Genomic DNA, 55,744 nt, shown 5'->3' with positions numbered 1-55,744 from the left:
CAGGGCGGGTTCGGCGAGCACTGACGTTCGGGCGCGCGGGGGCGAGCGGATGCCGCGGCCGGGCGCACGATCGAGGGAACGGCGGGTGCGCGGCATCCGCCGTTCCGTGTCGTGCTTGCAGCGGCGGGCGTGCCCTGGACCGGGGTCAGTTGCCTCCGGTGATGCGGATGTCGGCGCCCGACGTGTACGACGCATCGTCGGACAGCAGGTAGGCGACCGCGCCGGCGATCTCGTGCACCTCGCCGGGTCGACGCATGGGGATGCCGGGAGCGCGTTCGTCGGGGGCATCGGGTCGACCGGCGGCCGCATGGATCTCGGTGCGGGTGGTGCCGGGGGAGACCGTGTTGACGCGCACGCCGACCGGGCCGAACTCCTTCGACGCCCCGATCGTCAGCGCGTTCAGCGCCGCCTTGCTCATCGCGTAGGTCACGTAGGTGTTCGGCGACCCGCTCGTGGCCGCACCAGAGGAGATGTTGACGACGGCGCCGCCGACGCCGCCGCGATCGGTGGCCATGTGCGCGATGGCCGCCTGCGTGAGGAGGGTCGGCGCGAGCACGTTGATGCGGAACACCAGCTCGGTCTCCTCGATGGGTGCGTCGAGGAAGGGGCCGATGCGGGCCGTGATGCCGGCGTTGTTCACGAGCCCGGTGACCGTGCCGAACTGCGCGATCGCGGCGGGGACGACCTGCGCCGCGGCATCCAGGTCGCCCATGTCGACCTGGATCAGCAGCACCCGTGCGCCGGCGGCCTCGCACCGGGCCTGCACGCCCTGGGCGTCGGCCAGGCGGTCGCGGTACGTGAGCACGAGGTCGTGCCCTTCGGCGGCCAGCCGAACGGCGATCGCGGCGCCGATGCCGCGGCTCCCGCCCGTGATGATCGTGACCGGTCGGTTCGGGGACTCGCGCATCGTCATGATTCCAGCGTAGAACGGATGTCCCGTGGTGCTGGCGGCGGCGATCGGGCGGGCGTAGCATCCGCGCATGGTGCGCACGCTGACGAGTCCGCCCGAGGGCAGGACCGGAAATTCGTTCACTCGGTTCTTCGATCGCATGGATCGAGCGCTCACGCCCGCGTTCGGCGGGTCGCCGGTGGTCGACGAGAGACCGGATGACCCGACGCCGATCGCGGCCCGTCCGTGCCCGCTCTGCGGCCATGCGATGGGCGAGCATCGGATCGACCACTCGACGCCGAACTCGATGCTCGAGTGCCCGACGGCCGATCGCCTGCCGGAGCGCGCGATCGACACCCCGCTCAACGAGTTGGGGATGCCGACCGATCGGTGACCCGAGTCGGCGCATGCGTCGCCGTGCCGGCCGAACGCGTGCTTCGCGCACCGATTGATGCGCTGAGTGAATGCTTCGACGGCGCGCCCATTCGTTCAGAGCATGGATCCGACCGTTGAAGGCTGGCTGTTCGGGCCGGGCGCCACCTGATCCATGCGACGATCGGCGCCAACCGCCTACCGGGATCGCGGCAGTGCATGGTTCCTCTGGTGCGGCGCTGGCACTACTGTCATCGATGAGCGGCCCTTCCTCTGGAACGGGTCGCGTCAGTCGGGGATGGGGTGCTTGATGGGGGCGAACGAGCAGGTCGACGCACTGGCGGCAGGAGGCGGGGCGGTCAAGGCGAAAGCCCCATGGCTTCCGCTGATCGTCGTGGTGCTGACGCAGATCCAGGCGTCGTTCGCGGTGAACGCGTTGACGGTGTCGATGGCGGGCATCACCACCGATCTCGACACGGCGGCGTCGTCGGTGGGCACGGCCATCACGGCCGGCACCTTCGCGATGGCGGCGTTCATCCTGCTCGGTGCGAAGATCGGTGCGCGATTCGGCACGCGTGGCGTGTTCCAGATCGCCGTCGGCATCCACGCCCTCGCGATGGCCGGCGTCGCGCTCTCGCAGAGCCCCGCGATGCTCTTCATCGCGCAGGCGTCCTCGGGCGCGGTCATCGCGCTCATCGCTCCCGCGCTCACGGTCTTCATCGCCACGAACTACCACGGCGACCAGCAGGCGAAGGCGATCGGGCTGCTCGCCGCCGCGATCCCTGCCGCAGGCGTACTCGCGCTGCTCATCGCCGGTTCATTCGCCACGACGATCGGCTGGCGCTGGTCGTTCGCGCTCATGGTCGCGCTCGGCGCCGTGAACCTGCTGCTCAGCTTCGGGCTGAAGAAAGTGCCGAACCAACCCGGCCTCACCATCGACTGGGTCGGCGCGACGTTGGCAGCCGTGGCGATCGTGCTGCTGAGTTTCGGCTTCTCCGGCCTGAACACGTGGGGCATCTGGGATGCGACGGCGCAGGCGCCGTTCGACGTGCTCGGCGTCTCGCCGGCTCCGCTGCTCATCGTGTTCGGCCTCGTCGTCGGGCAGGTGTTCTTCGTGTGGCTCCGACGCCGGGGGAGCGCAGGCCGACCCCGCATCTTCGACCTGCGGGTGCTGGCCACCGGCGCCGAGCGCGCGGTCACCGCGTGCATGGCCATCATGCTGTTCGTCGGAACGGCCGCGAACTTCCTCATCCCGCTCTACATGCAGGTCGTGCAGGGACTCAGCGGCATCGAGACCTCGTTCTCGATCATCCCGTACACCCTCTCGATCTTCCTGGCCTCGACGTTCGTCGCCTACCTGTACGGCCGGTTCGCGCCGCGCGTGCTCGCGACCGCCGGCTTCGTCGTCGTCGCCCTCGCCCTCACGCTCCTGGCGTTCACGGTGCGCGGCGAATGGGGTCAGGCGTTCGTCGTGATCGGCCTGATCCTGCTCGGCCTCGGGCAGGGGGCGATCGTCGCCCTGGTGTTCAACACGCTGCTCTCCGCAGCGCCGAAGCAGCTCGCCGGCGACGTCGGAGCGTGGCGCGGGCTCGTGCACAACCTCTCGGGGTCGGTCGGCATCGCCGTCGCCACGGCATTCGCCGTCGGCATCCTCGCGTCGACGCTCGCGACGTCGGCCGCTGCGCACCCCGAGATCAGTCAGGAGCTCATCAGCGAGGTGAACATCAACGAGGCCGACTTCCGCACCAACGAACAGCTGGAGAACGACCTCGCGGGCACCTCTGCGAGCGAGGCCGAGATCGCCGCCGCGGTCGAGATCAACGAGGAGGCACGACTGCACGCGCTGCAGCTCTCCCTGCTCGGCCTCGCGCTGCTCGCGCTCCTCGCGATCGTGCCGGCGACGCGCATGCCCGGCGTGCGCAAGGGCGACCTGCCCGAGAAGCTCGAGCCCGACGACGACGACCCGATCGACGAGGTCGTCGATCCCGAGACGATCCACACCGAGGCGCCCGCAGGTGCGGGCCCGGCGACGACGGAGGCAGCACGATGACCCGCAGCCCGAACAAGCTCATCCCGGCAGGGTTCTCGGCCATCCCGTCGCTCGCGGCATCGGATGCCGTCGAGGTGGTGGCGGTCGACGAACTCGGCGCCGGTGCGCTCGAGGCCATCGGCGTGCTCGTGAGCACCGATGGCGAGCTGCCGGAGGGCGTCCCCGTCGACCGCGACGCGCTGGCCCGTGCCGGCTTCGAGTCGAAGCCCGGCACCTCGCTGGTGCTCGTCGGCGCGGAGGCGACGCTCCTCGTCGTCATCGGGACGGGCGCGGAATCCGGGATCTCCGAGGGTGGGCTGCGTGACGCGGCCGCCGCGTTCGTGCGAGCCGTGCCGAAGGCGACGCGCATCGGATTGCGGGTTCCGTCGATCGGCGGCGTCGACGCGACATCCGCCGGCCGTGCGCTCACCGAGGGCGCGCTGCTCGCTCGCTACCGCTACGACGCCCTGAAGGCCACCGCGCGGGAGCCGAAGCTCGCCTCGCTCGAACTGCGACTCGACGGGGCCGATACCGCCGCGGCATCCGCCGGCATCGCCCAGGGCGTCGTGACCGCGCGAGCGACCGCGATCGCCCGTGACCTCGCGAACACGCCGCCCAGTCACCTCACGGCGACCGACATGGCGGAGGTCGCGGCGACGCTCGGCGAGCGGTTCGGATTCGACGTCGAGGCGTTCGACAAGCAGGAGCTCATCGAGATGGGCTGCGGCGGCCTGCTCGGCGTGAACGCCGGCAGCGCCGAGGAGCCGCGGCTCATCGTGCTCCGCTTCGCACCGGCGGGCCAACCGACCGGTCATCTCGGACTCATCGGCAAAGGCATCATGTACGATTCCGGCGGCATCAGCCTGAAGCCTTCCGACCCCATGCACCTGCTCATGAAGATGGACATGGGCGGCGCGGCCTCGGTGCTCGCGGCCTTCACCGCGCTGCGCGACCTCGGCGCGACGGCGGCGGTGTCGGGGTGGCTCATGTGCACCGACAACATGCCGTCGGGATCGGCGTACAAGCTCGGTGACGTGCTCACCGCGCGTGGGGGCAAGACCGTCGAGGTGAAGAACACCGATGCCGAGGGCCGCCTCGTCATGATGGACGGCCTCGTGCTCGCCACCGAGGCCGGCGTCGACGCGATCATCGACATCGCCACGCTCACCGGTGCGGCCCTCATGGCGCTCGGGCCGTCGACGGCGGCGCTCTTCGGCACCAGCCAGCCGCTCGTCGACCGTGTGAAGGCCGCCGCCGATGCCACCGATGAGCCCGCGTGGCAGCTGCCGCTCGAACGCAAGTACCGCAAGCAGCTCGATTCGGATGTCGCGGACATCTCGAACCTCGGCGGTGCATCGGCCGGGGCGGCGACGGCTGGGCTGTTCCTCGCGGAGTTCGTCGGGGACACTCCGTGGGCGCACCTGGACATCGCGGGAACCATGCAGTCCGACGGCGACGACTCCTGGCGTTCGAAGGGCGCGACGGGCTACGGCACCCGCATCCTCATCGACGTCGCGCTGGGATTCACGCCCCCCGAATGAGCTCGGCTCGGGCGCTGCCCGGCATCGGCCTCAGGCCGCGAGGAGTACCCGGGCGACCCGGTCGAGGCTCTCCGGGACGAGCGAGAAGTACGCCCACGTGCCCCGCTTGCTCCGAGTGAGGAACCCGGCCTCGGTCAGGATCTTGAGGTGATGGGAGACGGTCGGCTGGCTGAGGCCGACCGGCGCGGTCAGGTCGCAGACGCACGCCTCACGGCCTTCGGATGCCGCGACGATCGACAGCAGCCGCAGGCGCGTCGGGTCGGCGAGCGCCTTGATGCTTCGCGCGAGCTGCTCGGCCTCGTCGGCCCCGAGAGGCTCGCGGACCAGGGGGGCGCAGCAGGCGCCGGATGCGTCGCGGGCGTTCGCACTGACATCGGTGATGTCGATCATCGTGACCATGCATCGACGGTACTCGATATTGACAAACTTCGATACATCGTTCGAAGATGACATCGAAGTTCATCGATATCAGGAGGCCCCCGTGACGTTGCTCGACCTGACCCCGCGCCCCATGGTGACCGACCGGCTCGCCGCGCTCCCGGTCGTCATCATCGGCGCCGGCCCCATTGGCCTCGCCGCCGCGGCGAACCTCGTCGAGCGGGGCATCGACTTCACGGTGCTCGAGGCGGGGGAGCAGATCGCCGACAGCATCCGCGACTGGGGTCACACCCAACTGTTCTCGCCATGGAGGCATCTCGTCGATCCGGCCTCCGGCCGTCTGCTCGAGCGTGTCGGATGGGTTCACCCCGATCCCGAGCGCACCCCGTCGGGGACGGAGCTCGTGGATTCCTATCTCGCGCCGCTCTCCAGGATCGATGCCATCGCCGGGCGGGTGCGCACGGGGACCGAAGTGCTCGCCGTGAGTCGCGAGGGCATGGATCGCACGCGCAGCGCGAATCGAGCGACCACCCCCTTCGTCGTGCGGGTCCGGACCGCCGACGGCATCGAGGAGGTGGCCGCACGAGCGGTCATCGACGCCTCGGGCACCTATCGCACGCCGAACCCGCTCGGCTCGGACGGACTCGGCCTGCTCGGACTCGACGAGGTCGCCGACCTCGTGCAGCCGGCGTTGCCCGACGTGCTCGGCCGTGACCGCGCGGTGTTCGAGGGTCGCCGCACCACCGTGGTCGGCGCCGGGCATTCCGCCGCGAACACGCTGCTGGGGCTGGTGCAGCTCGCACGCGAGGTGCCCGGCACCGGAGTGAGCTGGATCATCCGGACCGGGGCGGCCGTGCGCGTCTCGGCATCGGCGGATGACGAGCTCGCGGATCGGGCGCGTCTCGGGGGGCGCCTCGACGTGGCGGTCCGAAGGGGCGAGGTCGAACTCGTCGACGGATTCGAGATCATTCGGGCCCGCCGAACGGGCGACCACCTCGAGCTCGTCGGCCGGCGAGGCGGCGACGTCGTCGTGCACGCGACCGACCTGGTCGTCAACGCGACCGGGTTCCGACCGGACCTCGACGTCCTGCGCGAGATCCGCCTCGACCTCGACGACGTCGTCGAGGCGCCCACGCGTCTGGCGCCGCTCATCGATCCGAACCTGCACTCGTGCGGGACCGTCGAGCCTCACGGATTCGGCGAGCTGCGGCATCCGGAGCACGGGTTCTTCATCGTCGGCATGAAGTCGTACGGCCGCGCACCGACGTTCCTCCTCGCAACCGGCTACGAACAGGTGCGGTCCGTCACGGCCTGGCTCGCCGGCGACCTCGACGCGGCCGCGAAGGTCGAGCTCGTGCTGCCATCGACCGGGGTGTGCTCGACGGTCGTCGACGGGCCGTCGGCCTGCTGCGGGGCATCCGCGTGAGCATCGCTCCGCCTGAGGAGCGTCGGCGAGCGCTGCACCGCCGGATCCGCGTGATCGTCGGGATCACGATCGCCTACAACGTCATCGAGGCCGCGGTCGCCATCACGGCGGGGGCCGCCGCGTCCTCGGCGGCGTTGATGGGATTCGGGCTGGACTCGCTCGTCGAGGTGCTCTCTGCGGCGGCCGTCGCGTGGCAGTTCAGCCGCAGCGACCCCGAACGGTACGAGAAGCCGACGTTGCGGGTCATCGCCGTTTCGTTCCTCGCCCTCGGGGCGTACGTGAGCGTCACCGCCGTGCTCACCATCATCGGCGTCCTGCCGGAGGCGGAGCACTCGACGCTCGGCCTGGTGATCACCGCGCTGAGCGTGATCGTGATGCCGTTCCTCTCCTGGGCGGAGCGGCGTGCGGGCCGCGAACTCGGTTCGGCCACCGCCGTCGCCGACAGCAAGCAGACGCTGATCTGCACCTACCTGTCCGCGGCCGTCCTCATCGGACTCGTGCTCAACTCGCTCCTCGGGTGGGCGTGGGCCGATTCGATCGCCGCGCTCGTGATCGCCGTCTTCGCCATCCGCGAGGGCATCGAGGCGTGGCGGGGCGACACCTGCGCCACCCCGGTCGGCATGCTCCTCGACGAGGAACGGAAGGCCGATCACGGACGGCGCTGACGGAGCGGTTCGCCGTCAGTCGTCTGACGAGGGCGGCAGCAGTCCCGCGAGGAGTGCCTCGACGCGCGTGCGGATCTCGTCGCGGATGGGACGGACCGCCTCGATGCCCTGCCCGGCGGGGTCGTCGAGCTTCCAGTCCTCGTAGCGCTTGCCGGGGAAGATCGGGCAGGCGTCGCCGCATCCCATCGTGATCACGACATCGGAGGTTCGAACCGCTTCCGTTGTCAGCACCTTCGGCACGTTCCGCGCGATATCGACGCCGAGCTCTGCCATGGCCTGCACGGCGACGGGATTGATGGAGTCCTTCGGCTCGGATCCCGCGGAGAGCACCTCGACGCGCGCCCCGCCGAGCTCGCGGAGGAACCCGGCCGCCATCTGGGAGCGGCCGGCGTTGTGGACGCAGACGAACAGGACCGTGGGCTTCTCGGACATCGAAGGGTTCTCACTTCACTCGAACGGCGGCAGCCCGGAGGGGGCGCGTTAAGCATAGATCACAATCTATGCTTTCGTCCGGGTGCCGGAGTCAGACGGTCAGCTCGTGCGGGGGAGGAGGCTCACGAGCAGGCCGCGGACCCGCTCGTCGAGGGCATCGCGGATCGCCCGCACCTCATCGCTCGTTCGCCCGACGGGGTCGGGGAGATCCCAATCGAGGTAGCGCGTGCCGGCATAGACCGGGCAGGCGTCGCCGCAGCCCAGTGTGACGACGACATCCGCGGCGCGCACCACGTCGTCGGTGAGCGGCTTCGGGAACTCGTCGCCGATGGGCACGCCGAGCTCCTCGAGGGCGTCGACGATCGCGGGGGAGACCCGCGCGGCCGGCTGCGACCCGGCGGTGCGGACGTGGATGCGGTCGCCGGCGAGCCGGCGCAGGAGGGCGGCGGCCATCTGCGAGCGACCGGCGTTCTGCACGCAGACGAACAGCACCTCGGGCATGCCTTCGGCCGGCGACCGCTCGGATGCCATGGCCGAGAGGCGCTCGGTGGCGAAGCTCGCGGTGCGCGAGGCCAGCCGTGTCGTCGTCGCGGTGCTCGTGAGGAGCCGCCGGCACTCGGTTACGCATCGCTCGACGGTCTCGCGGCCGAAGGTTCCAGTGAACCGCAGCGAGAGATCGTCGACGATACGGTCGAACACCGAATCCTCAGGGAGCGCCGGGATGTCGGTGGTCAGGAGGTCGCTGACGAGGTCGAGCCGGTCGGCGGCGATCGAGTACCAGACCTGGCGCCCCTCGGGTGCGCGGGCGAGGATGCCGGCCTCTGCGAGGGCCTTGGCATGGTGGGTGACGGTCGGTTGCCGCAGGCCGAGCTCATCGGCCAGCCGAGTGACGGTCGAGCGGCCGTCGGGCCGGGCGAGGAGGAGCCGCAGCAGTCGGCCCCGCGTCGGGTCCGAGATCAGCGCGGCGCTGCCGGCGATGCTCCTGGTGTCGATCGCGACGGGATCCATAGATCACAGCCTATGCGTCAGACCGGAGCCGGCGCTTGAGCCGAGGCCGGAGATCGACTGATCGCCTGTCGCGCTCGAGCGGTAGAGTTCTCGACGAACGTGACACGATTCGAGGAGGTGAGCCCGATGCACGCAACGTCCATTCCGGGCGCTCCTTCGAGTTCACGATCCCGCGACTGACGAACCCGTCGCGGGGGAGCGCTGCAGACACGCACAGAAAGCTCCGACGATGAATCACTCTCCTTCGCACGACCCTCGCACCCCTCGTCCCGGCGCCACCGAACCACGCCGTCGCACGGCACTCGTGCTCGGCGGTGGCGGCTCCACCGGCAACGCCTGGCTCATCGGCGTCGTCGCCGGCCTCCTCGATGGCGGCCTCGACGTCACCGGAGCCGACCTCGTCATCGGCACGTCGGCCGGATCGACGGCCGCCGCCCAGATCACCGGCGCGAATCCGGCGCGCCTGCTGGACGACATCCTCACCGCCCCTTCGACCATGCACCCTGGCAACGGATCGATCGCAGGGGGCGGCGCACGCGCCTCCGCCCGCCCCGTCATCGACCAGATGGAGCGGACCCGACGGATCATCGAGGCCGCCGGCAGCCCGGCGGACATGCGTCGCCGCATGGGCGCCGCAGCGATCGAGCTCGCCGCGGCATCCGACGACGCCGTGCAAGCTCGGTGGCGTGCCACCGTCGCCTCCCGGCTGCCGAGCCAGGACTGGCCGCAGCAGCGGGTGCTCATCACCGCGGTCGACGCAGCGACGGGCGAACCCGTCGTGTTCGAGCGAGACAGCGGCGTCGATCTCGCGGATGCGGTGGCCGCCAGCTGTTCGAGCGCATTCGCCTACCGCATCGGCGGCACGCAGTACATCGACGGCGGCTACCGAACCAACGCCGAGAACGCCGACCTCGCCGCCGGCAGCGCGCGGGTGCTCGTGCTGTCGCCCTTCGGCGGCCGAACGCGAACGCCGATGGACTGGGGCATGCATCTCGCCACCCAGGTCGACGAACTCCGGGCCCACGGCAGCAGGGTCGAGACGCTCTTCCCCGACGAGGACTCCGAGCACCTGTTCGGACCCGACGCGATGAACCCGTCGTTGCGCCCGCCCGCCGCACAGGCCGGATTCGACCGAGGCCGGGCCGCCGCCGCACGGCTCGCCGCGTTCTGGCGCTGACGCCGGGGGGCGGGGCGAACCGGGGGAGCCGTGACGCCTGCTCTGGGTAGCATGCGACGCATGACCATCAAACTGGAGAACGTCGGCATCGCCGTCCGCGAGCTCGAAGCCGCGATCGCCTTCTTCACGGACCTCGGCCTCACGGTCGTCGGCCGCGACACGGTCAGCGGCGAATGGACCGACACCGCGGTCGGACTCGACGGCAATCACGCCAAGATCGCGATGCTGCAGACTCCAGACGGCCACGGCCGCCTCGAGCTCTTCGAGTACCTCCACCCCGACGCGATCGAGACCGAGCCGACGCTTCCCAACGAGATCGGCATGCACCGGGTCGCCTTCTCGGTCGACGACCTCGACGAGGCCCTCGCGATCGCCGCGCGGCACGGCTGCCACCCGCTGCGCGGCGTCGCGATCTATCAGGATGTCTACAAGCTCACGTACCTGCGCGGGCCGAGCGGCATCCTCGTCATGCTCGCCGAGGAGCTGAAGAAGGCGGATCGCTAGGCGCGGATTCCCTCATTCCGACATAATGTGCATTATCGGCGTTATTGCGTCAAACGGTGATCGGCCTGGCCAGGCGGTATTTCTCGCCCCATCACACCGCTCAGGATCGACCGGAGTTCCATCAGCTCGGTCGAACCGACTGAGCGGAATACATCGTCGGCGACCCGCCGCGTGTGCTGCTGCGCTTCACGCAACGCATGTTCACCGGCGCTCGTCAATGTCAGGATCGTGACGCGACGGTCGCTCGTCGACGGTGTTCTCGAGACGTATCCGAGCCGATCGAGATCGTCGACCATCCGGACCATTCCCGTCTTGTCGGTGTTCAGGCGCCTGACGAGATCTCGCTGCGTCTCGACGCCGTCTCGGATCAGGAACATCACCGCGGCATGTCGGCTCGTCAGGTTCATCGGCTGGAGAGCCGTGTTCAGGCGTTCGGTCGCCACCGAGTGGACCTGGTTCAGGAGGATGCCGACCTCGATCGAGATCTGTGCCCGGTCTTCGCTCATGATTCGATTCTCCCCTAATTAGATCCAAATGCAATTGATTCATGTGGATCTAATGGGTAGATTCGCCGTATGACCCCCTCTGATGAAGTCGGAAGCGACCCTCGTCGATGGCCCGACGGGTTGCTGCGCATCTGCCTGAGCGCGACCGCCGTGCTCATGTTCACCCAGTCCGTGCTCGCAGGCCTCTTCATGGGCGGGATGCACTGGGCGTTCGCGGCGCACCGTGAGCTGGCCACGGTCGCCGGCATCGCCGTGATGGCGAGCATCGTCGCGGCGATCCTCGCGCGACGACTCGGGCGGGCGCCGAGGTGGCCGATCGCGGCCACGATCGGACTGCTGGCGGTCATGTCGTTACAGGCGTTCGCCGGGTTCCGATCCTTGACCGCGCTCCACGTTCCGCTGGGCGTGATCGTGATCCTGCTGGCCGTCCTGTTCGCCGGGTGGTCGCTGCGCGCTCGCGTGCCACTCCTGCGCCGTTCCTAGCTCGATCAGGCGCACGGCGTCCCTGCGGTACATGGCCGCATGCTCGGGCAGATCGGTTCTCCCGGTCTCGGCAGCACGCGCATCGGTGAACTCGGCGAGCTCGACGAGCCGGTCGGCGGCGTCGCGAAGCACCGTCGACGCGTCGAAGGCGATGCCGTAGGCATCGATGAGCCGGTGAAGGCGGGCGATCCGCTCGTCGGAAGAGATGGCGCTGTCATCGAGCGCATCCTCGGCGAACGGCACGAGCCGGTAGGCGAGGTACGAGAGGTCCCGCACCCGAGGTCCAGGTGACGCGAAGTCGAAGTCGATGACGCCGGTCAGCCGATCGCCCTGCACGAGGAGGTTGTACGGCGCGAAGTCGTTGTGGCACACGACCTCGATCGGCTCGTGGGTCGGCGACCGCCAGGCGTGTTCGGCCCGCGCGAGACCCTCGCTCGCGTCGTGCAGCCGGCGCAGCAGCGAGGCCGACTGCTCGAGCATCGTCTGCGACCATCGCACCGCTCGAGGTGCGTCGGCGAGGATCGTCCCGGGCAGGTAGGTCAGCACCTCGCGACCCGAGTCATCGATGCCGAGCGGATGCGGCGCCTCCCCCACTCCCCCGGCAGCAAGCTGCGCCAGGAAGACGTGCACGGCCGGGGTCCACGGTCCGGCGACGCGCCGGACCGTGTCGCCGACCCTGACGACCGGCTCCATGTTCCCACCGGTCAGCACGTGCTCGGGCGGGCGCTGCGCTTCGGTCATCGGGTTCGATTCTGCGGCACGCGCCGTCGTTCCGGGGTCAGCGGCGCGGCATCTGTCGTTCACCTGAGGCGATGGCGGATGCCGCGCCGCGACCGATCAGCCGACCGAGCGCGTGACCAGCTCGACGATCTTCTTCTCGTCGGCTGCCGTGAGCTTCGTGACCGCGAACGACGTGGCCCACATCGTGCCGTCGTCGAGCGCGGCGGTGTCGTTGAAGCCGAGAGTCGCGTAGCGCGCCTTGAACTTGCCGGCCGGCTGGAAGAAGACGACCGCCTTGCCGTCGGCTCCGGCGTACGCGGGCATGCCGTACCAGGTGCGGGGGCTGAGTCCGGGCGCATGCTCGAGCACGATCGCATGGATCGTCTCGGCGGCTGCCCGGTCGTCGCCGTCCATGGCCTCGATGCTCGCCAGACAGTCGGCAAGGGCCTCGGCGGCCTTCTCCTCGGCGGACGCCTTGCGCGCCGCCTTCTTCGCCTCGGCCGCGGCGGCCTTCATCGCGGCCTTCTCCTCGGCGCTGAACGCCTGGTGGGACGGCTCCTTCTTGGCGGACGTGGTGTCGGTCATCGGTCTCTTCCTTCGTATCGGTCGGGTCGTGCAGGTCGGTCGTGTCGTGCGGGTCGTGCGTCGAGTGCTCGGGCGAGCGGATGCCGCGGCATCCGTCTCATCAGCTGGGCTGCTGGATGCGGACCATGTTCCCGGCGGGGTCCCGGAACGCGCAGTCGCGGACGCCGTAGGGCTGGTCGATGGGTTCCTGGGCGACCTCGGCGCCGCTCGCGACGACCTGCTCGAACGCGCCGTCGACGTCGGTCGTCGAGAGCACGATGCTCGCGTAGGTGCCCTTCGCCATCATCTCGGCGACGGTGCGGCGCTCGTCGTCGGTCGTTCCGGGGTCGGGCGTCGGCGGCGTGAGCACGATCGACGTCTCGGGCTGGCCGGCCGGGCCGACGGTGATCCACCGCATCTGCTCGTAGCCGACGTCGTTGCGCACCTCGAAGCCCAACGTGTCCCGATAGAACGCGAGGGATTCCTCGGGATCGGTGTGCGGGAGGAACGTGTACTGAATCGTGATGTCCATGCCGCCACGCTACTTGCGACGCACGGAGGGCGCTTCTCGATTCCTGACCGGTCTCGCGACGCGCTTCGCCAGCACCGAGGGCACCCCCTCGAAGATGCCGTCCGGCTGCTGCCGGTACACGCTCGGCGGCACCCCGACGAGTTCGGTGAACCGGGTGCTGAAGGTGCCGAGCGACGAGCATCCGACCGCGAAGCAGACCTCGGTGACGCTCAGGTCGCCACGGCGCAGCAGCGCCATCGCCCGTTCGATGCGCCGCGTCATGAGGTAGCTGTAGACCGATTCGCCGTAGGCAAGCTTGAATTGGCGGCTGAAGTGCCCGGCCGACATGTTGATGCCGCGGGCGAGCTCCTCGACGTTGAGCGGCTTGGCGTACTCCCGGTCGATGCGGTCGTGCACCCGTCGCAGCAGCGCGAGATCGCGCAGTCGCTGGTCTCCCCCGGAACCGCTGGTCACGTGCTCGATCCTGCCATACCCGTTCCATTGCGCCGGATGTCGCGGTCAGGCCGTCTGCCGACGTCACCGCACGTCAATCGTCGAGACTCGCCGTCACGTCCCGGTTCGGGCGCGTATCTGGGAATACGCTGAGGCTGCCTCAACTGCCGTCCAGGAAAGGACCCTCTCATGTCGTCGCCACAGCCCGCCGTCTTCGCGGCCTTCTCGCTGAACTCCGAGAACCTGTCGAAGTCGGCCATCAACACCATTCGCACGACCCTCGGCGTCTCCGGCGTCGTCGCCCTCATCATCGGCATCTTCATCACGTTCTGGCCGAAGGACGCGGCCGGCGTGTTGACGGTGCTGCTGGCGATCTACTTCCTCATCGCCGGCCTCGCCTACGTCGGACTCGGCATCTTCTCCAAGGGCATCTCCGGCGGCGCCAGGGCACTCGACATCATCCTCGGCATCGTGTTCGTGATCGCCGCGATCATCGCGTTCGCGAACATCGCCGCGACGGCCCAGGTGCTCGCCGTGCTCCTCGGCGTCGTCGTCGGCGTCGTGTGGATCATCGAGGGCATCGTCGCGCTCGTGCAGTCGGGCGACGCGCCGTCGCGCGGCTGGGCGATCTTCTTCGGCATCCTGAGCCTCGTCGCCGGAATCGTGCTGCTCTTCTCGCCGATCTGGGGTGCCGTCGTGCTCTTCGTGATCACCGGCATCAGCCTGATCATCCTGGGCATCGTGCAGATCGTGCGCGCCTTCACCTTCGGCAAGGGCGTGACCGCCGCAGTCGCGTGACCGCATCCGTCAGCTGAGCGGATGCGCGGTCGAGCGCGTCTCGACCGCGAGACGGCAGTGGGCCGGTCGGAGATCCGACCGGCCCACTGCCGTTGGTTCGTGCCGCGCCCGGATGACCGGGTGCTCCCCCGAGCTCAGGCCTCGGGAGCGAAGCCCGAGGTGTCGCCCACGTAGCGCGTGTTGTCGGCGGGGATCGGGTCGACCGCTGCCGCCGCGACCTCTGCGGCGAACTCCGAGACGTTGTACAGGCGTCCGGCGTCGGACTTGCGGGCGGCGATCGCGCCCGGGTTCGCCCGCTCGAGCAGGGTGGCCGTGATGGTGCCCTCGATCATGTCGCCCGAGACGACGACGAACTCGACGCCGGCGGCATCGAGTTCGGGCAGCTTGGCTCGGAGCGCGTCTTCGCCGGCCCGCTTGGACAGCGCGACCGGAACGTACTCGGGCATCGTCGGCGTGGTGCGGATGAAATGCGCCTGGTGGCTCGTGACGAAGACGATGCGGGCGCCCTCGGCGAGATGCGGCAGGGCATTGTCGACCACGTTGACCTGAGCGTCGCGGTTGAGGCGCATGGCGTAGTCCTCGCCCATGCCGGTCTCCATGCCGCCGGAGGCATTCAGCACGAGCACGTCGACGGGTCCGAACGCGGCGACGGCCTGCTCGAACATGTCGGTGACGGATGCCGCGTCGGTGAGGTCGGCCCCGACGGCGATCGCGCGGCCGCCGGCCGCCGTGATCTCGTCGACGACCTTCTGGGCGCGCGGTGCCTTGCTGCGGTAGTTCACGATGACGGCCGCGCCGGCCTCGGCGAGGTAGCGGACGGTGTCGGCGCCGATGCCGCGCGAGGAGCCCGTCACGAGGGCGACCTTGCCGGTCAGGGATCCGGAGGCGAGTGGGTTGGTCACGTTTCGAGGCTCCTCGGGCAGGTCGGATCGGACCGGTCGGTCCGCGGCGTTGCGCCGCACCGAGGATATCAACTCCCCCGATGCATCCCCGCCCTGCTAGTTTCGAGAGTGGGGCCCGTGCGAAGGAGAACGAAGTGGATGTGCTCACCCAGTACGCGTGGATCGCATGGTTGGTGCTCATCCTCGTCTTCGCCACGATCGAGGTGTTCACCCTCGAGATGACCTTCCTGATGCTCGCGCTCGGCAGCGTCGCCGGGCTGCTCTCCGGGTTGTTCGGCATCCCATGGTGGGCCCAGTTCGTGGTCGCCGCGGTGGTCGCCGTCGGCCTCATCCTGACGCTGCGGCCCTCGTTGCTCCGCGCGTTGCAACGCGGCGCCGACCCGGCCAGGAGCAACATCGACGCCCTCATCGGCGTCGACGGCAATGTCGTGCGCACCGTGAGCCCCGCCGGCGGCCAGGTGCGGCTGCAGAACGGCGAGGTGTGGACGGCGCGCCTCTCCCCCATCACCGAACAGGCCGATGTCGCGGTCGGCGAGCGAGTGCTCGTCACGGGCATCGATGGCGCGACGGCCGTCGTCGTGCCGCTCGAGAGGAGCACCCCCCAGTGAATGTCGCATCGGTGATCACGACGGTCATCGTCGTCGCGATCGTCATCTTCGTGATCGTCGTGCTCGCGCGATCGATCCGGATCATCCCGCAGGCGTATGCGGGCGTGGTCGAGCGGCTCGGCCGCTACCACAAGACGCTCATGCCGGGCTTGAACATCCTCATCCCGTTCATCGATCGGCTGCGGCCCCTCGTCGACATGCGCGAGACGGTCGTCTCCTTCCCGCCCCAGCCGGTGATCACCGAGGACAACCTCGTGGTCTCGATCGACACGGTCGTGTACTTCCAGGTGACGGATGCTCGCGCGGCCACATACGAGATCGCGAACTACCTCGGGGCGGTCGAGCAGCTCACCACGACCACGCTCCGAAACGTCGTCGGCGGACTGAACCTCGAAGAGGCCCTCACCTCGCGCGACAACATCAACGGCCAGCTGCGCATCGTGCTCGACGAGGCCACCGGCAAGTGGGGCATTCGCGTCTCGCGCGTGGAGCTCAAGGCGATCGACCCGCCCCTCTCCATCCAGGACTCGATGGAGAAGCAGATGCGCGCCGAGCGCGACCGTCGCGCGCTGATCCTCACGGCCGAGGGCACGAAGCAGTCCGCCATCCTCACGGCCGAGGGTCAGCGGCAGGCCGCGATCCTCAAGGCCGAGGGTGACGCCAAGGCCGCGGTGCTCCGTGCTCAGGGCGAGGCCGAGGCGATCCTCACGGTCTTCGACGCCATCCACAAGGGCGACCCCGATCCCAAGCTGCTCGGCTACCAGTACCTGCAGATGCTGCCGCAGCTGGCCGAGGGGCAGGCCAACAAGCTCTGGATCATCCCGAGCGAGCTGACCGAGGCGCTCAAGGGCATCGGCAAGGCGTTCACGCCGCCGTCCGCTCCCGGTGCCGGCGGTGAAGCCGGAACGGCGCCGGCGAACCGCATCTGATCCCGGTGGCCTCGCGCTACCTCGATTCGCCGCGACCGCGGGTCCTCGCTCATCGAGGGCTCGCGGTCGCGGCGCCCGAGAACACCCTGCTCGCGTTCGAGCATGCCCTCGCGGCCGGGGCCGGATACCTCGAGACCGATGTGCGTCTCACGCGCGACGGCGTGGTGGTCATCGCCCACGACGACACGATCGATCGCATCGCGGGGCGCTCGGCGGCCGTCGCCGACCTCTCCATGGCTGAGCTCTCGGACATCGAGCTCGGCGCCGGGCAGTCGTTCGCCACGCTCGCCGAGGCGCTCGAGGCGTTTCCCCGAGCGCGATTCAACATCGACGTGAAGGTCGCCGAGGCGGTGCTGCCGGTGGTCGAGGTGATCCGCTGGGCCGCGGCGTCCGAGCGGGTGCTGCTGACGAGCTTCTCGGATGCACGTCGACGCCGCCTCGCCGAGCTGATCCCTGGCGTCGCGACCTCCACCGGGCAGGCCGGTGTCATCGGCGTGCTGCTCTCGACCTGGCTCGGCTCGGCCGGTCTCGTGCGCCGCGCCCTGCGCGGTGCCGTGGCGCTCCAGGTGCCCGAGCGATTCGGTCCCGTGCGCATCGTCTCGCGTCGGTTCGTCGACCTCGTGCACCGCGCCGGCGCCGAGGTGCACGTCTGGACGGTGAACGACCCGGGCGACATGAAACGCCTGATCGCGCTCGGAATCGACGGCCTCGTGAGCGATCGCGCAGACCTCGCCGTCGCGGTCGTCGCCGAGGGCGCCGCCGACCGAAACTGAGAATTCCCCGGGATTCACCCAGCCTCCGGAAGGGGAACGCACAGCTTGATCGTTTATACATATAGACGACCGAGAGGAGTACGCCATGGCGGACCGGAGCCTACGAGGCATGCGCATCGGCGCCCAGAGCCTGCAGAGTGAAGACGGCGTGATCTTCGCCGACCGCGCGGAGTACAGGTATCGCTGCGAGGCATGCAACCACGAGACGGTCATGATCTTCTCGACCGAAGCCGAGACGCCCGAGGAGTGGGAGTGCCGCAACTGCGGTGCGTCCGCCGTGCTCCTCGTCGACTCGAAGCCGGTCGAGATCGACCGTTCGGGCGAGAAGGTCGCTCGAACCCACTGGGACATGCTGCTCGAGCGCCGTACGCGCGCCGAGCTCGAAGAGCTGCTCGAGGAGCGCCTGACGTTCCTTCGCGCACGCCGCGGGCAGAAGCAGAGCGCGTAACAGCGCTGCACCATCCATCGACGCCGCCTCCGATCGGAGGCGGCGTTCTTGGTCTCCACGGGCCTCCACGGCCGCGTCGCCGGAGGTTCGGGTCTCAGCCGTTCGAGCGGTTCCGACGCCTGGCGAGCACGCCCGCGGCGATGAGTCCGAGCGCGGCCCCGCCGACGACGAGCAAGGGCACCGCTCCCCCGAGCACGACGGCCGGCGTGCGGCCGTCGCGAAGCGCGACATCCGTCACCATGGCCCCCTGCTCGTAGGCGGGCAGCGAGTCGATCGTTCGGCCCGCCGGGTCGATCACCTGGCTCGTGCCGACGGTCGAGATGTTCACGACCGACCGGCCCGTCTCGATCGCGCGGAGCCTGGCGATGGCCAGCTGCTGCTCGTTCTCGTCGGTGCCGAGGAAGTCGGCGTTGTTCGTCTGGAACATGAAGACCTGGGCACCGTCGTCGACGCCTTCCCAGATCAGGTCGTCGTAGATGACGTCGAAGCAGATCGCCAGGCCCGTGGTCGCGTCGCCCAGGTCGAAGACGGGTGGATTCGTGCCGGGCGTGTATCCGCGCTGCACGAGTCCGATCAGGTCGGGTGCGAGCGAGTACCAGAAGTCCCGGTCGGGGATGTACTCGCCGAACGGCACCGGATGCCGCTTGTCGTACGTCGCGACCGCGCCCTCGCCCGAACGCCACAGCATCGACGTGTTGAAGTACTGCGCGCTGGCCTCGTCGTCGCCCTCGACCGTGACGGTGTTCAGCAGCACCGGCGCATCGATCTCATCGCTCAGCCGGTCGAAGACGCCCGCGACCCGATCGGAGCGGAGCGGGTCGATGTCGGAGCCGCCCTCGGGCCAGAGCAGCACGTCGATTCCGGGCTCGTCGAGCACCGGCTCCGTGGCCTCGAGCTGGGCGAGGAGCACGTCGCCCTGCTCCCGCTCGTCGAAGTAGCCGGCCGGGCCGTTGCCCTGCACGCTGGCCACGCGGAGCGTGCCGGCATCCGTCGTCTGCCATTGCGGCACGAGCATCGCGATGAGCGCGACCGCGACGACCGGGATCGCCGTGCGGAGGTCGTGCCACCCACGCGCACGCACCCATTCGATGATCGCGGCGACGAGGAACACCATGACGAATCCGAGACCGGTGCTGCCGGCCCACGAGACGACGTCGGCGAAGGGGCTCTCGGACTGGCTCAACGCCGCGCGACCCCATGGGAAGCCGCCGTACGGGAACGAGCCGACGACGGCCTCGCGCAGGCACCAGAGCCCGGCGACGAGCGCCGGCAACACGATCAGGCGCACCCAGCGGGCGTCGCTCGCGCGGGGAACCCAGCGATACGCGAGCGCGATGAGCACGGCGCCACCCGCGACGAAGGCGGACTCGAGCACCGAGAGGGCGAGCCACGGCACGGGGCCGAGATAGAGCGCCGTCCACGACACCTGCTGCAGGTAGAACGCCATGCCGAACGCGAAGCCGACGAGCAGTGCGGCCCAGGCCGACCGCCCGATCAGGCTCAGGAGGGCCATCGCGATGCCGACGAACGCGAGCGGCCACCATGAGACGCCCGGGAACCCGAGGTCGTAGATCAGGCCGCCGGCGATCGCGACGATCAGGGCCGCCCACAGGGGCATCAGCGGTCTCGGGGCGGGCACCAGATCAGCCTAGGCGACCTGCAGGGCGGTTCAGCCCACCGACCCGTACGCGACCACGCCTCGACGCACCGCGTCGATCGCCGCACGCGCCGTGACGCCGAGCTCGGCATCGGCCACGATCGAGATCTGGTCGAGCAGGTCGACCACCTGCTTCGCGACGCGCACGAAGTCGCCCGCCGCGAGATCGATGTCGCTCAGCACGGCGCCGAGGCCCGCTCCGCCCGCCCACGCGTGCATCGCCATCGCGAGGGCCGGCGATGGCACCTCGCTGCCGTCGAGGCGGTTCTCGCGCTCGAGGTCGTCGAGCTCGCTCCAGACATCCGTCGTGCGTTCGAACGCCTCGCGGAACCGGCCCCGCGGCAGCCGGAACTGCTCGCCGTGATCGTCGCGCCGCGGCTCGTAGACGAGCGAGACCGCCATCGCTGCGACCGAGGGCACGTCGAGTCCGTTCCAGAGGCCCTGACGCAGGCACTCGGCCACCAGCAGGTCGCGTTCGCCGTAGATGCGCTTCAGGATGCGGCCGGCGGGCGTCGAGACCATGCCGCCGTCGCTCGTGCGCTCGAGGTAGCCGAGGTGCTCGAGCACGTCGGCCACGCGGTCGAACCGCTTCGCGATCTGGCCGGTGCGGGAGTGGATCTGGCGCGAGAGCTGTTCGTGGTCGCGGTGCAGCCGCCACCAGCGCTCCGCCCAGCGCGCGTGCTGCTCGCGCTCGGCGCAGCCGTGGCACGGGTGGGCGCGCATCTGCTTGCGGGCGTCCGCGAGATCGCGCTGCATGCGCTCGCGCTGGGCATGCGTCGAGTTGCCCTTCGAATTCTGGCGCTCGAGGTCGCTGATGCGTCGGCGGATGGCCGCGTACTCGCCGAAGTCGCCGAGGTGGCAGGCCATGGCCTGCTCGTAGCCCGCCATCGACTCCTCCTGCTTGCGCAGGGTGCGGGCGAGGTCGACGACGGCGCGATCGGCCTGGAACTGCGCGAACGAGAGCTCGAGGACCTGGCGCGTGCGGTCGCGCCCGAACTGGTCGACGAGGTTCACGGCCATGTTGTAGGTCGGCTTGAAACTCGAGTTCATCGGGTAGCTGCGACGCGACGCGAGTGCGGCGACGGCTTCGGGGTCGAGACCGTCGACCCACTGGATCACCGAATGGCCCTCGACGTCGATGCCGCGGCGACCGGCCCGCCCGGTGAGCTGCGTGTACTCCCCCGGCGTGATCGGCACCCGTGCCTCGCCGTTGAACTTCTCGAGCTTCTCGAGCACGACCGAACGGGCCGGCATGTTCACGCCGAGCGCGAGCGTCTCGGTCGCGAAGACGGCCTTCAGCAGCTTGCGCTGGAAGAGCTCCTCGACGACCTCCTTGAACGCGGGCAGCATGCCGGCGTGGTGGGCCGCGACGCCGCGCTGCAGGCCCTCGAGCCAGTCCCAGTAGCCGAGCACGGCCAGGTCTTCGTCGCGGAGCATCTGCACGCGCGACTCGACGATGGCGCGGATCTCGTCGCGCTCCGCGGACTCGGTCAGCCGGATGCCGGAGCGGAGCACCTGCCGCACGGCCTGATCGCACCCGACGCGCGAGAAGATGAAGAAGATCGCCGGCAGCAGGTGCTTGCCGTGCAGGAGGTCGACGACCTCCGGTCGGTCGATGCGGCCGGTGCCGTGCCCACCGCCGTGGTGGTATCGCCCACGATCTCCGCCGCGCCGACCGCGCGCCGAGCGCGAGGAGATCGAGCGACCGCCCGCGCGAGCCAGCTGCATCAGTTCGGGGTTGACCCGGTTGGTCGCGCCCTTGCCCGACGAGTCGAAGAGGTCGACGAGCTTCGCCTTGACCAGGACGTGCTGCTCGAGCGGAACCGGGCGGTCTTCGGAGACGACGACGTCGGTGTCGCCGCGCACCGCCTGCAGCCAGTCGCCGAACTCCTCGGCGTTGGAGACCGTCGCGCTCAGCGCGACGAGCCGCACGTCTTCTGGGAGGTGGATGATGACCTCCTCCCACACCGCCCCTCGGAACCGGTCGGCGAGGTAGTGCACCTCGTCCATGACGACGTAGGCGAGCCGATCGAGCGTCGGCGAGCCGGCGTACAGCATGTTGCGGAGCACCTCGGTGGTCATCACCACGATGCGCGCGTTCGAGTTGATGTTCGTGTCGCCCGTGAGCAGGCCCACGTCGTCGGGCCCCCATGCCTCGACGAACTCCTGGTACTTCTGGTTCGACAGCGCCTTGATGGGCGTCGTGTAGAACACCTTCGCGCCGGTCTGCTGCATCGCGAGGAAGACCGCGAACTCGGCGACCACGGTCTTGCCGGCCCCCGTCGGCGCGGCGACCAGCACGCTGCGTCCCTCGTCGAGGGCGCCGCAGGCCGCGCGCTGGAACGGGTCGAGGTCGAATCGTTGGGATGCCGCGAAATCCTGGAGTCGCGGACGTCGTCGCTGCTCGCGCGACATCGCGTACCGTTCCGCCGGCGAAAGGCTCATCACCCCTTCAGCCTAGACAGCCGAGGCGAACTCCTCGCCGTTGCGGCGCTCGACACGGCGATCATGCAGGTGCGCGATGAACCACGCCAGGAAGTACAGCCCGATCATGGGGATCGCGAGCATGAACATCGAGACGATGTCGGCGGACGGCGTGGCGATGGCGGTGAAGAGCACGATGACGAGGATCGCGACGCGCCACGACTTGATGATCGACGCGGCGCTGATGACGCCGGCGAAGTTCAACAGCACGATGAACACGGGCAGCACGAAGGCGACGCCGATCGCGATGACGAGTTTCTGCACGAAGTCGAGGTACTCCTTGGCCGTGAGCAGGCTCTCGCCGCCCTCTGGCACGAAGCTCGTCATGAGCTTCACGATGTTCGGCAGCACGAACCACCCGGCGGCGCAGCCGGCGAGGAACAGCGGGATCGCCGAGAGGAAGAACCCGAGCGTGAACTTTCGCTCGCGCGTGTTCAGACCGGGCACGAGGAAGGCGAAGATCTGGTACAGCCAGACCGGGCTGGAGATCACGAGTCCGATCGTGAACGCCAGCTGCAGGCGGAGGTCGAACGCGCTCGAGATCGTCGGGAAGACGATGGTCGCGACCTTCGGAACCTCTTCGCCCGGGTGGGCGGCGGCATAGGCCTCCGCCTGCGCCTTCGCGACGCTGACCACGGGCTCCTGGATCGCATCCCAGATGAAGAGTTCGGTGAGGATCCACCCGGCGATGCCGCCGACCACGATCGCGATCGCGGCGATGAACAGACGCTTGCGCAGCTCGATCAGGTGCGCCCCGAGCGACATCCGCCGCTCGCGGTTCTTCTCACCGCGCTCCGTCGTCGCGGTCATGCGTCAGGCGCCCGAAGAGGAATCGGGCTTCTTCGCGGTGCCGTCGGCAGCGTTCGTGCCGGTGCCTGCGGCGTTGCCGCCCGCGGACGTGCCGTCGGTGGAGTCGGCCTTGACATCGGCGTCAGGGTCGCGCACCTCGGACTTGAGGATCTTCATCGACTGCCCGAGGCTCCGCGCGAGCGCCGGAAGCTTGGGCGCGCCGAAGAGCAGCAGGATGATGACCAGGATGATCAGGAAGTGCCATCCGGTGAGGTTTGCGAACATGCGGCGTCCAATTCTGACGGGGATGTGGTGGTCAGTCTAACGGGTCGGGTCGTGGGCGCTCGCGCTCACGGGACGGATACGTCGTCGTATCCCTGAAGTCCCGACGCGGCCCACTCTGCCACGACCTGCCGTGCGTCGGCCGGAGCCACGACCGTGACGAGGCCGGGCAGCCCCGCGACGAGCCGCTTCAGCCCGTGCACGTGCGCGAGCCTGAGCGTGACCCTGAGGCGCCCGTCGACCTCCTGCGTCGACGAGTCGGCGAGGTAGTCGGCGAGCAGCGGGAGCGCCTCGACGGCGACGTCGACGACCACGTCGAGGTCGGACGACGAGCCCTGGAAGAGGGTCTCTGGCACGTCGAGGTCGCCGTGATCGCCCACCGGCAGGTCGAGCACCGCGAGCTCGCTCATGCGGTCGACGCGGAAGTTGCGCACGTCTTCGCGGGTGTGGCAGTAGGCCTGCAGGTACCAGTCGGCGTCCTGCGAGACGATGCGCAGCGGGTCGCTGCGGCGCCGGCCGGCCTCGCCGCGGGCGTTCAGGTAGTCGAACTCGAGCTGGCGACCGCCGGTGATCGCCTGGCGGATGAGCGCGAGCGAGGCATCCGCCGCCGGCTCGGCGATCGCGAGACCGGAGGGCGTCGCCGAGGCGCCGGCGCGCAGCTTGGCCATGAGCGAGGCGAGTGCGCTGCTGTCGGCGTTCTCGGGCAGCGCCGCGAGGTACTGCAGGCCGGCGATGAGCGCCGCCGCCTCGCGTGCGGCGAGACGGGGTGCCTCGTCGATCGCCACGTGATGCACGATCACGATCTCGTCGTGCTCCTCGAAGGCGTCCCAGTCGATGTCGAAGAGGTCGTTCGACTGGTACGTGCCCGTGTCGCCGGGCAGGCCCGACATTGCGATCAGGCGCACCGCGTCGCGGATCTGGTCGTCGGTCGACCCGAAATGCGCGGCCGCCTCGGCGACGGTGACCACCTGCTGCTCGATGAGGTACGGCACCAGCGAGAGGAGGAACACGAGCTTGTCGGGTGCGCGCAGCGGGGCGCGTCGCTGGGTCATCGCGTTCCTTCGGTCGTCTGGGCGTGCGCCTCGGCCACGAGCCGCAGCCGGTCGCGCACCGCGTCGCGGAGGTCGGCGGGGCCGAGCACGCGGACCTCGGGGCCGTACGCCGCGAGCTCGTCGGCGAAGACGGCGACATCGGTGAAGTGCAGCCGGATCACGCCGGCATCCTCATCGCCGAGCATCGCGCGCTTGCCGAGGCGAACCTCTGCGTCGCTGCCCGCGGTGACCGCGAGGTCGGCGACGTTGCTCAGGCGGAGTTCGTCGAGCTCGGCGAGGATGCGATCCTGCACGCCCTCGGCGGGCGGGTCGAACGAGGCGCCGGCGACGACCTCGACCTTGCCGACGATGCGCGACAGCAGGAAGGTGCGCAGGCCATCGGCATCGGCATCGCGGCCGTGCAGGTGCCAGCGGCCCTCGTGCAGCACGACGGCGTACGGATCGACCCGTCGCACGCGCGGAGCGGTCTCGCCGGGCTTCAGGTACGCGAACCGCACGCGCTGGCGGCGATCGAGGGCTGCGCGCAGCGGCTCGAATGCGGCATCGCGCACGCGGAGCCGCGGCGCGTAGCCGATGACCGGTTCGCGCGGCTCGATGCCGAGCCCGCGGATCTTCGTGAGCGCGCGCCGTGAGTCCTCGGAGAGCGAGGCTCCACGCCAGACCTCGCCGGCGAGGGCGAGCAGCGCGAGTTCGTCGGGCGTGAACCGCACCTCGTCGGGCAGGTCGTACTGGCCCTTCGGGATGCGGTACCGCAGCGCCTGGTTGTCGCCGGGGCGATCGGGCGACTCGACGGTCTCGAGCGGGATGCCGAGCTCGCGCACCTCGTCTTTGTCGCGCTCGAACTGGCGCTCGAGGTTCGCGTTGCCGCCGTGCGGGTCGTACCGCTCGGCGTACCCTCGCACGGTCGAGAGGATCTCGGCCTTCAGCAGCCCGGTCTCGGTGGCGAGCAGCGCGAGGACGAGGCTGAACAGTCGGTCTTCGACCGGGATCTTCACGTCTCTTCGCTCGGCGCCGGTCACAGGAGCGATCTTACCCACGCCGGAGCGACCGGTCGCCGGAGCGAAGCGAGTCGAGGCGTCAGACCACGCCCAGGATGTCGATGACGAAGAAGAGGGTCGCGTCGGCCGGCACGCCGCCGCTGCTGCCCTGCTCGCCGTAGCCCTCGGACGGAGGGATGATGACGCCGATCTGCGAGCCGACCTTCTGGCCGACGATCGCGTCGGAGAAGCCGGGGATCACCTGACCGCCCTCGCCGACCGTGAAGGTCGCCGGGGCGCCGTTCTCCCAGCTGGAGTCGAACACGGTGCCCTCGTCCCACAGCACGCCCGTGTAGTTGACGACCACGGTGTCGCCGTCTTCGACGACCTCGCCGGAGCCCTCGAGGAGGGTCTCCTGCTGGAGCGACTTCGGCGGGTCGGCGTTGGGGACGGTGATGCCGGGGCGTCCGTCCGGCGCGAGCACCACGGCGGGGAATCCGTCGCGGGTCAGGCGGGGCGTGCCGTCGGCCCGCGAGGGGAACGCCCGCTGCACGTCGACCACGAACACGATGCTGTCGCCCGGCTCGACGCCGACCGAGGGGTTGCCGTTCGGGCCGAAGCCGTCCTTCTCGGGCACGACCACGACGACGCGCGAGCCCTCTCGGGCGCAGGTCAGGCCCTTGGCGATGCCGGGCATGGTCGCCGAGGCGTTCACGTTCAGCGGCACGGCGTCTTCGTCGCCGAAGCCCGACACCTGGATCTCGTCACCGGTGGCGCCGTTGTAGACGCCGAGCCCCACGTATGCCAGCTGCCCCTCGGTCAGCAGCGGCCCCGTGCCCTCGATGATCTCGGTGCACTGTGTCTCATCGGGCATGAGCGGCGTCGGGAAGGACACCTTCGGCTCGTCGCCGAACTTGCCGGACACCTCGACCGTCGTGGACGAGTCTCCGGGGCTCGCCTCGGGGGCGGGCGCCGCGGTGGCGCATCCCGAGAGGGCGACGGCGACGAGGCCGGCGGTGGCGATGAGCGCGAGTGACGAGCGCACTGATCCTCGATTCTTGGTGGGGTCGCGGTGGGGCGGTGAAAGCCTACTCGGCTTCGCCTGATGGTTCGGGCGCGTCGTCGTCGGTGCCCGCGCCCTCGCGCGAACGCGCGGCCGCGGCATCCGCAGCCCTGACGCGCTTGCGCAGGGCCTTGTCGCTGACGGTGCGCTCGCCCAGGGCGCCGGGAGTCCAGAGCTCGACGTCCTCGTCGCTGAAGTCGGTCTTCGACGGGCGGCGCTTGAGCTCGGGCAGGATCGTGTCGGGCGCCAGCCTGCGCGCGGTGAGCAGGAAGCCCGTGTGGGCGATCATGCGGTGGTCGGGGCGCACGGCGAGGCCCTGCACGTGCCAGCCGCGCACCATCGTCTCGGAGGACTGCGGCTCGGTGTACTCCCCCGTCGCGCGGATCGCCTCGGCGACGCGCGAGAGCTGGGTGACCGTGGCGATGTAGCAGAGCAGGACGCCGCCGGGCTTCAGCGCGGTCGACACGGCGCCGAGGCACTCCCAGGGTGCGAGCATGTCGAGCACCACGCGGTCGACGGATGCCTCGGGCGCGACCTCCGGCAGCGCCTCGGCGAGGTCGCCGAGCGTGATGGTCCAGTTCTCGGGGTCGGCGCCGTGGAACGTCGCCACGTTGCCGCGCGCGACGCCAGCGAAGTCGTCGCGACGCTCGAACGAGTGCAGACGCCCCTCTGGTCCGATCGCGCGGAGCAGCCAGAGCGACAGCGCGCCGGAGCCGACGCCGGCCTCGACGACGGTCGCGCCGGGGAAGATGTCGGCCTGTGCGAGGATCTGCGCGGCGTCCTTGGGGTAGACGATCGCGGCACCGCGCGGCATCGACATGACGAAGTCGCTGAGCAACGGCCGCAGCGCGAGGTACTCGATGCCCACCTGGTTGGCGACGACCGAGCCGTCGGGAAGGCCGATGATCTCGTCGTGGGCGATGAGGCCCTTGTGGGAGTGGAACATCTTGCCCGGTTCGAGGGTGATCGTGTGCATGCGGCCCTTCGGGCCGGTCAGCTGCACACGGTCGCCGACCTGGAAGGGGCCGCTGCGTTCGCCGCGGGACTCGCTCATGCGCTCGCCTTTCGTGAGTTGACGAGGGCGGCGACGTCGGCCACCGTTCGCCCTTCGAGGCTCGACCAGAGCACCGTCGCGGGTGCGTCGTCGAGCGAGAGGATGTTGGGAACGCCGACGGTGATGGCGCCGGATGCGGCGGCCGAGGCGACGCCGGGCGGCGAGTCCTCGAAGGCCACGCAGTCGGCGATGTCGACGCCGAGCTCGGCTGCCGCGACGAGGTAGGGCTCGGGGTGCGGCTTGGCGTTCGACACCGAGTCGCCCGTGACGATCGCATCGAACGCGTGGAACGGGATCTGGCGGATGACGTCGTCGGCCATCGAACGCACCGACATGGTCACGAGCGCGCTGGGGACGGATGCCTCGCGCAACGCCTCGAGCAGTTCGCGCGCGCCCGGCCGCCATGGCAGGCCGAACTCGTTCAACTGCTCGCGGACACGGCGGGTCAGCCATGCGACGATCTCGTCGGCAGGGAGGTCGACGCCGCGCTCCTGGAAGATGCGGGCGGACTCCCAGAGGCCGCTGCCGACCAGCTGCAGCGCGTCGTCGTGGGTCCAGGTGCCGCCGAACGAGCCGACCAGCTCCTCTTCGGCCGCCATCCAGTAGGGCTCGGTGTCGACGATCGTGCCGTCCATGTCCCAGAGGACTGCGGCGGGAAGGCGAGTGGTCACAACCGTCAAGTCTACGGGCACGGCCTATTGTGGGAGTTGACCCGGGCGATCCGGGCCGGAGAGCGGGGCACCGAGCGTGAATCAGGCGGCCGGATTCGAGGGCGGCAGACTTCTGGTCGTCGCCTTCGAGGGGTGGAACGACGCGGGCGAGGCGGCGACGGGTGCGGCGAAGCTGCTCTCCGAGCGGCTCGGGCTCGTCGAGATCGCCGCCGTCGATCCCGAGCTGTACTTCGACTACCAGTTCACCCGCCCGAGCATCGTGCAGGGTGACGACGGGTCGCGCCGCATCGAATGGCCCGGCGCCGCGCTGCGCGGGCCGGCGGTCCCGACCGAGACGGATGCCGCGGCATCCGACGACCCGATCTCCGTCGACGACGACGAGCAGGTGACCGGGCCCGGTGCCGAGACGCTGCACGTGCTGCTCGGCGCCGAACCCGCCCGCAGCTGGAAGAGCTTCGCCGCCGAACTCGTCGACCAGGCGCTCGCCGCCGACATCGAGGGCGTGATCCTGCTCGGCGCGATGCTGGCGGATGCCCCGCACACGCGCCCGCTGTCGGTGTTCGCGTCGAGTGAGAACCGCGAACTGCGCGACCGCCTCGGCCTCGAGCGCTCGAACTACGAGGGCCCGGTCGGCATCCTGAGCGTGCTCGCCGATCAGGCGGAGCGCGCCGGCATCCCCACGATCTCGCTCTGGGCGTCGGTGCCGCACTACGTGCACAACGCGCCCTCCCCCAAGGCCGTGCTCGCTCTGCTCGGCAAGCTCGAGGAGCTCACCGGCCTCAGCATTCCCCGAGGCACCCTCGAAGACGAGGCGAAGACCTGGGAGTCCGGCGTCGATGCGCTCGCCGCCGATGACGAGGACATGGCCGGCTACATCGCCCAGCTCGAACAGGCGCGCGACGCCGTCGACGCCCCCGAGGCGAGCGGCGAGGCCATCGCGCAGGAGTTCGAGCGCTACCTCCGGCGTCGTGGAGACGGACCCGACGGCCGCGGCGAGCCGCCTCGCGACGACCCCTGGCGCCCCCGCGACGCCTGAGGGCTCGCACGGCGGCCGCCCGCGGCATCCGTCGTCCTGAACCGCGACGAGCGGATGCCTCGTGGTGGTCGGATCTCTCGACGCAGGCGGATGCCTCGGTGCGGGCGGGTCGACCGGGTCAGGGCTGGATGACGCCCATGCCGAGCAGCACGAACAGGGTGCCGCCGAGCAGCACCCGGTAGATCACGAACGGCAGGAAGCTGCGCTTGGAGATGTAGCTCATGAAGAACGCGATGACGGCGAGGCCGACGCCGAACGCCACCACGGTGGCCGCACCCGTCTCGACGAGGTTGTAGACCGACGGCTCGCCCCAGCTCTTCGCGAGCTGGTAGAGCCCGCTGCCGAAGACCGCCGGGATCGCGAGGAGGAACGCGTAGCGCGCCGCGGCGGCACGCTCGTAGCCCAGGAACAGCCCGGCCGTGATGGTGCCGCCAGAGCGGGAGACGCCGGGGATCAGCGCGAGCGCCTGGGCGAAGCCGAAGATGACGCCGTGCCCGACCGTGAGGTCGTCGAGCTTTCGGCGCTTGGCGCCCGCCCAGTCGGCGAGCCCGAGGATCAGGCCGAACACCACGAGCATGGTCGCGACGATCCAGAGCGAGCGGAACGTCGTCTCGATCTGGTCCTGGAAGAGCAGGCCGAGCACGACGATCGGGAGCGAGCCGATGATGATGAGCCAGCCCATGCGGGCGTCGGGGTCGTTGCGGGGCACGCGGCCCGTGAACGAGCCGAACCAGTGCGAGATGATGCGCACGATGTCGCGCCAGAAGAAGACGACGACGGCGGTCTCGGTGCCGAGCTGGGTGATCGCGGTGAACGCGGCCCCGGGGTCTTGGGCTCCGGGCAGGAACTCGCCGAGGATGCGCAGGTGTGCGCTCGAGGAGATGGGCAGGAACTCGGTGAGCCCTTGGACGAATCCGAGGATGAGCGCTTCGATCACGTGGCTGGGCCGCCTTTCCTCTCCGGAGGCCCGGAGCTCGCGTGGACCGTCAGTAGTCGAGGAGGAGGTCGCGCAGGACCTGCCTCCCGAAGACTAGCGCGTCCAGCGGCACCCGCTCGTCGACGCCGTGGAACATCGCCGGGAAGTCGAGCCCCTCGGGCAGGCGCAGCGGGGCGAAGCCGTAGCCGGTGATGCCGAGGCGGCTGAGCGACTTGTTGTCGGTGCCGCCCGAGAGCAGGTACGGGAACACCGGGGCCCCGGGGTCGTGGGCGTGGATCGCCCGGTGCACCGCCTCGACGAGCGCACCCGAGGTCGGCGACTCGAGCCCGACGTCGCGGTGCACGATCTGGATCTCGATGTCGTCGCCCGCGATGCGCGCGATCTCGGCGAGCACGGCGTCCTCTTCGCCGGGGAGCGTGCGGATGTCGACGAGCGCCTCCGCCCGGTCGGGGATCACGTTGTGCTTGTAGCCGGCCTCGAGGCCCGTCGGGTTCGAGGTCGTGCGCAGGGTCGCCGTGATGAATCCCGACGCGGAGCCGGTGGCGAGGGCGAGCTCGTCGGGCGAGACCTGCTCGGGGTCGACGCCGAGCACGTTCGCGACCTCGCCCAGGAGTTCACGGGTCGTGTCGGTGAGCCGCACCGGCCACTCGGTCGAGCCGATGCGGGCGATCGCGCCCGCGAGCTTCGTGATCGCGTTGTCGCGGATCAGGCGAGATCCGTGGGCGGCCCGGCCGTGCGCGACGAGGCGCACCCAGAGCAGCGACTTCTCGCCCGTCTGCAGCAGGTACGCGCGCGTGCCGCCGACCGTGATCGAATACCCGCCGACCTCGCTGATCGCCTCGGTCGCGCCCGCGAAGAGCTCGGGGTGGTCGTCGACCAGGCGGCTCGCCCCCACGCCGCCGCCCGCCTCCTCGTCGGCGAAGTACGCGACGACGATCTCGCGCTCCGGCAGCCTGCCCGACCGCAGGATGTCGCCCAGCGCCGTGAGCATCATGGCGTCCATGTCCTTCATGTCCACCGCGCCGCGGCCCCACAGCATGCCGTCGCGGATCTCGCCCGCGAACGGGTCGACGCTCCAGTTGCGCGCGTCGGCCGGCACGACGTCGAGGTGGCCGTGCAGCACGAGGGCGGGCTTGTCGGGATTGCGGCCGGGCACGCGGGCCACGACGCTCGTGCGCCGGGGCTCCGGCTCGAACATCTGCGGTTCGAGGCCGAGCGACCTGAGGTGCGCCTCGACGTACTCGGCGGCCTCGCGCTCGCCCTTGGCCTTGCCCTCGCCGTAGTTCGACGTGTCGAACCGGATCAGGTCGCGCGCGATGCGCGCAGTCTCCTCGAGTTCGGTCGGGCGGTCGGGCTCGGGCGATGGTGCGGATGTCTCGGCCATGCCCTTCACCGTAGCCGCCGGTGGCGATCGAGGCGACGGATGGCGCGATGCGACGACATGCGAAATTCGGAACATTGCGCTGATCGGCGTTTCGTGTCTCGACGGGTCTCCGTTCGCGCCCTGAGGGCGCCCCCGTGGTCAAAGGCGCGCCCAGAACCGTGATAGTGTTCTATCTCGTTGCCGAGCGAGAGATCGCGAGGCAGACACAAGCGCGGGTGGCGGAAATGGCAGACGCGCTAGCTTGAGGTGCTAGTGCCCTAACGGGCGTGGGGGTTCAAGTCCCCCCTCGCGCACGCTTGTGTCAGAAGGCCCGGATCGGTTTCGATCCGGGCCTTCTTGCGTTTCCGGGCGCCATCGCGCCTGTCCGAGTGTCGGCTCCTCTTCGGGGGCGCGCGTGCGCCCTCGCGTGTGCTCTCGCGGGCGGACGTTCGGTGCATCCGACTTGCCATATTCGAACATGTGTTCGAAACTGGAGCGGTGACCATGACCGCTCCCCTCGCCGACGCACCCCGTGCCGAGGCGCCGCGTGCCGCACCCCGTGCCGAGCGCGTCGAGGAGCTGCAGGCGCGCATCCGCGGCATGCAGGGCACGCGCCTCGACACCAAGGCCGTGCCGACGCACCCGGCCTTCGCCGATGTGCTCCCCGGCGGCACGCTCCGCGAGGGCACGATCGTGCAGGTCGAGGGGTCGATGACCCTCCTCATGGCCCTGCTCGCGGGGCCGAGCGCCGGCGGCAGGTGGGCCGCGATCATCGGCATGCCCGAGTTCGGCGTCGAGGCCGCCTCCAGGTTCGGCATCTCGCTCGAACGGCTCGCGCTCGTGCCCGACCCCGGCGACCAGTGGCTCGCGGTCGCCGCGGCGCTCGCCGACGTGATCCCGATCGTCGCCGTGCGGCCGAACGGGCGGGTCTCCCCCGCCGAGGCGAGCCGCCTGCAGGCCAGGCTCCGCCAACGAGGCGCAACGCTGCTCGTGGCGGGGGCATGGCCGGGCAGCGACGCCCGGCTCGGCCTCGGGGCGAGCGAATGGCACGGCATCGAGCGCGGACACGGGCACCTCGTCGACCGCGAGGTGATCGTGAACGTGGCGGGCAGGGGCGAGTTCGTGCGACGGGCCGGATCCCGCATGCAGCTGCCAGGGCGGTCGCTCGAGTTCGCTCAGGTGTCGAGCCTCCCGGTGCCGACGGTGCCGACGGTGCCGGCGACGACCCCGGCGATCGGGCTCGGGCTCGTGGCGCCGCTGCGCGCGATCCCGCCGCTCGGCCTCGTCGGCGAAGCGCGTCGGAGGGCCGGATGAACGCCGAACCCGGTCGCACGATCGTGCTCTGGTGCCCCGACTGGCCGATCCGCGCCGTCTGCACGGACCTCGGGATCGACGAGGGCGAGCCCATCGCGCTCATCGATCACGGGCTCGTGTTCGCCTGCTCGGCCGCCGCGCGCGGCTACGGGGTCATGCGCGGGCTGAAGCTCCGGGAGGCGCAACTGCGCTGTCCGCATCTCGTGGTGCACGACTACGACGTCGAGCTCGACGTGCGCATCTTCGAGCCCGTCGTTCGCCAGGTCGAGCAGGCCGTGCCCGGAGTGCAGGTCGTGCGACCCGGCACGCTCGCGATGCGGGCGCGCGGCCCGGCCCGGTATTACGGCAGTGAGGCGGCCGCGGCATCCGCGCTGCTCTCGACCCTCGTCGGGCTCGGCGTCCAGGGCGCGAGGGTCGGCATCGCCGACGGGCCGTTCGCGGCCGAGCAGGCGGCACGGGCGGCACGGGCGCCGGGAGCGGCGCATGCCGCGGGCGACGCGGAGGCGACGGTCGCCGCGGGCGGGGTCGCCGCAGGCGGGGTCGGCGGCGATGGGGTCGAGATCATCGAGCCCGCGGCATCCGCGGCCTTCATCGCGCCGCTGCCCGTCGGGCTCGTGACCGACCAGCGCACGACGACCCTGCTGAACCGACTCGGCGTGCGCACGCTCGGCGAGTTCGCCGCGCTGCCGGAGGCCGACGTGCGCCGCAGGTTCGGCGCGGCCGGCGCCTTCGCGCACGATCGGGCGTCGGGCCGCGAACAGGCGCGGGTGCTCGCGCGCACTCCCCCGCCCGAGTTCGAGGCCGAGCAGCACTTCGAACCGCCGCTCGACCGCATCGACCAGCTCGCGTTCGCGTTCCGCGTGGGTGCGGAGGCCTTCATCCAGCGCATGCGCGACGTGCGGCTCGTGTGCACCGGGCTGCGCATCGAGATCGACGACGAGCGCGGTGGGCGCTCGAGTCGCAGCTGGCTGCATCCGCGCTGGTTCACCCCTGCCGACGTCATCGACCGGGTGCGCTGGCAGTTGCAGGGGGCGGGCATGGCCGATGCAGGCCTCGCGTCGCCGATCGTGCGGCTGCGCGTGATCCCCGAGCGCATCGACTCCACCGGCAACCACGAGGAGGGGCTCTGGGGCGGCGGACCCGACGAGCGCGTGCACCACGGCCTCACGCGCGTGCAGAGCATGCTCGGCCACGACGCCGTCGTCACCGCATCGGTGGGCGGCGGCCGCATGCTCGCCGACCGGCAGGTGCTCGTGCCGTGGGGCGACCGTCCGCCCGAGCGCACGACCGATGCGCCGTGGCCCGGCAGCCTGCCGATGCTCGCGCCGGCGAGCGTGTTCCGCGAACGCCGACCCGTCGCACTGCTCGACGCGAAGGGCGCGGAGGTCGCGATCGACGCGAGGGGGGTGATCTCCGCGGCGCCCGAGCGGTTCGCCGTCGGCGACATCGGCCGGGTCGGCAGGGTCGGAGCGACCGGTGGAGACATCGCGACCGGAGGGGCCGCGGGAGCCGTGGGAGCTCCACGAACCGACGGGTTCGGGGCCAGACCGGTGCGCGCCTGGGCCGGCCCATGGCCCGTCGTCGAGCGCTGGTGGGACCCTGCGGCCGCCAAGCGGGTGCACCGCTTCCAGATCGTCGACGACGACGGCTGCGCCTGGCTGCTCGTGCGCGACGGCGACGGCTGGTGGGCCGAGGCGAGGTACGACTGATGGGCGGCGACTGATGGGCCGGTGGGGCTGATGGGCTGGAACAACCCGGGCATCCCGTGGTCGGAGCTCGAACGCAAGCTCTCCGACCGACGGCGACCAGGGGCGCCGACGCTCATCGCCGACGGCGGCGACGGGCCGGCGTTCAGTCGCAAGCGGCATCCGTACCGCCCGTCCGAAGGACTCGAGGCGCCGAGCGGGCCGGTCGTGCCGTACGCCGAGCTGCATGCGCACTCGACGTACAGCTTCCTCGATGGCGCCTCCTCGCCCGAGCAACTCGTCGAGGAGGCGCACCGCCTGGGCCTCACGGGACTCGCGCTCACCGACCACGACGGCTTCTACGGCGTCGTGCGCTTCGCCGAGGCCGCCGAGAGCTTTCCCGAGCTCGAGACCGTGTTCGGCGCCGAGCTCTCGCTCGGGCTCACCGAGCCGCAGATGGGGGCGGCCGACCCCGAGGGCGAGCATCTGCTCGTGCTCGCCAGGCAGCAGGAGGGGTACCACCGCCTCGCGAGCGCGATCACCGAGGGGCAGCTCGCCGGCGGCGAGAAGGGGCGGCCCGTGTACTCGCTCGAGTCGCTCGCCGAGCATTCCGGCGACGAATGGATCATCCCCACCGGATGCCGCAAGGGAATGGTGCGCCGCGCCCTCGCGAACGGTGGGGCGGATGCCGCGTGGCGCGAGCTCGACCGGCTGATCGCCCTCTTCGGGCGGGACCACGTCGTCGTCGAGCTGTTCGACCACGGGCATCCGCTCGATCAGCAGAACAACGACCTGCTCGCCGGGCTCGCCGAGCGCGCCCGGCTGCCGTTGCTCGCGACGAACGCCGTGCACTACGCCACGCCGGGCGAGCACCGGCTCGCGTCGGCGCTCGCCGCGGTGCGCGCCAGGCGCAGCCTCGACGAGCTCGACGGGTGGCTGCCGGCATCCGACGGCCTGCACCTGCGCTCCGGCGCCGAGATGGCCGAGCGGTTCACCCGCTACCCCGGCGCGGTCGCGCGGTCGGCGACGCTCGCGGCCGAGCTCGGGTTCACGCTGCGGAGCGCCAGGCCCCGCCTGCCGAAGCAGAAGGTGCCGGAGGGGCACACGCCCATGAGCTGGCTGCGCGAGCTCACCTGGCGAGGTGCCGCCGAGCTCTACCCCGGCGTGCCTGACCACGTGCGCGAGCGCCTCGCGCGCGAGCTCGACGTGATCGAACAGAAGGACTTCCCGGGCTACTTCCTCATCGTGCACGACCTGGTGCATGAGGCCCGGCGGCGGGGCATCTTGTGCCAGGGGCGCGGATCGGCGGCGAACTCGGCGGTCTGCTACGTGCTGCGCATCACCGCGGTCGACTCGATCTTCTACGACCTGCCGTTCGAGCGATTCCTCTCGGCGCTGCGCGATGAGGAGCCCGACATCGACGTGGACTTCGACTCCGACCGGCGTGAGGAGATCATCCAGTACGTCTACGGGAAGTACGGGCGCATGAACGCCGCTCAGGTCGCGAACGTCATCAGTTACCGTCCGAAGGCGGCGGTGCGCGACATGGCCAAGGCGCTCGGCTTCTCGACCGGCCAGCAGGACGCCTGGAGCCGACAGGTCGAGCGGTGGGGCGCGGTCGTCGACACCTCCGACCACGACATCCCCGCCCCGGTGGTCGACCTCGCCTCGCAGCTGCTGAGCTTTCCGAGGCACCTCGGCATCCACTCGGGCGGCATGGTCCTCACCGACCGACCGGTCGGCGAGGTGTGTCCCATCGAGCATGCCCGCAAGGAGCAGCGCACGGTGCTCCAGTGGGACAAGGACGACTGCGCCTGGATGGGCCTCGTGAAGTTCGACCTGCTCGGACTCGGCATGCTCGCCGCGCTGCAGTACACGTTCGACCTCGTGCGCGAGCACACGGGCGAGACGTGGGAGCTCGCGACCATTCCCAAAGAAGAGGCCGCGGTCTACGACATGCTCTGCCGCGCCGACTCGATCGGCGTGTTCCAGGTCGAATCCCGGGCGCAGATGGGCACGCTCCCCCGCCTGCAACCCCGGTGCTTCTACGACCTCGTCGTCGAGATCGCGCTGATCCGCCCCGGCCCGGTGCAGGGCGGTGCGGTGCACCCGTACATCCGTCGCCGAACGGGCGAGGAGAAGGTCACCTACCTGCACCCCAAGCTGAAGCCGGTGCTCGAACGCACCCTCGGGGTGCCGCTCTTCCAGGAGCAGCTCATGCAGATGGCCGTCGCGGTCGGCAACTGCAGCGCGGCCGATGCCGACCTGCTGCGCAGGGCCATGGGCTCCAAGCGCGGCGTCGAGAAGATCGACCGCCTGCGCACGAAGCTCTACGCGGGCATGGCCGAGAACGGCATCGAACCCGAGGTGGCCGACTCCATCTACGCCAAGATCGAGGCGTTCGCGAACTTCGGCTTCGCCGAGAGCCATGCCCTGAGCTTCGGCCTGCTCGTCTACGCGAGCTCGTGGCTGAAGCTGCACCACCCCGCCGCCTTCCTCGCGGCGCTGCTGCGCGCCCAGCCCATGGGCTTCTACTCGCCCCAGACGCTCACCGGCGACGCCCGGCGACACGGCGTCGAGGTGCGCCGGCCCGACATCCTGCGGTCGGGAGTGCATGCCGGGCTCGAGCCGCTGCTGGGCGGTGCGAGCGTGTCCGGCGGTTCAGGGGTTCCCGGCGCCACTGGGGCATCTGACGACGGATGCCGCGAGCCGACCGGCATGCCCTCATGCGCAGACCCCGTGCAGCCGCCCGTCGAGAAGTTCGTGCGAGAGGCACCCGACCGCTCGGCGGAGCACCGCCGCGACGGCGCGTTCGCGGTGCGCCTCGGGCTCGCCGACGTCTCCTCGATCGGCCTCGAGGTCGCCGAGCGCATCGTCGCGGAGCGCGAGGCGAGGGGCCCGTACCGGGACATGGCGGAGGTCTCTCGCCGAGCCGGGCTCTCGGCTGAACAGCTCGAGGCGCTCGCCGCGGCGGGCGCGTTCGCGGGCTTCCGTCTCGGGCGTCGCCAGGCGCTCTGGCTCGCCGGAGAGGCCGCGCAGGACCGCGAGGAGTTCCTCGCGGGCTCGGTGGTCGTGGTGCAGCCGCCGCTGCTGCCGATCCTCTCCCCCGCCGAGCAGGTCGTGTACGATCTGTGGGCCACGGGCATCTCCCCCGACGACCACCCGATGCGGCACGTGCGCGCGCGCCTCGACGAACGCGGGGTGGTCCGGGTCGACCGCCTGGTCGCCGCCGAGAACGGTCGCCGCATCGAGGTCGCGGGGGTGGTGACGCATCGGCAGCGGCCGGCGACCGCGAGCGGCATCACGTTCATGAACCTCGAAGACGAGTCCGGCACGGTCAACGTGATCGCCGGGGTCGGCGTGTGGCAGCGGTATCGCAGGGTGGCGAGGGAGGCTCCGGCGATGATCGTGCGGGGCATGCTCGAACGGTCCGAGCAGGGCGTCGTGAACCTCGTCGCCGACCGGTTCGAACGGCTCACCGTGTCGGCGCCGCTGCGTTCGCGCGACTTCCGTTAGCCTCGTCCGGTGCCGACCTCGACCCATGCCCAGAACGGACCGGACCGCTACGGCGACGACGTGCTCGCCGGCGACTGGAAGGCGCGCGGACGACGCGTGATCCCCACCGTCGAAGCCGAACGCGACCTCGTCGTCGAACTCGCCGCCGACGGGTTCTGCGGCGCCGTGGTCGCCGTGAACGCGCAGCACGTGACCCTCGAGGACCGCTTCGGCAAGACCAGGATGTTCCCGCTGGGGCACGGGTTCCTCGTCGACGGCGAGGCCGTGCAGCTCGTGCGCCCCAAGCCGAAGGCTCCCGCCGGGCGCCTGCGCACCGCATCGGGCTCGTTCGCGGTCGAGCACGCGCCCGCGAAGGTCGCCCTGCCGAGCCGCATCTTCGTCGAGGGCCGGCACGACGCCGAGCTCGTCGAGAAGGTCTGGGGCGCCGACCTCCGCATCGAGGGCGTCGTGGTCGAGTACCTCGAGGGCGTCGACGTGCTCGCCGAGCAGCTCGACGACTTCAAGCCCGGGCCCGGCCGGCGCGCCGGCATCCTCGTCGACCACCTCGTGCCCGGGTCGAAGGAGCAGCGCATCGCCGACGCCGTCAGGCGCGGGCCGCACGGAGCGAACGTCCTCGTCGTCGGGCATCCGTACATCGACGTGTGGCAGGCCGTGAAGCCCGCTCGCGTCGGGCGCGAGGCCTGGCCGGTGATCCCGCGCGGAACCGAGTGGAAGCACGGCGTGTGCGAGGCCTTCGGCTGGCCGCACGACGAGCAGGCCGACATCGCACGGGCGTGGCAGCGGATCCTCGCACAGGTGCGCGGGTACGGCGACCTCGAGCCGGCGCTGCTGGCGCGCGTTGAGGAGCTCATCGACTTCGTCACGGCGCCGGCCTGAGACCTCCGCTCGCCTGAGACCTCCGCCCGCCGAGGCGCGGCCTCGCTGAGCTGACAGCCCTGCGCTGCCGAGGAGCACGTCAGACCGAGAAGCCGCCGTCGCTGTGGATGAGCTGCCCGGTCACCCAGCGTCCGTCCTCGGAGACGAGGAACCGCACCAGGCGCGCGGCGTCGTCGGGCGTGCCGAGCCGACCGCTCGGCTGCTGCGCGAGGATCGCGGCTCGGGTCGCGTCGTCCATCCAGCCGGTGTCGACCGGGCCGGGGTTCACGAGGTTCGCGGTGATGCCGAGCGGCGCGAGCTCACGGGCCGCCGCGATCACGATGCGGTCGAGCGCGCCCTTGGAGGCGCCGTACGGCACGTTGCCGACGACGTGGTCGCTCGTGAGCGCCACGACCCGGCCACCGCCCTCGGGCACCTGCTCGGCGAACGCCTTCAGGAGCAGCCATGAGCCGCGCGTGTTCACGGCGAAGTGCCGGTCGAAGCTGTCGACCGAGGTGTCGAGGATTCCGGAGTCGACGCTCTGCGCGTGCGAGAGCACGAGGGCGCGCGCCGGGCCGAGCGCTTCGGATGCCGCGGCGACGAGTCGCGCAGGCACCTCGGGTTCCGCGAGGTCGGCGTCGAGCGCGATCGCCCGTGCGCCGAGCTCGCGCAGCTGCTCCTCGAGCGCGGCGGGATCGCGCTCGGGGTCGCCCCCGAGCGGCATCCGACGGTCGTAGTCGCCGAAGTGGCTGAAGGCGATGTCCCAGCCGTCGATCGCGAGCGCGGTCGCGATCGCCCAGGCGATCGTGTTGCGGCGGCCGGCTCCGGTGATGAGGGCGACGGGGCGGGTCATGCGTCTCCTAGGCGATGGAGGTGCCGAACGCGAGGCCCAGCACGTAGGTGACGGCGGCGGCGCCGAGGCCGATCGCGAGTTGGCGGACCGCCCGCTTGAACGGCGAGGCCCCCGAGAGGAGGCCGACGGTCGCGCCGGTCGCGAGCAGCGCGATGCTCACGAGCACCGTGGCCGTGACGATCGCGGCGAGCCCGGTCATGCCGAAGAGGTACGGCAGCACCGGGATGAGCGCGCCGGAGGCGAAGAAGCAGAAGCTCGAGAGCGCCGCGGCGAGGCCGGTTCCGACGGCCTCGTCGTCGTGCTCGACGACCGACAGCGCGTCGGTCGGGGTGTGCGCGTCCTCGACCGCCTGCACCCGGGCGACCACGAGTGCCGCGTGCTCGATCGCCTCCTGCTCCTGCATGCCGCGGGCGCGGTAGACGAGCGCCAGCTCGTTGGCATCGACGTCGAGGTGCGGCAGCGCCTCGCGCGCCGTCGGGTCGGGGGCGGATGCCTCGAGCAGCTCCCGCTGCGAACGCACCGAGACGTATTCGCCGGCCCCCATCGAGAGGGCGCCGGCGAGGAGACCGGCGATGCCCGTGAAGAGCACGACACCGGGGGCGACGCCCGTCGCGCCGATGCCCAGCACGAGTGCGAGGTTCGAGACGAGGCCGTCGTTCGCTCCGAAGACGGCTGCGCGGAACGTGCCGGCGAGCCGGCGGCGACCTCGGGCGGCGAGGCCGCGCACGACCTCGCCGTGGATGCGTTCGTCGGCCGCCATCGCCGGCGTCGCGTCGGGGTCGGTCGCGTACGGCGAACGGGCTTCGGCGCGCTGCGCGAGGGCGAGCACGAAGATGGACCCGAATCGGCGGGCCAGCGAGGCGAGCAGACGGGTGCGCAGGTCGGCGCGCGGCACGCCGGCGTCGTCGCCGCCGAGGAGCGCGAGCCAGTGCGCCTCGTGGCGGCCCTCGGCTGCGGCGAGTGCGAGCAGGATCGCGCGCTCCTCGCCCTCGCGGCGGGCGGCGAGTTCCCGGTACACGGCGGCCTCGGCACGCTCAGCAGCGAGGTAGCGCCGCCACCGGGTGCGGTCGGACGGCGAGCCGTGCGGCGTCTCCTGGGTCATGCGGGCGCTCCTCGTCTTCTGGTGCGACGGCAGGGCACGCGCGGACGGTCGAGGCACCCGGGTCCCGCGCCATCGCGCGGCCGCGTCGCGGCCGTCGTTCACGCTATCGGCCCGTGGGGCGCGATCGCCGCGATTCCGCGGGATTGACAGCATTTCGGAGCGCCGAACCGCCCAGCGGGGCCTCGGGCGAGGGCGCTCGACGTCGTCGACACCGAAGCGTCGACATCGACGACCGCCGACTCGAGTGCTCAGCCGACGAGCTTGTTCCAGCCGTCGCCGTCGACGTGCTCGAAGATGAGGTTCGTCTCGGTGTGCGCGACGGCGGGGTGGCCGGTCAGATGCGCGAGCACGAACTCGCGCAGCTCCTCGGCGTCGCGGGCGGCGACGTGCAGCAGGTAGTCCTCTGCACCGGCCATGTGGTACACCGACAACACACCGGGAAGGTGCGGCACCTGCTGGCGGAACGCGTCGATCTCGGCGCGATCGTGCTTGACGAGCCGGATCGCGATCAGGGCCTGCAGCGAGACGCCGAGCGAGGCCAGGTCGACCTCCACGCGGTATCCGCGCACCGTGCCGAGGCTCTGCAGACGGCGCAGGCGCAGCGACACGGTCGACTCGGCGACGCCCACCTCGGCCGCGAGGGCGGCGCCCGATGCCCGGGCATTGGTCGAGAGCGCCTGGAGCAGTGCACGATCGACGCGATCGAGTTCGGGCTTCTCGGCCATGGTGGTGCCTCCATCGGGTCGGGTTGCCTGGCCGCTCGCGGAGCGGCTCATCCCCGAATCATACGAGGCCCTGCGACGCCGCCCGCCCACATGACGGACGGGACGTCGCAGCGGCCGGCTACGCGAGACGCGGCGGCACGGCGTCAGCGACGGGTTCGACCCGTGGGTTCCGGATGCCGAACCACGACACCAGCCCGCCGATCACGAGCATCACGGCGACCGCCGCGGCCGTGCGACGGTACCCCGAGACATCCAGTTGCGACCCGGCGATGACACTGATGCTCGCGATCGCGACGAGGCCGGCGATGCGGGCGACCGCGTTGTTCACGGCCGACCCGATGCCCGCGTGGATCGGGTCGACGGCGCCGAGGATCGTCGAGGTCAGCGGTGCGACGGTCATCGCCATGCCGAGCCCGATCACGAGGATGCCGGGCAGGAACTGCCACCAGTAGACGAGCTCGTCCTGCACCGCGAGGGTCAGCAGGTATCCGCCTCCGACGATGATCGGTCCGGCGGTCATGAACACGCGAGGCCCGAACCGGCTCGACAGCTCGCCGAACCGTGCGCCCAGCAGCACGAGCATGATCGTCGGCGGCAACGTCGCGAGGCCGGCCATGGTGGCGCTGAACCCGCCGGATTGCTGCAGGAAGATCGTCATCGCGAACGGTCCGAGCGAGAACGCGGCGTAGATGAACACGGTCGCGAGGTTGCCCGCTGCGAAGTTGCGGCGGTTGAAGAGCTCGAGCGGGAGCATCGGATGCGGCGAGCGGCGCTCCTGCAGCACGAACAGCACGAGCGCGACGAGTCCGACCACGAGCGGCACGGCGACCACGGGCGACGTCCAGCCGTAGCGGCCCTGCTCGATGAGCGCGAACACGGTGCCGCCGAGGCCGACGATGCCGAGCCCGGCGCCGAGCCAGTCGATGTGAACGGGCTCGGTGCGAGGCGCGTCGCGGCCGAGTGGGCGGGCCAGGATGAGGGCGACGGCGATCGGCACCACGTTGATCCAGAACACGAGGCGCCACGAGGCGAGATCGACGAGCACCCCGCCGAGCAGCGGCCCGACGAGGAACGCCGCGGTCGTCCATGCGGTCCAGCGGCCGATCGCCCGCCCCTGGTCGGCGGGCGCGAACGTCGCGATGATCAGGGCGAGCGAACTCGGAACGAGCAGTGCGCCGGCGGCACCCTGCAGCGCACGCGAGATGACGAGGAACTCCCCCGTCGGGGCGATCGCGCAGAGCACCGAGGTCGCCGCGAATCCCCAGAGTCCGATGCGGATGATCCGCAGTCGCCCGAACGAGTCCGAGAGCGAGCCCGCGAGCAGGATCAGCGACCCGAGCGTCAGCAGGTACGCGTCGACCGCCCACTGCTGCAGCGCGAGACCGCCGCCGAGTTCATCGGCGATCGACGGGAGGGCGACGTTGATGACGGCGCCGTCGAGGAACGCGATGAACGAGACGATGATCGCGACCGTGAGCACGCGTGTGGTGCGGTCCATGTCGGCCATGCTCGCAGACGTCGGCCCGCTCACGCATCCCCCGCGCTGGCTGGCCGGGAGGATCGGATGCCGCGCCTAGCTTCGGCCGAGGCGGCGGCGCAGCAGCTCGATACGCGCCTGCAGCTGCGTCACCGTGGCCTGCGCGACCGCGGGGCCGCCGCAGACTCGCCGCAGCTCGGCGTGCACGAGCGAATGCGCCTCGCCCGTGTGCCGCGCCCAGAGCCCGACGAGGCTGTTCAGCAGCGCCCGTTGCTCTTTCAGCGTGCGGTACAGCGCGACGGGCTCGGGGTTCTCCTCTTCGACGACGTGCTTGCGCCGCTCGCCCGCGCGCCTGGACTGGCGGGCCTGACGGTGGCGCAGCAGCTCGGAGACCTGGTCGGGCTCGAGCAGGCCGGGGATGCCGATGAAGTCGTACTCCTCGTCGCTGCCGGGCTCGGCGAGCGTGCCGAACTCGGTGCCGTCGAAGAGCACGCGGTCGAACGAGGCATCCGATCCGATGGCCTGCCAGGTGCCGAGCTCGAGCTCCTCCGACGCACGCTCCTCGCGGTTCGCCGACTCGAGCAGGCTGTCGTCGAGCCCGTCGTCGTCGGCGTCGTCACCGCCGCGCCGGTCGAGCGCGTGATCGCGTTCGAGCTCCATCTGCGAGGCGAGCGCCATGAGGATCGGCACGTTCGGCAGGAACACGGATGCCGTCTCACCACGTCTGCGCGCACGCACGAAGCGCCCGATCGCCTGGGCGAAGAAGAGCGGCGTCGAGCTGCTCGTGGCGTAGACGCCGACGGCGAGGCGCGGCACGTCGACGCCCTCGGACACCATGCGCACGGCGACCATCCAGCGCCGGGTGTTCTCGGAGAACTCCTCGATGCGCGCGCTCGCCTCCTTCTCGTCGGAGAGCACGACGGTGACAGGTTCGCCGCAGATGTCCTCGAGGATCTTCGCGTAGGCGCGGGCGACGGTCTGGTCGGTCGCGATGACGAGTCCGCCGGCGTCGGGGATGCCGTGCCGCACCTCGGTGAGGCGGCGGTCGGCAGCCGCGAGCACGGCGGGGATCCACTCGCCCGTCGGTTCGAGCGCGGTGCGCCACGCCGACGAGGTGATGTCCTTCGTGTTGTCCTCGCCGAGCCGGGCCTCCATCTCGTCGCCGGCCTTGGTGCGCCAGCGCATGTGGCCCGCGTAGACCATGAACAGCACCGGACGCACGACGCCGTCGGCGAGGGCGCGGCCGTAGCCGTAGGCGTAGTCGGTCTGCGAGAGGCGCACGCCGTGGGCGTCCTGCTCGTACTGGACGAAGGGGATCGGCGCCGTGTCGGAGCGGAACGGGGTGCCGGTGAGCGAGAGGCGCTTGGTCGCCGGCTCGAACGCCTCGCGGATCGCGTCGCCCCACGACAGCGCGTCGCCGCCGTGGTGCACCTCGTCGAGGATCACCAGCGTGCGGCCCGAGACCGTGAGCTCGCGGTGCAGCGCCGGTCGCATGGCGACCTGCGCGTACGTCACGGCCACGCCGTGATAGTGCCGGGCGATGCTGCCGTGCGCGTTGCGGAACCCGGGGTCGAGCCGGATCCCGGCGCGTGCCGCGGCATCCGCCCACTGGCGCTTCAGGTGGTCGGTGGGCGCGACGACCGTGATGCGGTCGATGATGCGACGCGAGCGGAGCTCGGCCGCGAGCCGCAGGGCGAACGTGGTCTTGCCGGCGCCGGGCGTCGCGGCGGCGAGGAAGTCGCGCGGGAGGTCGCCGAGGTACTGCTCGAGCGCCTCGGCCTGCCAGGCTCGAAGCTTGCTCGCCGTGCCCCACGCCGCGCGCTCGGGGAAGGACGGGGAGAGATGTTCGGCGGCCGAGGTACCCGGCTGGGCGCCGGAAGGGGTCGCAGTGCTCACTGGATTCGAGGGTAGTCGAGGCCGCCGACATCCTCGAACCGGATCCGCTGCGACCGACTCGGAGCGTGCGTCGGCCGCAGGCTTGGCAGAATGGTGGAATGGTCACGCAGCAGCACCCCTGGTCCCGATATGTCGCCCTCGGCGACTCGTTCACCGAGGGCATCGGCGACCCGGAGCCCACCGTGCCCGGTGGGCACCGCGGCTGGGCCGATCGCGTCGCCGAGGTGCTCGGCCGGGGAACCGAGGACTTCGCCTACGCGAACCTCGCCGTGCGTGGCAAGCTCATCCGCCAGATCATCGACGAGCAGATCGAGCCGGCGCTCGCGCTCCGGCCCGACCTGATCACGATCTCCGCGGGCGGCAACGACGTGATCCGGCCCGGCACCGACCCCGACGAGATCGCCGCGCGCTTCGAGTACGCGATCGATCGGCTCTCGCGCGATCACGCCACCATCGTGATCTTCACGGGCGTCGACGTCGGATTCTCGAACGTGTTCCGCGGCATCCGCGGCAAGGTCGCGATCTACAACGAGAACCTCCGCATCGTCGCGAAGAAGTACGACTGCATCGTCGCCGACCAGTGGGCGCTCACCGAGATCCAGGACATGCGCATGTGGGCGCCGGATCGGCTGCACCTGAACTCCCTCGGCCACCACACGGTCGCGCGCATGGTGCTCGAGGCGCTCAACGTCGAGAACGACCTCGAACCGTCGAACCCCGAGCCGGTCCCGGCGTCGACGTGGCGGCAGGCTCGCGTCGAAGACTTCTCCTGGGCGCGCGAGTACCTCGTGCCGTGGGTGCTGCGCCGCGTACGACACCAGTCCTCCGGCGACCAGATCACGGCGAAGCGACCGGATGCCGGGCCCTACTCGGTCTCGGACTGAGCCGCCTGCTCGTCGAGCGCACCGGGGTTCGTGAGCCGCCACCACGCTCCGGGGTCGGCGAGCGTCGCGTCGAGCACGAGCGGCACCGTGATCTCCTGGCTGCCCGCGCGCACGATCGCGGTGCCGACCTCGTCGCCGCGAACGGCGAGCGTGACGGGCTCGGCGTGCACCTCGACGTCGACGGGCGTGTCGTTCCAGACCACCAGCGACGCCCCGCTCGCCGCCCTCGCTCGCGCGGTCTCGCCCCACGGGGTGTCGTACTCGGCGAGCACCTGGTTGGCCTCGAGCGGCGCGACCTCGTGGAATCCGGGCACGACCGAGTCGAGCATCGCGGCGATGGCGGCGTCGATGATGTCATGGCTCTCGCCGCCGAGCAGCACGCCCACGACCGTCACGGTGCTCGAGCCGACCGCGTAGTCCGCGGTGAAGAGCAGGTTGGCCGCGAAATCCGTCGTGCCGGTCTTCATGCCGTCGATGCCGTGCGTGCCGAGCAGCTTGTTCGAGTTCGTGAGCGTGCCGAGCTCGGGGATCTCGACGCTCTTCGACGCGACGATGGCGGCGATCGTGGGGTCCTCGAGGGCGATCTCGCCGAGGCGGACCATGTCGGCCGCCGTACCGACGTTGTCGTCGGAGATGCCGCTCGAGTCGACGACGTGCGTGTTCGCGAGGCCGTGGTCGGCGAGCCAGGCGTTGGCCTTCTCGGCCAGTGCGGCCTCCGAGCCGAACGCCCAGTTCGAGATCGAGATGCCGTAGTTGTTGCCCGACGGGATGAGCAGCGCCTCGAGGCTCTCCTTCAGCGTGAGCGTCGCGCCGGCCTCGACGGGTGCGACGGAGCCGTTCTGGGCGACCATGTCCCAGTAGATGTCGACGTCGGCGTCGGTGTACTCGATGTCGGGTCCGCTCTCCCCCTCGGGGATCGGGTGCTCGGCGAGCACCGTGAGCGCCGTGATGACCTTGGTGATGCTCGCGAGGGCCATCGGCGTCTGGTCGTTGCCGGCGGCGAGGAGGCCGTCGAAGCCGACCGCACCGACCGCGTAGGCGCCGAAGCCGGGCAGCGCGAGCTGCTGGGCCGCTGCGGCGATGGGCTCGGGGTCCTCGACCTGGGGCGCGGCCGTCGGGATCGGGGCGCCGAGCGTGTTCGACGTGTAGACGCCCGCGGTGGTCAGCAGCCCGAGCACCAGCGCCAGGGTCGTGAAGACGACGATGCGCCTGCGCCGGTAGACCGAGGCGCTGGCTCGCGGCTTCGCCTCGGGCTCACTCATGCGCATCATCCGACCCGGCCGGCAGCGCGTAGAGCACGACCGCGGCCGCGGCAGCGACGTTCAGCGAGTCGACGCCGTGCGCCATGGGGATGCGCACGACCTCGTCGGCCGCGTCGAGGGCGGTGCGGCTGAGGCCGTCGCCCTCGGCGCCGAACACGAGCGCGAGGCGTTCGGGTGCGTCGGCCGCGAGTTGCTGCAGGGTGATCGACCGGTCGGAGAGCGCCAACGCGGCGATCGTGAAGCCGGCCCCGTGCAACAGGTCGACCGCGTCGCCCCACTCGGGCAGGCGGGTCCACGGAACCTGGAAGACCGTGCCCATGCTGACCCGCACGCTGCGTCGATAGAGCGGGTCGGCGCACCGCGGCGTCACGAGCACCGCGTCGGCGCCGAGCGCGGCCACCGAGCGGAAGATCGCCCCGACGTTCGTGTGGTCGACGATGTCCTCGAGCACGACGACGCGACGCGCGCCCGCGAGCAGTGTCGCCGGATCGGGCAGTTCCGGGCGCTCGAAGGCGGCGAGCGCACCGCGGTGCACGCGGTAGCCGGTGATCGCCTCGAGCTGATCGGCGTCGGCGAGGTGCACCGGCACGTCGAACGGCTCGAGCGCGGCCTCGAGGCCGGCGAGCCACTTCTCCTCCATGAGCACCGACCGCGGACGATGCCCGGCCCTGATCGCCCGCATGATCACCTTCGCGGACTCGGCGATGTACAGGCCGTTCGCAGGTTCGTGCGCGCTGCGCAACGAGACATCCGTCAGGTTCGCATAGTCTGCGACGCTGTCGGATGCCGCATCGCTGACTCGTTCGATGTGCATGGTTCTCCCAGCCTGCCAGTCCCCGAAACAAACCCGAAAACCGACGCGAATAGAATCAGACGATTCGAAGGGAGAACCGGTGACATCCGACCTCGAAATCCCCGTTCGCGGCGACGCGACGCTCGACCGTGCCATCGACGTGCTTCGCGGAGCGCGCCTCGCGGTGCTCACCGGCGCCGGACTCAGCACCGACTCGGGCATCCCCGACTATCGCGGCGAGGGCGCCCCCGTGCGCACGCCGATGACGTTCCAGGCGTTCCTCGCGTCGGCCGACGCCCGCAAGCGCTACTGGGCCGGCAGTCACCTCGGGTGGCGCGCGTTCGGCGCCGCGCGACCGAACGACGGACATCGCGCCCTCGCCGCCCTCGAGGCGGCCGGGCTCGTGAACGGACTCGTCACCCAGAACGTCGACGGCCTGCACCGCAAGGCCGGCAGCCGTCGGGTCGTCGAGCTCCACGGCGGCATGGACCGCGTGATCTGCCTGACCTGCGGGCAGCAGTTCGCGCGCGAGGCGGTCGCCGACCGGCTCGCCTCCCTGAACCCCTGGCTCGACCTCGAGACGGCGGTCCGCACGAATCCCGACGGCGACGTCGAGGTCGACGACGCCTCATCGCTCGTCATCCCCGAGTGCACGGTGTGCGGCGGCATCCTGAAGCCCGACGTCGTCTTCTTCGGCGAGTTCGTGCCGGTCGAGGTGTTCGATGCGGCGGCGTCGATCGTGCGCGGATCCGACGTGCTGCTCGTCGCCGGCTCCTCGCTCGTCGTGAACTCGGGCATGCGCCTCATCGAGCTGGCCCGCCGGCGCCGCATGCCCATCGTGGTCGTCAACCGCGGCATCACGAAGGGCGACAGCCGTGCCGCGGTCAAGGTCGACGCGGGCACGACCGAGACCCTGACCGCCTTCGCCGACGCGCTCATCGCCTGACCGCGACCACGACCACGACCACGACTGCCGAGCTGCGGCGAGGGCATCGTCGGTCGCGTCGGTCTGCCAGAGTGTGAGCATGACCCCCGCAGCCCTCCCCCGCAGTTCGACGACCCGGCTCGCGCTCGTCCGCCACGGCGAGACCGACTGGAACCGGCAGCGCCGCATCCAGGGCGCGACCGACATCCCGTTGAACGACGCGGGGCGCGCGCAGGCGCTCGACGCGGCATCCGGGCTCGACGACATCGCCTGGAGCGGCATCTACGCGAGCACGCTCTCGCGGGCGGCCGAGACCGCCGAGATCATCGCGTCGGAGCTCGACCTGCCGGAGCCCGTGCAGGTCGCGGCGCTCGCCGAACGCAGCTACGGCGTGCTCGAGGGCCTCGACCACGGTGGGCGCGCGGCGGTCGAGGCGCAGGCGGCCGTCGTCGACGGCCTCGAGCCCAGGGCCGCGGTGATCGACCGGGCGCGCGCGGCCCTCGTCGAGATCGCGGCGGCCCACCCGGGCGGCGACGTCATCGTGGTGACCCACGGCGGGGTGATCCACGCGCTGATGCTCGACCTCAGCGGCTGGACCCTTCCGACGCCCGAGTACGTGATCGGCAACGGGTCGGTGCACGACGTGATCGCCGATGGTGCGGAGTTGACGCTCGTGTGGCCCGACGCGGTGACGAGCACCGCCGGCTGAGGCCGCGACCCGGCTCGGCCGCGCTGACGCGGCTCAGCGAACCGCGGGAGCCGCCGGTCGACGTCGCCGACGCGACCGGCGGCGACGCGACCCCGGAGCTGCCGTACGACGCATCAGCTCGAGCAGCCGGTCGGCCGATGCGGCCCAGGTGTACTTCGCCGCGACCTCGACGGATGCCGCAGAGCGCCGCTCCCATTCGTCGCCGCGTTCGAGCGCCCAGAGTGCGGCGACGAGCGACTCGGGCGAGTCGGCGTCGAAGTACACGGCCGCGTCGCCGCCGATCTCGCGGAAGATCGGGATGTCGCTGACGACGACCGGAGTGCCGAGGCGCATGGCCTCGACGAGCGGGATGCCGAAGCCCTCGGCGCGCGAGGCGTGCACGAGCGCGCTCGCGCCGCCGAGCAGTTCGGCGTACTCGGCATCGGTCACGCCGTTGTGGAAGACGAGGCGGGCCTGCGGTGCGAGCCGGGTGAGACGCGCACGCTCGTCGCGGCTGATCTTGCTGAGCAGGTGCAGCTCGTGCTCGGGCAGCGCGCCGACCGCGCGCACCAGCGTGTCGACGTTCTTGTACGGCATGTACGAGCCCATGTAGACGAGCCGGTGGCCGACGGGACGAACCCGGGGCAGGTCGGGCACGGCGAGGTCGTCGGCCGCGTTCGGCACGACGGTGACGGGCCGGGTGGTGAGCTCGTGCTCGCGGATCAGGCCGGCGGTCGTCTCGGAGACGGTGACCACGGCGTCGGCGCGGTTGAGCAGCATGCGCTGCGGCCACCACCCCAGGTGGTAGAGCCGCCAGAGCATCCGCACCGGCCACGGGAGGTCGCGCGGCGGGGTCGGGTTCTCGTAGTAGATCAGGTCGTGCAGGGTGAGGAGCAGCTTGTAGTCGCGACCCAGCGAGCCCATGGTCTGCATCGGCGAGAAGACGATGTCGGGATGCATTCGACGCACCTGCAACGCGACCAGTGGTTCGCGGATGCTCGTCGGGGAGCTCACGAGCTGCCACGGCAGGTCTGGCAGCATCTCGAGCTGTCGGTGGTCGTTCACGAGCATGGTGAGCGGGTGCCGCCTTGCGAGCTCCGTGACGATGCCCGCGGTGAAGCGGCTGATGCCGTCGTGACGCCCGATGCGGGTGTAGCGGCAGTCGACGACGACCTTCACGCGCGAGCCTCCGAGTCGAGCTGGTCGGAGCCGAGGAAGGCGAGGATCATCGCCGCCGCGGTGGCCGGGGTCTCGTAGTGGATCAGGTGCCCCACCTCGGGGATCACCTCGAGGCGTGCGTCGGGGAACACGGTCGCGAGCCGCTGCTGGGCCGACAGCGGGGTGACGTCGTCGCGCTCGGCGGCGATGAGCAGGGTCGGCACGTGGATGTCGGCGGCGACCTCGCCGACATTGTGGCTCACCGAGGTCGTGAACCCCTCGAGCACCGAGTCGCGGGTGCCGAACGCCGAGAAGTAGGTGTCGTGCTGGTCGTGGATCCACCGGCGCAGCGGCTTCGAGGTCGTCTTGGCCATGGTGACGCTCATGATCCGCACGATGGCGCCGTTGCGCAGCAACGCGAACCCGGGTCGTTCGGGCAGCGCGGCCGAAGCCCGGTAGTAGAGCACCGCGAGCCGCGTCATGACGCCGCGCGGCCCCTCGAGGGCGGGGGCGCCGATGGGGTTCACGAGGATCAGGCGTTCCGGCGAGAGACCGCGGGCGACTGCGGCCGACGTGACGATCGAGCCGAACGAGTGGCCGAGCAGCGTGTAGGGCCCGTCGATGCCGGCGGCGCGGATGAAGGCGCCGAGCCATGCGGTGTACGCATCGAGGTCGTGGGCGCCCGTGGCGAACGTGTCGGAGGCGCCGAAGCCCGGGAGGTCGGGCGAGATGATGCGGAACCCCGGCAGTTGCGCGACGACGGGCTCGAGGCCGTGGTGGTCGCCGCGGAACCCGTGCACGAGCACGAGCACGGGGGCGTCGGCGGGGCCGTACTCCCACCAGGACGTCTGGGTGCCATCGACGTCGAGCCGGTGCTCGCTGACGGGGATGCGAGCGAGCTGCTCGGCGTACGGGGAGGCGATCATGACCTCGACAGTCTACGGCGCTGCGGCTGGGCGTCCGTCGGTCTCCACAGGGCCCGATCGCGTGACACGCGCCGCGCTCCCCCGCCGATGTCGGTGCCCGACCATAGCCTTCCACCATGGATTCCGCGAACGCCGCCAGCTGGGCCGACACCCTCGCCGTCTTCGACCTCGAGACCACCGGCATCGACGTCGACACGTGCCGCATCGTCACCGCCCACGTCGGCGTCATCGGCTACGACGGCACCGAGCTCGAACGGCGGCAGTGGATCGTCGACCCGGGGGTCGAGATCCCCACGGCGGCATCACTCATCCACGGTGTCAGCACCGAGCGCGCCAGACTCGAGGGGGCCGCCGCCCCGACGGCGGTCGCCGAGATCATCGCCGCATTGGCGGATGCCGCGGCGCGGCGCCTGCCGATCGTCGCGTACAACGCGGCCTACGATCTCACGGTGCTCGCCCGCGAGGCCGAGCGCTACGGGCTGGTCGGTCTGCCCGGCCCCGACGCGGTCATCGACCCGCTCGTCATCGACAAGGCCGTCGACCGCTACCGGCGCGGCAAGCGCACGCTCACGGCGACCTGCGAGCACTACGGCGTGCGACTCGACGACGCCCATGACGCCGGCGCCGATGCCGTCGCCGCCGGCCGGGTCGCCCAGGCCATCGCACGCACCTATCCCGAGCTCGCCGCGATCGCCCTCGCCGACCTGCACGATCGTCAGGTCGGGTGGAGCCGCGAGCAGGCCGAAAGCTACCAGGCGTGGCGACGCAAGAACGGCGAGCCCGAATTCACGACGTCGGGAGCCTGGCCCGTGCGCTGATCGGGCGCCTGTGCTGGCCCGGCGCCTGCGCTGATCGGGCGCCTGCGCTGATCGGGCTCGGCCCGGGCATGACGAAAGGGCGGTCGACCGTGGTCGACCGCCCTTTCGTGTGGCAGGTGTTACTTGCCGAAGTTCTTGAAGCGCTGGTTGAACTTCTCGACGCGGCCGGCCGAGTCCATGATGCGCTGCTTGCCCGTGTAGAACGGGTGCGACTCCGAGGAGATCTCGACGTCGATGACCGGGTAGGTCTCGCCGTCGAGCTCGATGGTCTTGTCGCTCGACACCGTCGAACGGGTGAGGAACGTTGCGCCCGAGGCGAGGTCGCGGAAGACGACGGCAGCGTACTCGGGGTGGATGTCGGTCTTCATGGTGACTTCCTTGCTGATCGGATTTTTCTCGTGAATCCCGCCGGCGACGTATGCAGCACGGCAGGAAAGCATGTTGGCCAAAGGGGGCCAGCTAACGATTCTAGCAGAAGCGCGAGCTGATCGAGGTCAGCTGGCGCGAGCCGTGTACCGGCCGTTCGCCTCGCTGAGGTCGATCGTGATGCCGAACGCCTTCGTGAGGGTCTCGCTCGTGAGCGCCTCGTCGAGCGGCCCGGCGGCGACGACCCCGCCCTTGGCCAGCAGCAGCGCGTGGGTGAACCCGTTGGGGATCTCCTCGACATGGTGCGTGACCATGACGATCGCGGGCGACGCGGACGACGACGCGTACCCGCCGAGCAGGCCGACGAGCTCTTCGCGGGCGCCGAGGTCGAGGCTCGCGGCCGGCTCGTCGAGGAGCAGCAGTTCGGGATCGGTCATGACCGACCGGGCGATCTGCACGCGCTTCTGCTCGCCGTCGGAGAGGCTGCCGAACCGGCGGTCGGCGAAGCCCTCGAGACCCCACTCCGAGAGCACGCGCTGCGCACGACGGACGTCGATCTCCTCGTACTCCTCGTTCCAGCGGCCCGTGACCGAGTACGCAGCGGTGAGCACCGAGTCGATGACGGTCTCGTTGCGCGGGATCTTGCGGGCCATGGCCGTCGAGGCGAAGCCGATCATCGGACGGAGCTCGAAGACGTCGGCCTTGCCGAGCTTCTCCTCGAGCACGGCCGCCTGGCCGCTGGTCGGGTGCATCGCCGCTGCGGCGATCTGCAGCAGCGTGGTCTTGCCTGCGCCGTTCGGCCCCAGGACGACCCAGCGTTCGTCGGATTCGACGCTCCAGGTCACGGAATCGAGGATCGGGTTCCCGTCGCGAACGACCGAGACATCCGTGAACTGCAGCACCGTACTCGCCATGGTCACCATGCTATCGGGCGCATGCACCCTCGAAGCGCGCACCGGGCGTTCGCGACGCCCCACGACGCCGCGATCACCGTGAGAGCACCCGGTCGTAGACCTCGCGGGTGCGCAGCGCGATCGCATCCCAGGCGAAGTCGCGCTCCGCGCGCAGCCGTCCGGCGGCGCCCATCTCCGCGGCGCGCACGGGGTCGGAGACGACCGCGGTCAGCGCCGCGGCGAGATCGGCGACGTACCGGTCGGGATCCGTCGGCGTACCGGTGCCGTCGTCGGCCTGGTCGATCGGCACGAGCACGCCGGTGACGCCGTCGTCGACGACCTCGGGGATGCCGCCGGTCGCCGTTCCGACGACGGGAGCCCCGCAGGCCATGGCCTCGAGGTTCACGATGCCGAGGGGCTCGTAGATCGACGGGCAGACGAACGCCGTCGCCGCGGTGAGCAGCGCGGTGAGCTCCGCGCGCGGCAGATGCCGGTCGATCCACACGACGCCGTCGCGTTCCGTGCGGAGCTCGTCGACGAGTCCCGTGACCTCCGCCATGATCTCGGCCGTGTCGGGTGCGCCCGCGCACAGCACGAGCTGCACTTCGGGCGGCAACAGTCGTGCCGCGCGCAACAGGTAGGGCAGGCCCTTCTGACGGGTGATGCGGCCGACGAAGATGATCGACGGGCGATCGGGGTCGACGCCGAGGCTGCGCGCCAGGTCGGCATCGGGGTTCGGCTTCCAGTCGTCGAGGTCGATGCCGTTGTAGACGACCTCGACCTTCGCGGGGTCGATCGCCGGGTAGGCACGCAGGATGTCGCGGCGCATGCCGTCGCTCACGGCGATCACGGCGTCGGCGTCCTCGAACGCCGTGCGCTCGACCCATGAGGAGAGCCGGTAGCCGCCGCCGAGCTGCTCGGCCTTCCAGGGGCGGAGCGGTTCGAGGCTGTGCGCCGTGACGACATGCGGGATGCCGTGCAGCCGCTTGGCGGTGAAGCCGGCGAAGTTCGCATACCAGGTGTGCGAGTGCACGAGATCGGCGCCTGCGGCATCCGCTGCCATGAGCAGGTCGACGCCCATGGTGCCGACCGCGGCGTTGCGGCCCTCGAAGGCGTCGGGTGTCGCGTAGCCGTGCGTTCCCGCCTCGTCGCGGGGCGCGCCGAACGCGCGCACGACCACGTCGATGTCCCGTCGCAGCGCCCGGACGAGCTCGGCGACGTGCACGCCGGCTCCCCCGTAGATCTCGGGCGGGTATTCACGGGTGAGCAGGTCGACGCGCATGCTGCACACGCTAGCGCAGCGGCATCCGACATGTGTGGACTCCGGGCCCCCGGGAGGCCCGCTGCTGACTACGCTTGGGGCATGGTCACGCGCAAGGTATTCGGCATCGTTCTCGCAGGCGGCGAGGGCAAGCGACTCATGCCCCTCACCGAAGACCGGGCCAAGCCCGCGGTGCCGTTCGGCGGGCAGTATCGACTCATCGACTTCGCCCTGTCGAACCTGCTGAACTCGGGCCTGCGCCAGATCGTCGTGCTCACGCAGTACAAGTCGCACAGCCTCGACCGGCACGTCTCGCAGACCTGGCGCATGAGCGGCCTGCTGAACTCCTACGTGGCCTCGGTGCCCGCGCAGCAGCGACTCGGCAAGCGCTGGTTCTCGGGGTCGGCCGACGCGATCCTGCAGAGCCTCAACCTCATCTACGACGAGCAGCCCGACATCATCGTGGTGGTCGGTGCCGACCACGTCTACCGCATGGACTTCAGCCAGATGATCGACGCGCACATCGCGTCCGGCGCCGCGGCGACCGTCGCGGCGATCCGGCAGCCCATCTCGCTCGCCGACCAGTTCGGCGTCATCGAGGTCGACGAGCAGAACCCCGAGCACATCAAGCGGTTCCTCGAGAAGCCGTCCGACCCGGTCGGCCTGCCCGACTCCCCCGGCGAGGTGCTCGCCTCGATGGGCAACTACGTGTTCAACGCCGACGCCCTCATCGAAGCGGTGCTGCGCGACGGCGAGCTCACGGACTCGAGTCACGACATGGGCGGCGACATCATCCCCGCGTTCGTCGCGCGGGGCGAGGCCGGCGTCTACGACCTCAACCGCAACGACGTGCCCGGCTCGACCGA

56 protein-coding genes and 1 tRNA gene (2 of these 57 running past the window's edge) are annotated in these 55,744 nt (G+C 70.7%); 24 read left to right on the top strand and 33 right to left on the bottom strand.

Annotation, left to right across the window (positions count from 1 at the left end; translation table 11 throughout):
- Positions 1 to 24, top strand: partial view of a dihydroxyacetone kinase phosphoryl donor subunit DhaM gene (dhaM, locus tag ASE68_RS09865; RefSeq protein WP_082462155.1) — the 3' portion only. Its footprint begins 738 nt before the window's first position; only the last 24 of its 762 coding nucleotides appear in the window; the start codon falls outside the window, past its left edge; the stop codon is at positions 22 to 24.
- A gap of 121 nt (positions 25 to 145) precedes the next feature.
- On the opposite strand, the gene ASE68_RS09860 is transcribed toward dhaM, so the two are convergent.
- Entirely contained in the window at positions 146 to 913 is a 768-nt protein-coding gene (locus ASE68_RS09860; protein ID WP_200921693.1) for an SDR family NAD(P)-dependent oxidoreductase, read from the bottom strand.
- Between the two features lie 67 nt (positions 914 to 980).
- Here ASE68_RS09860 and ASE68_RS09855 point away from each other — a divergent pair, with 67 nt between their 5' ends.
- The 3 genes from ASE68_RS09855 (at position 981) to ASE68_RS09845 (ending at position 4,831) form a co-directional block, all read left to right on the top strand.
- Positions 981 to 1,283: a hypothetical protein gene (locus ASE68_RS09855; protein ID WP_157421598.1), complete on the top strand. Its 303-nt coding sequence runs from the start codon at positions 981 to 983 to the stop codon at positions 1,281 to 1,283.
- A 288-nt stretch (positions 1,284 to 1,571) separates the two neighbouring features.
- The gene (locus tag ASE68_RS09850) at positions 1,572 to 3,311 is read left to right on the top strand and encodes an MFS transporter (protein ID WP_082462154.1); all 1,740 of its coding nucleotides are present in this window, start codon (positions 1,572 to 1,574) and stop codon (positions 3,309 to 3,311) included.
- Positions 3,308 to 4,831, top strand: coding sequence for a leucyl aminopeptidase (locus ASE68_RS09845; RefSeq protein ID WP_055857859.1), 1,524 nt, complete (start codon positions 3,308 to 3,310; stop codon positions 4,829 to 4,831). Before ASE68_RS09850 ends, ASE68_RS09845 begins: the two co-directional genes overlap by 4 nt.
- A 30-nt stretch (positions 4,832 to 4,861) precedes the next feature.
- Here the strand turns inward: ASE68_RS09845 and ASE68_RS09840 are convergent, their stop codons facing one another.
- Positions 4,862 to 5,230 (bottom strand): helix-turn-helix transcriptional regulator, encoded by a 369-nt coding sequence (locus ASE68_RS09840; protein ID WP_157421597.1) that lies wholly within the window; start codon positions 5,228 to 5,230, stop codon positions 4,862 to 4,864.
- Between the two features lie 82 nt (positions 5,231 to 5,312).
- On the opposite strand from ASE68_RS09840, the gene ASE68_RS09835 reads away from it, so the two are divergent.
- Both ASE68_RS09835 and ASE68_RS09830 read left to right on the top strand, forming a co-directional pair.
- Positions 5,313 to 6,635 (top strand): FAD-dependent oxidoreductase, encoded by a 1,323-nt coding sequence (locus ASE68_RS09835; RefSeq protein ID WP_055857857.1) that lies wholly within the window; start codon positions 5,313 to 5,315, stop codon positions 6,633 to 6,635.
- A complete protein-coding gene (locus ASE68_RS09830; protein ID WP_055861085.1) occupies positions 6,632 to 7,300 on the top strand; it encodes a cation transporter in 669 nt (222 codons plus the stop codon). Before ASE68_RS09835 ends, ASE68_RS09830 begins: the two co-directional genes overlap by 4 nt.
- 15 nt (positions 7,301 to 7,315) lie before the next feature.
- Here the strand turns inward: ASE68_RS09830 and ASE68_RS09825 are convergent, their stop codons facing one another.
- Positions 7,316 to 7,732 (bottom strand): arsenate reductase ArsC, encoded by a 417-nt coding sequence (locus ASE68_RS09825; protein WP_055857855.1) that lies wholly within the window; start codon positions 7,730 to 7,732, stop codon positions 7,316 to 7,318.
- Between the two features lie 99 nt (positions 7,733 to 7,831).
- Positions 7,832 to 8,740 (bottom strand): metalloregulator ArsR/SmtB family transcription factor, encoded by a 909-nt coding sequence (locus ASE68_RS09820; RefSeq protein WP_082462153.1) that lies wholly within the window; start codon positions 8,738 to 8,740, stop codon positions 7,832 to 7,834.
- A 229-nt stretch (positions 8,741 to 8,969) separates the two neighbouring features.
- Between ASE68_RS09820 and ASE68_RS09815 the strand changes: the two genes are divergently transcribed.
- Together ASE68_RS09815 and ASE68_RS09810 are read left to right on the top strand one after the other, a co-directional pair.
- Positions 8,970 to 9,917, top strand: a complete 948-nt coding sequence (locus ASE68_RS09815) for a patatin-like phospholipase family protein (RefSeq protein WP_055857852.1) — start codon at positions 8,970 to 8,972, stop codon at positions 9,915 to 9,917.
- Positions 9,918 to 9,977: 60 nt separating this feature from the next.
- The gene (locus tag ASE68_RS09810; protein ID WP_200921692.1) at positions 9,978 to 10,421 is read left to right on the top strand and encodes a VOC family protein; all 444 of its coding nucleotides are present in this window, start codon (positions 9,978 to 9,980) and stop codon (positions 10,419 to 10,421) included.
- A gap of 41 nt (positions 10,422 to 10,462) precedes the next feature.
- Here the strand turns inward: ASE68_RS09810 and ASE68_RS09805 are convergent, their stop codons facing one another.
- The 5 genes from ASE68_RS09805 to ASE68_RS09785 all read right to left on the bottom strand — a co-directional run bounded on the left by ASE68_RS09805 (position 10,463) and on the right by ASE68_RS09785 (position 13,679).
- A complete protein-coding gene (locus ASE68_RS09805) occupies positions 10,463 to 10,927 on the bottom strand; it encodes a MarR family winged helix-turn-helix transcriptional regulator (RefSeq protein WP_055857849.1) in 465 nt (154 codons plus the stop codon).
- A gap of 351 nt (positions 10,928 to 11,278) precedes the next feature.
- Positions 11,279 to 12,151, bottom strand: coding sequence for a phosphotransferase (locus ASE68_RS09800; RefSeq protein WP_082462152.1), 873 nt, complete (start codon positions 12,149 to 12,151; stop codon positions 11,279 to 11,281).
- A gap of 96 nt (positions 12,152 to 12,247) precedes the next feature.
- On the bottom strand, positions 12,248 to 12,715 hold the full coding sequence (locus tag ASE68_RS09795) for an iron chaperone (protein WP_055857847.1): 468 nt from the start codon (positions 12,713 to 12,715) through the stop codon (positions 12,248 to 12,250).
- A 100-nt stretch (positions 12,716 to 12,815) separates the two neighbouring features.
- Positions 12,816 to 13,226: a VOC family protein gene (locus ASE68_RS09790; protein WP_055857845.1), complete on the bottom strand. Its 411-nt coding sequence runs from the start codon at positions 13,224 to 13,226 to the stop codon at positions 12,816 to 12,818.
- A gap of 9 nt (positions 13,227 to 13,235) precedes the next feature.
- Positions 13,236 to 13,679 (bottom strand): helix-turn-helix transcriptional regulator, encoded by a 444-nt coding sequence (locus tag ASE68_RS09785; protein ID WP_055857843.1) that lies wholly within the window; start codon positions 13,677 to 13,679, stop codon positions 13,236 to 13,238.
- Positions 13,680 to 13,847: 168 nt separating this feature from the next.
- Between ASE68_RS09785 and ASE68_RS09780 the strand changes: the two genes are divergently transcribed.
- Positions 13,848 to 14,456, top strand: a complete 609-nt coding sequence (locus tag ASE68_RS09780) for an HdeD family acid-resistance protein (protein ID WP_055857841.1) — start codon at positions 13,848 to 13,850, stop codon at positions 14,454 to 14,456.
- Positions 14,457 to 14,590: 134 nt separating this feature from the next.
- Here ASE68_RS09780 and ASE68_RS09775 read toward each other — a convergent pair whose 3' ends face one another.
- Entirely contained in the window at positions 14,591 to 15,358 is a 768-nt protein-coding gene (locus tag ASE68_RS09775) for an SDR family oxidoreductase (protein WP_055857839.1), read from the bottom strand.
- A gap of 134 nt (positions 15,359 to 15,492) precedes the next feature.
- Between ASE68_RS09775 and ASE68_RS09770 the strand changes: the two genes are divergently transcribed.
- From ASE68_RS09770 to ASE68_RS09755, 4 genes are all read left to right on the top strand, one after another.
- Positions 15,493 to 15,966, top strand: coding sequence for an NfeD family protein (locus ASE68_RS09770; RefSeq protein ID WP_055857837.1), 474 nt, complete (start codon positions 15,493 to 15,495; stop codon positions 15,964 to 15,966).
- The gene (locus tag ASE68_RS09765; protein ID WP_055857836.1) at positions 15,963 to 16,895 is read left to right on the top strand and encodes an SPFH domain-containing protein; all 933 of its coding nucleotides are present in this window, start codon (positions 15,963 to 15,965) and stop codon (positions 16,893 to 16,895) included. The genes ASE68_RS09770 and ASE68_RS09765 overlap by 4 nt, the downstream gene beginning before the upstream one ends.
- A 5-nt stretch (positions 16,896 to 16,900) precedes the next feature.
- On the top strand, positions 16,901 to 17,668 hold the full coding sequence (locus tag ASE68_RS09760) for a glycerophosphodiester phosphodiesterase (protein ID WP_055857834.1): 768 nt from the start codon (positions 16,901 to 16,903) through the stop codon (positions 17,666 to 17,668).
- Between the two features lie 85 nt (positions 17,669 to 17,753).
- Positions 17,754 to 18,116, top strand: a complete 363-nt coding sequence (locus tag ASE68_RS09755) for an RNA polymerase-binding protein RbpA (RefSeq protein ID WP_055857832.1) — start codon at positions 17,754 to 17,756, stop codon at positions 18,114 to 18,116.
- A gap of 94 nt (positions 18,117 to 18,210) precedes the next feature.
- Here the strand turns inward: ASE68_RS09755 and lnt are convergent, their stop codons facing one another.
- The 9 genes from lnt to ASE68_RS09710 form a co-directional block, all read right to left on the bottom strand.
- Positions 18,211 to 19,755, bottom strand: a complete 1,545-nt coding sequence (lnt, locus tag ASE68_RS09750; protein ID WP_369800073.1) for an apolipoprotein N-acyltransferase — start codon at positions 19,753 to 19,755, stop codon at positions 18,211 to 18,213.
- A gap of 30 nt (positions 19,756 to 19,785) precedes the next feature.
- Entirely contained in the window at positions 19,786 to 22,218 is a 2,433-nt protein-coding gene (locus tag ASE68_RS09745) for an RNA helicase (RefSeq protein WP_055857828.1), read from the bottom strand.
- Positions 22,219 to 22,230: 12 nt separating this feature from the next.
- A complete protein-coding gene (gene tatC / locus ASE68_RS09740; RefSeq protein ID WP_055861080.1) occupies positions 22,231 to 23,022 on the bottom strand; it encodes a twin-arginine translocase subunit TatC in 792 nt (263 codons plus the stop codon).
- A gap of 48 nt (positions 23,023 to 23,070) precedes the next feature.
- A complete protein-coding gene (tatA, locus tag ASE68_RS09735; RefSeq protein WP_055857826.1) occupies positions 23,071 to 23,331 on the bottom strand; it encodes a twin-arginine translocase TatA/TatE family subunit in 261 nt (86 codons plus the stop codon).
- 65 nt (positions 23,332 to 23,396) lie between these two features.
- Entirely contained in the window at positions 23,397 to 24,380 is a 984-nt protein-coding gene (locus ASE68_RS09730; protein ID WP_055857824.1) for a YafY family protein, read from the bottom strand.
- Positions 24,377 to 25,399: a YafY family protein gene (locus tag ASE68_RS09725; RefSeq protein WP_200921690.1), complete on the bottom strand. Its 1,023-nt coding sequence runs from the start codon at positions 25,397 to 25,399 to the stop codon at positions 24,377 to 24,379. Before ASE68_RS09725 ends, ASE68_RS09730 begins: the two co-directional genes overlap by 4 nt.
- 58 nt (positions 25,400 to 25,457) lie before the next feature.
- A complete protein-coding gene (locus tag ASE68_RS20850; RefSeq protein ID WP_055857822.1) occupies positions 25,458 to 26,402 on the bottom strand; it encodes an FKBP-type peptidyl-prolyl cis-trans isomerase in 945 nt (314 codons plus the stop codon).
- A 43-nt stretch (positions 26,403 to 26,445) separates the two neighbouring features.
- Positions 26,446 to 27,474, bottom strand: coding sequence for a tRNA (adenine-N1)-methyltransferase (locus ASE68_RS09715; protein ID WP_055857820.1), 1,029 nt, complete (start codon positions 27,472 to 27,474; stop codon positions 26,446 to 26,448).
- Positions 27,471 to 28,145, bottom strand: a complete 675-nt coding sequence (locus ASE68_RS09710; protein WP_055857818.1) for an HAD family phosphatase — start codon at positions 28,143 to 28,145, stop codon at positions 27,471 to 27,473. Before ASE68_RS09710 ends, ASE68_RS09715 begins: the two co-directional genes overlap by 4 nt.
- 76 nt (positions 28,146 to 28,221) lie before the next feature.
- Here ASE68_RS09710 and ASE68_RS09705 point away from each other — a divergent pair, with 76 nt between their 5' ends.
- Complete coding sequence (locus tag ASE68_RS09705) at positions 28,222 to 29,181, top strand: proteasome assembly chaperone family protein (RefSeq protein WP_055857817.1); 960 nt, start codon at positions 28,222 to 28,224, stop codon at positions 29,179 to 29,181.
- 118 nt (positions 29,182 to 29,299) lie between these two features.
- On the opposite strand, the gene ASE68_RS09700 is transcribed toward ASE68_RS09705, so the two are convergent.
- Positions 29,300 to 30,118 carry an undecaprenyl-diphosphate phosphatase gene (locus ASE68_RS09700; protein WP_055857814.1) on the bottom strand — a complete coding sequence of 273 codons (819 nt, stop codon included), beginning with the start codon at positions 30,116 to 30,118 and terminating at the stop codon, positions 29,300 to 29,302.
- Between the two features lie 49 nt (positions 30,119 to 30,167).
- A complete protein-coding gene (locus ASE68_RS09695; RefSeq protein WP_055857812.1) occupies positions 30,168 to 31,502 on the bottom strand; it encodes a M20/M25/M40 family metallo-hydrolase in 1,335 nt (444 codons plus the stop codon).
- 209 nt (positions 31,503 to 31,711) lie between these two features.
- Between ASE68_RS09695 and ASE68_RS09690 the strand changes: the two genes are divergently transcribed.
- From ASE68_RS09690 to ASE68_RS09670, 5 genes are all read left to right on the top strand, one after another.
- Positions 31,712 to 31,795: transfer RNA gene (locus ASE68_RS09690), tRNA-Leu, on the top strand.
- Between the two features lie 190 nt (positions 31,796 to 31,985).
- Entirely contained in the window at positions 31,986 to 32,795 is an 810-nt protein-coding gene (locus ASE68_RS09685; RefSeq protein ID WP_055857810.1) for a hypothetical protein, read from the top strand.
- The gene (locus ASE68_RS09680; protein ID WP_055857808.1) at positions 32,792 to 34,504 is read left to right on the top strand and encodes a DNA polymerase Y family protein; all 1,713 of its coding nucleotides are present in this window, start codon (positions 32,792 to 32,794) and stop codon (positions 34,502 to 34,504) included. Before ASE68_RS09685 ends, ASE68_RS09680 begins: the two co-directional genes overlap by 4 nt.
- A gap of 30 nt (positions 34,505 to 34,534) precedes the next feature.
- Complete coding sequence (locus tag ASE68_RS09675) at positions 34,535 to 37,996, top strand: error-prone DNA polymerase (protein WP_055857806.1); 3,462 nt, start codon at positions 34,535 to 34,537, stop codon at positions 37,994 to 37,996.
- 9 nt (positions 37,997 to 38,005) lie between these two features.
- Entirely contained in the window at positions 38,006 to 38,872 is an 867-nt protein-coding gene (locus tag ASE68_RS09670; protein WP_055857804.1) for a DUF3097 domain-containing protein, read from the top strand.
- Positions 38,873 to 38,951: 79 nt separating this feature from the next.
- Here the strand turns inward: ASE68_RS09670 and ASE68_RS09665 are convergent, their stop codons facing one another.
- The 5 genes from ASE68_RS09665 to ASE68_RS09645 form a co-directional block, all read right to left on the bottom strand.
- Positions 38,952 to 39,704 (bottom strand): SDR family oxidoreductase, encoded by a 753-nt coding sequence (locus ASE68_RS09665; protein ID WP_055857802.1) that lies wholly within the window; start codon positions 39,702 to 39,704, stop codon positions 38,952 to 38,954.
- A gap of 7 nt (positions 39,705 to 39,711) precedes the next feature.
- Positions 39,712 to 40,806, bottom strand: a complete 1,095-nt coding sequence (locus ASE68_RS09660; RefSeq protein WP_055857800.1) for a VIT1/CCC1 family protein — start codon at positions 40,804 to 40,806, stop codon at positions 39,712 to 39,714.
- 248 nt (positions 40,807 to 41,054) lie between these two features.
- Positions 41,055 to 41,582, bottom strand: coding sequence for an Lrp/AsnC family transcriptional regulator (locus tag ASE68_RS09655; RefSeq protein WP_235480811.1), 528 nt, complete (start codon positions 41,580 to 41,582; stop codon positions 41,055 to 41,057).
- 67 nt (positions 41,583 to 41,649) lie between these two features.
- Positions 41,650 to 43,029: an MFS transporter gene (locus tag ASE68_RS09650; RefSeq protein WP_082462349.1), complete on the bottom strand. Its 1,380-nt coding sequence runs from the start codon at positions 43,027 to 43,029 to the stop codon at positions 41,650 to 41,652.
- A gap of 75 nt (positions 43,030 to 43,104) precedes the next feature.
- Complete coding sequence (locus ASE68_RS09645) at positions 43,105 to 44,904, bottom strand: DEAD/DEAH box helicase (RefSeq protein ID WP_055857795.1); 1,800 nt, start codon at positions 44,902 to 44,904, stop codon at positions 43,105 to 43,107.
- Between the two features lie 98 nt (positions 44,905 to 45,002).
- Between ASE68_RS09645 and ASE68_RS09640 the strand changes: the two genes are divergently transcribed.
- Complete coding sequence (locus ASE68_RS09640) at positions 45,003 to 45,788, top strand: SGNH/GDSL hydrolase family protein (RefSeq protein ID WP_055857793.1); 786 nt, start codon at positions 45,003 to 45,005, stop codon at positions 45,786 to 45,788.
- Here ASE68_RS09640 and ASE68_RS09635 read toward each other — a convergent pair.
- Positions 45,770 to 47,050, bottom strand: coding sequence for a D-alanyl-D-alanine carboxypeptidase family protein (locus ASE68_RS09635; RefSeq protein ID WP_162238264.1), 1,281 nt, complete (start codon positions 47,048 to 47,050; stop codon positions 45,770 to 45,772). The genes ASE68_RS09640 and ASE68_RS09635 overlap by 19 nt on opposite strands.
- Entirely contained in the window at positions 47,043 to 47,864 is an 822-nt protein-coding gene (locus ASE68_RS09630; protein WP_055857789.1) for an RNA methyltransferase, read from the bottom strand. Before ASE68_RS09630 ends, ASE68_RS09635 begins: the two co-directional genes overlap by 8 nt.
- Positions 47,865 to 47,943: 79 nt before the next feature.
- Here ASE68_RS09630 and ASE68_RS09625 point away from each other — a divergent pair, with 79 nt between their 5' ends.
- Positions 47,944 to 48,789 (top strand): Sir2 family NAD-dependent protein deacetylase, encoded by an 846-nt coding sequence (locus ASE68_RS09625; RefSeq protein WP_055857787.1) that lies wholly within the window; start codon positions 47,944 to 47,946, stop codon positions 48,787 to 48,789.
- Between the two features lie 79 nt (positions 48,790 to 48,868).
- Complete coding sequence (locus ASE68_RS09620) at positions 48,869 to 49,477, top strand: histidine phosphatase family protein (RefSeq protein WP_055857785.1); 609 nt, start codon at positions 48,869 to 48,871, stop codon at positions 49,475 to 49,477.
- A 33-nt stretch (positions 49,478 to 49,510) separates the two neighbouring features.
- Here the strand turns inward: ASE68_RS09620 and ASE68_RS09615 are convergent, their stop codons facing one another.
- Together ASE68_RS09615 and ASE68_RS09610 are read right to left on the bottom strand one after the other, a co-directional pair.
- Complete coding sequence (locus ASE68_RS09615) at positions 49,511 to 50,635, bottom strand: glycosyltransferase family 1 protein (protein ID WP_055857783.1); 1,125 nt, start codon at positions 50,633 to 50,635, stop codon at positions 49,511 to 49,513.
- Entirely contained in the window at positions 50,632 to 51,540 is a 909-nt protein-coding gene (locus ASE68_RS09610) for an alpha/beta fold hydrolase (protein WP_055857781.1), read from the bottom strand. Before ASE68_RS09610 ends, ASE68_RS09615 begins: the two co-directional genes overlap by 4 nt.
- A 116-nt stretch (positions 51,541 to 51,656) precedes the next feature.
- Here ASE68_RS09610 and ASE68_RS09605 point away from each other — a divergent pair, with 116 nt between their 5' ends.
- Positions 51,657 to 52,358 (top strand): exonuclease domain-containing protein, encoded by a 702-nt coding sequence (locus ASE68_RS09605; protein ID WP_055857780.1) that lies wholly within the window; start codon positions 51,657 to 51,659, stop codon positions 52,356 to 52,358.
- Positions 52,359 to 52,477: 119 nt separating this feature from the next.
- On the opposite strand, the gene ASE68_RS09600 is transcribed toward ASE68_RS09605, so the two are convergent.
- The 3 genes from ASE68_RS09600 to glgA all read right to left on the bottom strand — a co-directional run bounded on the left by ASE68_RS09600 (position 52,478) and on the right by glgA (position 54,899).
- A complete protein-coding gene (locus ASE68_RS09600; RefSeq protein ID WP_055857778.1) occupies positions 52,478 to 52,726 on the bottom strand; it encodes a type B 50S ribosomal protein L31 in 249 nt (82 codons plus the stop codon).
- Between the two features lie 126 nt (positions 52,727 to 52,852).
- Positions 52,853 to 53,638 (bottom strand): ABC transporter ATP-binding protein, encoded by a 786-nt coding sequence (locus ASE68_RS09595; protein WP_055861074.1) that lies wholly within the window; start codon positions 53,636 to 53,638, stop codon positions 52,853 to 52,855.
- A 73-nt stretch (positions 53,639 to 53,711) separates the two neighbouring features.
- A complete protein-coding gene (glgA, locus tag ASE68_RS09590) occupies positions 53,712 to 54,899 on the bottom strand; it encodes a glycogen synthase (protein WP_055857776.1) in 1,188 nt (395 codons plus the stop codon).
- Positions 54,900 to 54,980: 81 nt separating this feature from the next.
- Here glgA and glgC point away from each other — a divergent pair, with 81 nt between their 5' ends.
- Positions 54,981 to 55,744, top strand: the 5' portion of a protein-coding gene (gene glgC / locus ASE68_RS09585) for a glucose-1-phosphate adenylyltransferase (protein WP_055857773.1). It continues 487 nt past the right edge of the window; the window shows 764 of its 1,251 coding nt (coding positions 1-764); its start codon is at positions 54,981 to 54,983; the stop codon falls past the right edge of the window.

It is taken from the genome of Agromyces sp. Leaf222 (assembly GCF_001421565.1).
GTDB lineage: Bacteria > Actinomycetota > Actinomycetes > Actinomycetales > Microbacteriaceae > Agromyces.
The sequence above is the reverse complement of the archived record's forward strand: the minus strand, read 5'-3'. Positions and strand labels throughout refer to the sequence as shown.

Bases quoted from the DNA above. Each gene is read 5' to 3' on its own strand.
- ASE68_RS09860 (WP_200921693.1), bottom strand. From the start codon at position 913: ATGACGATGCGCGAGTCCCCGAACCGACCGGTCACGATCATCACGGGC.
- ASE68_RS09855 (WP_157421598.1), top strand. From the start codon at position 981: ATGGTGCGCACGCTGACGAGTCCGCCCGAGGGCAGGACCGGAAATTCG.
- ASE68_RS09850 (WP_082462154.1), top strand. From the start codon at position 1,572: ATGGGGGCGAACGAGCAGGTCGACGCACTGGCGGCAGGAGGCGGGGCG.
- ASE68_RS09845 (WP_055857859.1), top strand. From the start codon at position 3,308: ATGACCCGCAGCCCGAACAAGCTCATCCCGGCAGGGTTCTCGGCCATC.
- ASE68_RS09840 (WP_157421597.1), bottom strand. From the start codon at position 5,230: ATGGTCACGATGATCGACATCACCGATGTCAGTGCGAACGCCCGCGAC.
- ASE68_RS09825 (WP_055857855.1), bottom strand. From the start codon at position 7,732: ATGTCCGAGAAGCCCACGGTCCTGTTCGTCTGCGTCCACAACGCCGGC.
- ASE68_RS09820 (WP_082462153.1), bottom strand. From the start codon at position 8,740: ATGGATCCCGTCGCGATCGACACCAGGAGCATCGCCGGCAGCGCCGCG.
- ASE68_RS09815 (WP_055857852.1), top strand. From the start codon at position 8,970: ATGAATCACTCTCCTTCGCACGACCCTCGCACCCCTCGTCCCGGCGCC.
- ASE68_RS09810 (WP_200921692.1), top strand. From the start codon at position 9,978: ATGACCATCAAACTGGAGAACGTCGGCATCGCCGTCCGCGAGCTCGAA.
- ASE68_RS09805 (WP_055857849.1), bottom strand. From the start codon at position 10,927: ATGAGCGAAGACCGGGCACAGATCTCGATCGAGGTCGGCATCCTCCTG.
- ASE68_RS09800 (WP_082462152.1), bottom strand. From the start codon at position 12,151: ATGACCGAAGCGCAGCGCCCGCCCGAGCACGTGCTGACCGGTGGGAAC.
- ASE68_RS09795 (WP_055857847.1), bottom strand. From the start codon at position 12,715: ATGACCGACACCACGTCCGCCAAGAAGGAGCCGTCCCACCAGGCGTTC.
- ASE68_RS09790 (WP_055857845.1), bottom strand. From the start codon at position 13,226: ATGGACATCACGATTCAGTACACGTTCCTCCCGCACACCGATCCCGAG.
- ASE68_RS09780 (WP_055857841.1), top strand. From the start codon at position 13,848: ATGTCGTCGCCACAGCCCGCCGTCTTCGCGGCCTTCTCGCTGAACTCC.
- ASE68_RS09755 (WP_055857832.1), top strand. From the start codon at position 17,754: ATGGCGGACCGGAGCCTACGAGGCATGCGCATCGGCGCCCAGAGCCTG.
- ASE68_RS09745 (WP_055857828.1), bottom strand. From the start codon at position 22,218: ATGAGCCTTTCGCCGGCGGAACGGTACGCGATGTCGCGCGAGCAGCGA.
- tatC (WP_055861080.1), bottom strand. From the start codon at position 23,022: ATGTCGCTCGGGGCGCACCTGATCGAGCTGCGCAAGCGTCTGTTCATC.
- tatA (WP_055857826.1), bottom strand. From the start codon at position 23,331: ATGTTCGCAAACCTCACCGGATGGCACTTCCTGATCATCCTGGTCATC.
- ASE68_RS09730 (WP_055857824.1), bottom strand. From the start codon at position 24,380: ATGACCCAGCGACGCGCCCCGCTGCGCGCACCCGACAAGCTCGTGTTC.
- ASE68_RS09715 (WP_055857820.1), bottom strand. From the start codon at position 27,474: ATGAGCGAGTCCCGCGGCGAACGCAGCGGCCCCTTCCAGGTCGGCGAC.
- ASE68_RS09695 (WP_055857812.1), bottom strand. From the start codon at position 31,502: ATGGCCGAGACATCCGCACCATCGCCCGAGCCCGACCGCCCGACCGAA.
- ASE68_RS09685 (WP_055857810.1), top strand. From the start codon at position 31,986: ATGACCGCTCCCCTCGCCGACGCACCCCGTGCCGAGGCGCCGCGTGCC.
- ASE68_RS09680 (WP_055857808.1), top strand. From the start codon at position 32,792: ATGAACGCCGAACCCGGTCGCACGATCGTGCTCTGGTGCCCCGACTGG.
- ASE68_RS09675 (WP_055857806.1), top strand. From the start codon at position 34,535: ATGGGCTGGAACAACCCGGGCATCCCGTGGTCGGAGCTCGAACGCAAG.
- ASE68_RS09665 (WP_055857802.1), bottom strand. From the start codon at position 39,704: ATGACCCGCCCCGTCGCCCTCATCACCGGAGCCGGCCGCCGCAACACG.
- ASE68_RS09660 (WP_055857800.1), bottom strand. From the start codon at position 40,806: ATGACCCAGGAGACGCCGCACGGCTCGCCGTCCGACCGCACCCGGTGG.
- ASE68_RS09655 (WP_235480811.1), bottom strand. From the start codon at position 41,582: ATGAGCCGCTCCGCGAGCGGCCAGGCAACCCGACCCGATGGAGGCACC.
- ASE68_RS09650 (WP_082462349.1), bottom strand. From the start codon at position 43,029: ATGGACCGCACCACACGCGTGCTCACGGTCGCGATCATCGTCTCGTTC.
- ASE68_RS09640 (WP_055857793.1), top strand. From the start codon at position 45,003: ATGGTCACGCAGCAGCACCCCTGGTCCCGATATGTCGCCCTCGGCGAC.
- ASE68_RS09635 (WP_162238264.1), bottom strand. From the start codon at position 47,050: ATGAGTGAGCCCGAGGCGAAGCCGCGAGCCAGCGCCTCGGTCTACCGG.
- ASE68_RS09630 (WP_055857789.1), bottom strand. From the start codon at position 47,864: ATGCACATCGAACGAGTCAGCGATGCGGCATCCGACAGCGTCGCAGAC.
- ASE68_RS09620 (WP_055857785.1), top strand. From the start codon at position 48,869: ATGACCCCCGCAGCCCTCCCCCGCAGTTCGACGACCCGGCTCGCGCTC.
- ASE68_RS09610 (WP_055857781.1), bottom strand. From the start codon at position 51,540: ATGATCGCCTCCCCGTACGCCGAGCAGCTCGCTCGCATCCCCGTCAGC.
- ASE68_RS09605 (WP_055857780.1), top strand. From the start codon at position 51,657: ATGGATTCCGCGAACGCCGCCAGCTGGGCCGACACCCTCGCCGTCTTC.
- ASE68_RS09600 (WP_055857778.1), bottom strand. From the start codon at position 52,726: ATGAAGACCGACATCCACCCCGAGTACGCTGCCGTCGTCTTCCGCGAC.
- ASE68_RS09595 (WP_055861074.1), bottom strand. From the start codon at position 53,638: ATGGCGAGTACGGTGCTGCAGTTCACGGATGTCTCGGTCGTTCGCGAC.
- glgA (WP_055857776.1), bottom strand. From the start codon at position 54,899: ATGCGCGTCGACCTGCTCACCCGTGAATACCCGCCCGAGATCTACGGG.